Source organism: Sulfurospirillum arsenophilum NBRC 109478, assembly GCF_000813345.1.
Classification (GTDB): Bacteria; Campylobacterota; Campylobacteria; order Campylobacterales; family Sulfurospirillaceae; genus Sulfurospirillum; species Sulfurospirillum arsenophilum.
Map to the genome: position 1 here is coordinate 286,725 of NZ_BBQF01000002.1, position 57,671 is coordinate 344,395.

Sequence of the window (57,671 nt, forward strand, 5' to 3'; positions counted from 1 at the left end):
TAGACACCTACTTCCACGATAAAAAAGATGCTTCAAAACTTCGCATTGGTAACTTTAGTGCACGCATGCGTATGTCTGTTTTATATGACATTTCAGCACGTGAAAATGCGCTCGTACTAGGAACAGGCAATAAAAGCGAAATTCTTCTTGGCTACGGTACCATTTTTGGCGACCTCGCATGTGCCATCAACCCTATTGGTGAACTTTATAAAACAGAAATATTTGAATTTGCAGCACACCTTGGTGTGCCACACTCCATTCTCACGAAAGCGCCATCAGCTGATCTTTGGGAAGACCAAAGTGATGAGGGAGAGTTTGGATTTAGCTACGCAGACATTGACCAAGTTCTCTATGCCCATATGGAAGAAGGCAAGAATAAAGAAGCCCTTCTCTCTTCTGGCTACGACCTTGAGCTTGTTGAGATGGCACTAGAGCGTATTGCAAGTAATAGATTTAAAGGTAAACTCCCAACCATAGCTGATTTGACAGCGGTAAAATAAAGGATAAACATGAAAGAAATACCATTTTATAAACCATTTATCGACCAAAGAGAAAAGAGCCTTATCAATGAAGTTTTGGATTTGGAAAAAGCAAATAAAGTTGAAATACTTGAAAAAGAATTTGTAAAATACACGGGATGTGGCGATGCCATTTCAACGGTTAATGGAACAGCGGCTATGCATCTTGCGATGTGTGCGTTAGATCTTAAACGTGGCGATAAAATCATCTGCTCTGTTAACGCATTTCCTTCTGTTGCCGAAGTCGTTCGTCATTTTGATGCTGAGCCTATTTTTGTAGATATTGACAAAGATGATTTTAATATCGATATTGATCAATTAGAAAGTGTTTTGAAAAACAATAAAGCTAAAAAGCTCAAAGGTGCATTTATCAGTCACATAGCGGGACAACCTGCGGATATGGCTCGCATTTATGAACTTGCGAAACAGTATGACATCAAAATTGTAGAAGATGCAACAGCTGCCCTTGGTGCTACGTATAATGGTAAAAAAATTGGTTCACTTGAAGCAGACATTACCGTTTTTCGTTTTAATCCACAATCCAATAACTCCGTATCGAGTGCTGGTATGATGACCACCAAAGACCCTGAATTATCAGCCCGTGCACGCCTGCTTCGCAACCATGCACTTGTAGGTGAAGGTTGGGATAAATTCGGTAACCTCGGTTATGTTTACGATGTTGTTGATATAGGACTTAAATACGATCTTAATGAGCTAAATGCCGCTTTTGCCATCGGTCAACTCGAAAAAAATGAGAGCTTTATTGAGCGAAGACTTGAAATTGCAGACATCTATAACCGTGAGCTCGCTTCGTGTCCTCACGTTTCGACACCTATTAAAAAGCGCGACCATACGTATGCACAATACATTATCAAAATTGATAAAAACAGAGATAATTTTGCAAAAGAGCTGAAAGAGCGTGGTATCTATACAGGTCTTCACTATATTCCAATCCATCTTTTAAGCTACTACAAGCACAAGTACAATTTACGTGTTAATGACTTTCCAAAAGCGCTTAGTAATTACCAACAAATTTTATCCCTTCCAATCTATTCAAGCCTAAGTGACAAAGATGTTCTGCATATTTGTGAACAGATTAAAGAGATTGCTAAAAATCGTGTTTAATCGATCACGTTTTATATTGTGGGTAGAAGCCTATCTCTTCTACCCAACTTCTTTCTTTCAACGGTTTTTATCGTACCTTCTCCTCCCCTTGAGTGCTATTTATTGCACGATTGTTTTGTACAAACGATTCAGAGGCAGACAAAAAAAACTCTTTTTTACCATACCTATTGTGAGCATTGGAAACTTGACGGTTGGCGGTAATGGTAAAACACCTTTTTGCATTGCTTTAGCCAAAGAACACTCCAATATAGCCATTGTTCTTCGAGGCTATGGAAGAAAATCACATGGACTTATTTTAGTCTCTGATAATGGAAAAATTATGTGTGATGCAATGGCCAGTGGTGATGAGGCAATGCTCTATGCCAAATCATTACCTGATTCGACAGTTATTGTCAGTGAAGATCGTGTCGAAGCAATTCGCTTTGCTAAAAAACGAGGTGCTAAAATCATCTTTTTAGATGATGGTTTTTCTAAAAGCTATATTGAAAAAATCGATATTTTAGTCAAACCAAATCCTGAGCCACAAAACAGCTTTTGTCTTCCTAGTGGTCCTTATAGAGAACCTCGCTTTCTATACAAATATGCTGATCTAGTCATTTCAGAGGGACATGATTTTGTGCGCCATGTAGAAGTTTTCAATCCAACAGAAAAAATGCTTTTAGTGACAGCCATCTCAAAACCTAGTAGACTAGATGCCTATTTACCAGACAATGTTATCGCAAAAGTGACGTATGAAGATCATTACATGTACAATGAAAAAGAGCTAGAAGCATTACTTCGTGAACATAATGCAACAAGCATTTTAACAACTCAAAAAGATGCTGTGAAAATGTCTACGTTTGATATCCCCCTCTCCATTCTCAAGCTTGAAGTCGAAATCTTCTCCGAAACCAAAACAAAAATCAACGCACTTTTAGCTCCTAAACGCTAAAATAAGGCTTTAACCTTTACAGAAGGATTTGCTGTGCAACACAAAATACAACAAGCACAAATCTTGATGGACGCATTGCCGTACATTAAACAATTTAGCAAAAAAACCATTGTTATCAAATACGGCGGAGCTGCACAAATCAATCCCGCGCTTAAAGAACAATTTGCAAAAGATATTGTTCTGCTCTATCTTGTAGGAATTAAGCCTGTTATTGTCCATGGCGGCGGCAAAAAAATCAACTCTCTTCTTGATAAATTAGAAGTCAAAAGTACCTTCGTTGACGGACTTCGCGTTACAGATGAACAAGTCATGGAAGTCGTTGAGATGGTTCTAAGCGGAAGTATTAATAAAGAGATAACAACCCTTTTAAACCATCATGGAGCAAAAGCCATTGGAATTACAGGCAAAGATGCAAACTTTATGCATGCCAAACCCATGGACAATGGCAAATACGGTTTAGTAGGTGATATTACCAAAATTGATAAAAAAGTACTCAAACACCTTATCCGTGAGAAATTTATCCCTGTTATTGCCCCTATTGCAGCAGGTGATACAGTTGATCATCCAGGGTATAACATCAATGCGGATCTTGCCGCCAGTAAAATTGCCGTAGCGTTGAAAGCCAAAAAAATAATTTTTCTCACAGACACTCCTGGTGTTCTTGATAAAGAAGGCAATCTTATTTCAAGCCTTGATAAAACAAAAATCAAAGCCCTTAAAAAAGATGGCACCATCAGTGGTGGAATGATCCCAAAACTTGACGCTTGCTTAGAAACCATCAGAGGTGGTGTTGAATGCGCTCACATTATTGATGGCAGAGTTGAACACTCTATCCTCTTAGAGCTCTTTACCAAAAATGGTATTGGCACAATTATTAAAGAATAAGGACTATTATGTTTATCGAAACTCGTGGAAATGATGGTATTAAACCAAATAAAGTTCCCTTTTCATTTGCTATTTTAAATCCAAGTGCAAGTTTTGGCGGACTTTATGTGCCTGAGAACTTACCTAAAATTGATACAGCATTTTTGGAAAAGGCTTCAAAAAAGAGCTACAAAGAGATCACGCTTGATATTTTAAGACTCTTCAACATTGATATTGAAGAAGAAGTCATGCAAAAAGCGGTTGCATTGTATGATGCATTTGATGATGCGAATGAACCTACACCACTGACGCAAATCGAAGAAGATCTTTTTGTCAATGAACTTTATCATGGCCCGACGCGTGCCTTTAAAGATATGGCTTTGCAACCTTTTGGCTACATTCTTTCCCATCTTGCTCAAAAGCTCGATGAACAATACCTCATTTTGGCAGCAACCAGTGGCGACACAGGTCCAGCAACGCTTGATACCTTTGCCAACAAGCCAAACATCAACGTCGTGTGCCTTTATCCTGATGGTGGAACGAGTGATGTTCAACGCCTTCAAATGACAACGCAAAAAAGTCCAAATCTTAAAATTATTGGTATTCATGGCAACTTTGATGATGCTCAAAATGCTCTCAAAACCCTGCTTGCATCACCTAGTTTCAAAGAAGCACTTAGTGCAAAAGACATTAAACTCAGTGCAGCAAACTCGGTGAATTTTGGACGTATCATTTTCCAAATCATCTATCACATTTATGCCTATATTGCGCTGTTAAAACAAGGCAAAGTAGCACTTGGAAAGCCTTTTTACACAATCATTCCTAGCGGTAACTTTGGTAATGCTTTGGGTGCGTATTATGCAAAAAAGATGGGGCTTCCAATTGAGAAAATTCTCATAGCGTCTAACATCAATAACATTTTAACCGATCTGATTAGCACAGGTATTTACGACCTACGAAACAGAACGCTTTTACAAACAACTTCCCCGGCAATGGATATTTTGATCTCATCTAATGTCGAACGTGTCTTGTTCGATAAATTTGGTGCAGCGCGCACTAAAGAGCTTATGGAAGCACTCAAAGAGAATAAACTTTATACGTTAAATAAAGAAGAACTAGCAAGTTTACAAAATGATTTTGAAGCAGTTTACTGTGATGATACGTTTGGTAAAGAGCAAATTCGCCACTATGCTGCCAAAGGCTATGTGATGGATCCGCATACCGCAACGTGTCTTAAAGCGTATAAAGAGCTTAAAGCAAAACCACTTCCGTGTGTTCTTTGTTCTACTGCAGAATGGACGAAATTTGCCCCAACCATGCTCAATGCTATCAATCAAAACAGTGTCAAATACAGTGATAAAGAAGCACTTGAAGGTATTGTCAAATCTTTACATGTAAAGATTCCAAACTGCATCAGCACTCTCTTTAACGAGCCTGTTATTCACGATAAAGTTGTCGCAAAAGAAAACATTGAAGCAGAGATTTTTGACTTTTTAAATAAGGCACGTCAATGATTATTATCCCTGCCCGCCTTGCTTCTACACGCTTTCCCAATAAAATCTTGGCTAACATCAATGGGCTACCTATGGTCATTGCAACAGCCAAACGCGTGCAAAACCTTGATGACGTTGCTATTGCCGCTGATACTGAAGAAGTCGTGACTCTGGCAAAAGGTTATGGTTTTAAAGCGATTCTCACGTCTCAAGAGCATCAAAGCGGAACGGATCGCATTAATGAAGCAGCAGCAAAACTAGCTCTTCCTGAGAATGAGATCATTGTCAATGTGCAAGCTGATGAGCCGTTCATTGAAGAAGCTGTAGTGAAAAGTGTGATTGAGTGTGCCAAAAGTACCGATGCTATGATTACCAGTGCATGTAAAAAGATCGATCTTTTACATGTAAAAGATCCAAACCTTGTCAAAGTCATTTTAGACACACTTGGCAATGCTATCTATTTTTCCAGAAGTGCCATTCCGTATGATCGTGAAGGTGGATTTGAAGGCTATTTTGGACATTTAGGCATCTACGCATTCCGTAAAAAATCGCTTGAAACCTTTTGTGCCCTTTCTTACGCACCCATCGAGCATATTGAAAAATTAGAGCAACTGCGAGCCATTTACCATGGGTATAAAATTGCAATGGTGGAAGTGGAGAGTCAAAGTTTTGGAATCGATACCAAAGAAGATTTAGAGCGAGCACTCGCATTTTTTAAATAAACAAAACAAAGAGAGCCATGAAGCTCTCTTTACATTTTAGACCGCTACTGCCTCAAATGTATCATTTTCGTGATTGAAAAGATACGCTTCCATTGGATTTTCGCCCACTTGAAAGATAATTTTACACGACTCAAAACCTGATTTTTTAAGCCCTTTTGTGACCACTTCTAAGATAAACGTACGAGTGCTAAACATATGCGTTGTGGTGTCGCCCTCATATGCAAACGTTTCACCTTCTATCGGCGTTATGCCCTCTTTTTTGAGGTGTTTTTCAAATACCGTTTGGTCTTTTAACCCTTCAACTTCTACAATCAACACAACTTTCATTTACAGTCCTAATTTTTCTAAATGTATTAAAAACTCATCGGCATTTTTAAAGCCAACCAAACGTAACGCTGAAATCTCTTTTCCCTCTTTAAAAAACAAAATGGCAGGAGGTCCATAGATATTAAAGGCTTTTTGAAGCGCTTTATCTTCATCACTATTTTTCGTAACATCGGCTTTTAAAAGCGTGAATTTTTCAAGCTTTGCTTTCACTCTAGCATCGCTAAAAGTAAATTGTTCAAACTCCACACAATTCACACACCAGTCTGCATAAAAGTCCAACATAACAGGCTTTTGTGCATTTTTCAACGCAAGATTGAGCTCATCTATATTTTTGATCTTATTAAATGTTGTCGATGAAGCAAAAACTGCCACATTCTCTTTAAGCGTAAACTTCTCAAAAGGGGCTAGGGGATTGGTTGCGCCACTTAAAAAGCCTACTAAAAGTGCTACACCATACACAAGTGCCATAAATAAAAGGCTTTTAAGTACTTTTTGCCACCCTTTGGTATGCTCACGAAAAGACTCTAACGCCCCAAAATAGATGGAACTACTGATGATAAGCACTGCCCACAAAGCCATACTCACAAAACTTGGAATGATACGTGAAAGCATCCAAATGGCAACCCCTAAAAGCATCACGCCAAAAAAAGCTGTGATGTTTTGCATCCACATTCCAGGGCGAGGCATATAACGACCTGCTGTTGTACCAATGAGAAGAAGGGGTGCTCCCATACCAAGGCTCATGACAAACAGAGCACTCCCACCTAAGAGTGCATCTCCACTTTGAGAGATGTACATGAGCGCGCCCGCAAGTGGAGCCGCAACACATGGACCAACAATAAGCGCCGATAAAAAGCCCATAACCGCAATGCCAAATACACCTTGCGTTTGTGCTTCTCCTGTTTTTTTATTAACTCTATTTTGAATAAAAGAAGGCATCTTGATCTCGTAAAAACCAAACATTGAAAGCGCCAATAAAACAAAAATAGCACTAAAGACACCAATGACCCACGGATTTTGCATGGAAGCTTGCAAATTAGCACCAAAGAGTGCAGCAAGAACACCTGCTATGGTATAGGCTAGCGACATCGCAAGTACATAAACTAAAGAGAGCCAAAACCCTTTTTTCGCATTCATGGAAACAGTTGGTTGTGAGACAATGATAGAAGAGAGAATGGGAATCATCGGGAAAACGCAGGGCGTTAAAGAGAGTAAAAGACCAAAGCCAAAAAAGCTCAGAAGGACTAAAGCTACATTTTCACTCAGAAAACGCTCAGCAATGCTATCTTGCTCGGATAAAGAAGCACTACTCTGTGTACTGCCACCTTTGAGTTTAAAAGTAAACTCTTTGCTCATCGGCTGATAACAAATACCAAGTTCCGAACAGCCTTGATAAGAGAATTTAAGTGTAAAACTTCCCTTGTTAACCTCATTTTCCAGTAAACTTTGCGGTACAAAAAGTTCAAAAGGCTTGCGTTGTGTCATGGTGTCATGAAAATATTCAGGTTTAGGTTTTTCAACCATTGCTGAGATGTCAACTGCTTTAGGCTTTATAAGCTCTAATGCAATTTTATCATCATACAAGTAGATGCCCTCCCCCAAAACAACACTGATAATTACACCTTGAATGTTGTGTGTTGCTGTGATTTTAAAAGCCTCTTCGGGCGTTAAGAGCTTTGGCCTGTCAGCACCAAAAAGAGAGACCATTAGTAAAAAGAATACGGCAGAATATCGTAGAATATGTTGCACACAAACACCTTTTTTAAAATAATTTTCTATTGTAGCGAAGAAGTCTAAATGTTTTTTAAATTACAACGATTTTAAGAGTATTATTAGAGCATTACATGTAAAGACAGGAGTAAAGTATGGGCAAAAAGAAAAAAGAAAAAATAGTACTCCAAAATGAAGAGTTAGTAATCGCAAAAGAATCGACAAAAGAGAAAGATGATAAAGTCCAAATCTGGGTCAAAAAAAGCGAACTTAAATATGAAAAAGACCTCAAAAGACTCCAAATAGAACTGCTTAAATTTCAAAACCATGTTAAAGATAAAGGGCTTAAAGTGCTCATTATCATCGAAGGTCGTGATGCTGCGGGAAAAGGGGGAACCATCAAGCGCATTACCGAACACTTGAACCCTAGGGGTGCTAGAATTGTAGCTCTTTCGAAGCCTTCCGATACCGAACGCTCTCAGTGGTACTTTCAGCGTTATACAGAACACTTACCTTCTGCTGGGGAGATTGTTCTCTTTGATAGATCATGGTACAACCGTGCGGGTGTTGAGCCTGTTATGGGCTTTTGTACCCAAGAAGAACACAAGGAATTTTTGCGCGAAGTCTCCAAATTTGAAACGATGCTCGCCAATGCAGGCATTATCTTTTTCAAATTTTATTTTTCGGTGAGCAAAGAAGAGCAAGCAAAACGCTTTAAAGAGCGTAAAACAGACCCACTTAAACAGTTTAAACTCTCTCCTGTAGATGAAAAATCACAAGAATTGTGGGATCAATATACGGTTGCCAAGTATTCTATGCTTTTAGCCTCAAACAATCCTAAATGCCCGTGGACGATTATTCTCTCTGATGATAAGAAAAAAGCAAGAATTAACACAATTCGATACATTTTACAAAATGTCGAGTACCCTGAAAAAATCAAAAAAAGGCATCTTACAACAGATGATAACGTCGTACGCTCAGGGGAAGAAGAGATAGAAATTATGGAAAAAAGCTTGCCAAGTGAAAATCTTTCACATTTGAATGGATAACTGATGTTACACACTTTTTGTTTCTCATAAAACAAGTTTTATGAAGCTTTAGGAGGTGTCGGGGATCTATCCTTGAGCTTAAGCAATGGGGTTTTACTCATTGTTTAAGATACCGTTACGCAAACTGCGTAACATCAGTGGATAAGCTTTACATGTAAAGCGTTTACGTTACCTTAAATGCTGAATTAAAAGCTTAATATAATCAGCATCAAGTCTCGTTGTAGCTTCACCTCGAATCATGGATAAAGCGTTATAGGTGCTATAAGCACCTCTGTAAGGCTTTATCGTAATAAGAGCATCGAACATATCACAAATAGCAATAATTTTAGCAAATTTACTGATTCTTGAGTTTTGAAGCCCAATAGGATAACCACTGCCATCAAGTCTTTCATGATGCTCTTTAATCGCATTAATCACGACTCTCTCTTTTAAACCACTACGCTTGACTAAATTAACACTCGCTTCTGAATGTGTTTGAACAATTTTCATTTCTTCTTCATCCAAAAAATCAGGTTTATTCAGTAGCATTTCATCCCATTCGCACTTTCCAACATCATGTAACATGGCACCTAAAACCAATTTTTTCTGATCCGACATATCAATGCCTATTTGGCTTCCAATAATGGCCGAGAAAAAAGCAACCTTAACAAGATGTGCTGAGAGAGAATCTTTTTCATCTAAAAAATCATTGATCTTTGAAAGTGTGATACGCTCTTGATTGACAACGCAAACCAGTTCTTCTACAAGGATATCAATCGCTTCAATGGGGATATGTTTATCTTCTTTACGCCTAATCCACGCATCAAAAAGGTATTTTGCATTGATGTAAATAGCTTTTAACTTTCCAGTCATGTCATCCGTGCGCATTACAATTTGGTAAATATTGATACAATTTTTCACTGCCTCTTCAAAGCTCATAAAATCATCATCATCCGATAGATTATAGGTCTTAGCAAGACTTTCCTCTCGGTACTGTTTATACGCGCTATAGCTCTTATTTTCCACATAAATTTGTAAATCACGTTTGATGAGCTTAGTGAAGATTTCATCGTCTAAAATAGTGCCACTCTCAAGTAAAATGACAAACCCATTAAATCGTTGAATGTAACAGTCAAAATCCAAGCACGTCCCACGCCTAAAAAGACTCTTGTCAACGGGTGTAAAACCTTGATTTAAAAATATTTTTACAACTTTACCCATAATACAACACCTTCACTTTGTATGCTTAGCAAACGAATATTTTTTTGATTGTGTATATTGTACCACGTCAAAGTGAAATAAATAGGATTATTTGTTTTTAGGAGAAAAATGAAAGCAAAGAGCTTCTCCTAGCCGTATTCGCTTATGTGAAAATACGGCTAGGATAGTAAAAAAGAGGTTGTTATTCTACTTCAGCGTCGATGACATCGTCATCTTTTTTAGCTTTTGGTTTCTCACCGCCAGCTGCACCTGCTTCACCTTGATCTTTTTTATACATTGCTTCAGCAAGTTTGTGGCTCGCTTCGCTTAAAGATTTTACTTTTGCATCGATTTGCTCTTTTGTCGCACTCTCGTTTGCAAGAACTTCTTTAAGGGCTTTAAGCTCTGCTTCGATTTTTGCTTTCTCTTCAGCACTGATTGCATCGCCCATTTCACCTAAAGATTTCTCTGTTTGGTGAGCTAACGCATCGGCTTGATTTCTAGCATCAACCGCTTCTTTACGTTTTTTGTCTTCTTCTTTGTGAAGCTCAGCATCTTTAACCATTTTCTCGATCTCAGCATCGTCAAGTCCTGAGCTACCAGAGATTTTGATCTCTTGAACTTTACCAGTTGCTTTGTCTTTTGCAGATACAGTTAAAATACCATTTGCATCGATGTCAAATGCAACTTCGATTTGTGGAACACCACGAGGTGCTGGTGGAATGCTCTCAAGGTTAAATTGACCAAGTGATTTGTTATCTCTAGCAAACTCACGCTCCCCTTGAAGCGCATGAATGGTAACCGCTGGTTGGTTATCTTCCGCTGTTGAGAATACTTGAGATTTTTTAACAGGGATCGTTGTGCCTTTTTCAATGAGTTTAGTCATAACACCACCCAAAGTCTCGATACCAAGGCTTAGAGGAGTAACATCTAAAAGAAGAATATCTTTGACATCACCCTTGATAACCGCGCCTTGAATTGCTGCACCAATCGCTACAACTTCATCAGGGTTCACAGATTTGTTAAGCTCTTTCTCAAAAAATTCTTTTACTTTTTGTTGAACTAAAGGAACACGTGTTGATCCACCGACCATAACGATCTCTTTAATTTCACTTTTTTTAAGATCTGAATCGTTCACAACTTCCTTGATTTTTTTGATGGTAAGAGCCACTAAATCCTCAATCATAGACTCAAATTTTGCACGTGTGAGTTTTTTAACCAAGTGTTTAGGACCTGTTGCATCGGCTGTGATAAATGGCAAGTTAATCTCTGTCTCATTAGAAGAAGAGAGCTCTTTTTTTGCATTTTCAGCCGCTTCTTTAAGTCTTTGAAGTGCCATAACGTCTGATTTAAGATCGATGCCATTTTCATTTTTAAATTCTGCAACCAACCAGTCGATGAGTCTATTATCGAAGTCATCACCACCTAAGAATGCATCGCCACCGGTTGAGAGAACTTCAACAACATTATCACCCGTTTCTAGAACAGTAACGTCAAATGTTCCACCACCCAAGTCATAAACAACGATTTTTTCAGCCTCTTTTTTGTCTAAACCATAAGAGAGTGCCGCAGCCGTTGGCTCGTTGATAATACGAAGAACGTTTAAGCCAGCGATTGTACCCGCTTCTTTCGTCGCTTTTCTTTGGCTATCGTTAAAGTACGCAGGAACGGTAATAACCGCATCTGTTACTTCTTCACCAAGGTATGCTTCTGCATCTTCTTTAAGTTTCATCAAAACTTTTGCGCTGATCTCTTGTGGTGTATAGACTTTACCATCGATTTCAATCGCACATGCACCATTTCTATCAACAACCGCATATGGAAGACGTTTTTTAGCTTCATTTGCTTTATCTTCATTACTCATAAGACCCATAATTCTCTTAATAGAGTAAATCGTTCTTTTAGGATTTGTAACTGCTTGGCGTTTCGCAGTATCCCCTACAAGAACTTCTTCTTTATCTGTAAATGCAACAACGGATGGAGTCGTGTTTTTACCCTCTTTATTAGGGATAACTTTACTCTCTCCTCTTTCATACACAGAGACACATGAGTTTGTTGTTCCTAGATCAATTCCTATAACTTTTCCCATTTTTTATCCTTTTACTTTAATTTATTTTACGATGCTAACCATTGCTGGTCTTAAAATACGTTCTTTGATCTTGTAGCCTTTTTGGAAAACCTGCAAAATCTCACCACTACCTTTTTCTTCACTCTCTAATTGCATAACGGCTTCATGGAAATTCGGATCAAAAGTTCCTTCAATATCTACCAGTTCAACACCATGTTTTTCAAAAGCTTTTCTAAACTGCTCAATGGTTAACCCTAACCCCTCTTTGACTTTACTCAGAAGCTCTCCGCTTTCAATCTCAGCATTGCTTCCTGCAAGAATTGCCATTTCCAAAGAGTCAATCACAGGTAAAAGATCGCGTGCAAACACTTCGTGTGCATACGAAATGGCCTGCATTTTCTCTTTTTCCAAACGTCGTTTCATATTGTCAAAATCAGCATTGGCTCTTAAATACCTATCTTCAAGTTCAGCAACTTTGGATTGGAGTTCTTCAAGTTCGCTTTTTTGCTCACATTCACACGCTACGTCTTCATCATTTTCAGAACACTCAGGAACAATTTCAGCTGAAACATCAGCGATATTCTGTTCCTCTTTTATTTTTTCATCCACGTTTTACTCCTTAACTTGATTAAAGAAATCTTCAAAATCACTCTCGATACGTCCAAAACAGAAAAGATCGACTGTTGCATCTTCATCTTTGAGCTGTGCTTTTTGCTTGATCGCCATACATCCTCTTGGGACAAAACCATCAAAATAGAGTCCATTAGTAATAGATTCTACAAAATGAAGCGTTTGAAACCTTTGGATAAACGCATCATTTTGGAGATCTTGTGCAATGGAGTACATCTCACGCTCACCTTCTCTTAAAATAGGTGCTTGTGAAAAAATGGCTGAGAGTTTTTCATGCAACTCATAAAGTCCCACTTGCGCTGAAATATCTTTGAGTTCACGCATTTGACATCCTACAAGGCGCTCTAAGAACTGCTCAACTTTAGCATTAAACTTCAAAACGACTTCATGCCCATCAAATACTAAAATTAAAAAACGATTTTGGACCGTTACCAACTCTTTAAACGTTATATTAGCACTCTTTTCGACAATACAAAAGAGATTATGTTCATGTGTAGAGCGTTTGATTTTATCAATACTTTTGATCTCTAAAGGATGCGTTGGATCAAGCTTCTCTTGCCAATATTCTACTAAAGCACTGTGTGTTGGAACACGCCCACCGCTTACATGTAATTGAACTAAAGAGCCTTCGTCGGAGAGTTTTTTAAAGTAAATGCGTATGGTCGATGGAGAGATACCAAGTGTCATCTTCATCTGTAACTCTGATGAGCCAATAGGCATTTTTGATTTTAGATAGGTTTGAATAATCGCATCTAAAATCAACTCTTGCTTTGAAGGTTTTTTCATTTTTAGCACTCTTCGTGTTTAATTGCTGAAGAAATTATACAACATTGAGTGTAGTATTGTCAAGCAATAGAAAAAGAAAATAGGCATAGATTTACATGTAAAGTAAAAAGTGCTTTAAAAGGGCATAGAAATTTTATGATGAAGGAATTAGTAAGAAGAAGTGCTGATTAACGAATGGGGTGTTTTAGGCGTTTTCTATTGCGCATTAAAAGGAGTTTTAAAAAGTGTTTGATCTCACCTTTACTCTCTTTGAGCTTGGAGAAGAAGGTCTCTTTTTCAGTAATAGTACTGAAAATATCATTTAATGCTTGTCTTTCATTTTGGGATAACGTACTCATTTCTCATCCTTTAGTTCATGTGCTATGCGTTGAATTAAACGCAAGGCATCGCCCTCTTCCAGTTCACCCAGCATTTTAAAAATAGCGGATGCGGCTTGAGGTTGTGAATTACCAAGTTTCCAATCTTGATAGGTTCGCATCGATACGCCCAATTTATCTGCCATCTCACGCTGAGAAATCTTCTTGCCAAAAAACTTTGACTCAACAGCATTATGAAGGAGATTAAAAATATCGTTTGTTTTCATGTATAGGATTCTAGCTAAGGCTTAATTAATTATACATAAATACGATGTTTTTATAAGTTATTATATCTAAAAAATAACGTTTTAATACATTTTTAATACAATAATTTGGTATAAATAACGTATTTTAGATATTTATACTCATATAACTACTATATTTATACGGTTTTACGTATAAATATAAAATGACTTTGAAACGAAAAAAAATAATGGTGAAATTTATATGCTTAAGGTTAAGGTATTAAAATTGGGTTACATGTAAAAAAAGGGATGAAAAGGAAGAGGAAAAAGAGGTGTAGGATGGAAATTCCATCCTACATGTAAAGTACTGACTATTTTTTGTTATCTCTAATAGAAAGCTCTTTAATGATTTTGCTGTAAGTAACAAAATCTTGACGTTTAAGATATTTCATCAATCGTTTACGTTGACCAACGAGTTTAAGAAGTCCTAATCTTGAAGAGTGATCTTTTTTATTACTCTGAAGATGTTCTGTTAAATCAACAATTCTTTTTGAAAGAAGCGCGATTTGTACCTCTGGAGAACCTGTGTCTCCCTCTTTTCTGCCAAACTGACTAACAATTGCTTGTTTTTCCGCCGAACCTAAAGCCATAATGACCTCCTGATTGGTATTTAAATTTACTTTTAAAATAAAAGCTTGGAATTTTAGCTAAAAAAAACAAAATTGTATATTAAAAGAAAATCAAGTCCGCCCAGCCTTTGGGAATTATCTTCGTAATTAAAGCTAAATATAACGTTTATTTAGTACAATATTTATCTTATTTAACTTGAAATCTTGAGGAAAAGCGTATGTTATTAACCAAAGCCAGTGAGTATGCACTGCTATCATTGATTATTATTTCTCAAAAGAACACTCCACAAGATGTTGATACACTCTCAAATCAACTAGGCATCTCTAAAAGTTTTTTGGCCAAAATCCTTCAATCACTTGCTAAAGAAAATATTTTGAGTTCTTTCAAAGGGGCACATGGCGGTTTTATGCTTGCTAAAAAACCTGAAGAGTTAACCCTTAAAATGATTGTTGAGTGTGCTGAAAAAAAACAAACAATGGTTTTTGAATGCTCTCCTTCGACCCAAAAATGCCCTGGTGGCAAGGGTACGTATTGTCGTGTTTGGCCCATTTTAAATAAGCTTCAAACGAAAATTGATCTATTTTTGGATAATATGACACTTAAAGATATTATCGAAGTTTAAGGGTGTTTATTGGCTAAAAATCAAAATGCGCTTCTATCTAGGGTCATTCCCTACCTAGAACCAATTGTCAAAGCAAAAGATCTTACTGTTGTTGTTTTTATCGTCGCTATTCTGGCGATTATTATTGTCCCTCTACCTAGTGCTATACTCGATTTTTTCTTAGTTATATCATTATCCGTTTCAGTACTTATTATTCTCATTTCGCTTTACATCCCTAAACCGACGGATCTTTCGACCTTTCCAACGCTTATTCTTATCATTACTCTTTTTAGATTGTCGCTAAACATCGCAACAACAAGAATGATTCTTACCAACGGTCACCTAGGCCCCGATGCCGTCAGTGACATTGTCTCTAGTTTTGGACAGTTTGTGGTTGGAGGCAATTATGTTATCGGTGTTGTTGTCTTTACGATTCTTGTTTTGATTAACTTTATGGTTATTACCAAAGGTTCTACAAGGGTTGCAGAGGTTGCGGCACGTTTTACACTCGATGCGATGCCTGGTAAGCAAATGGCGATTGATGCGGATCTTAATGCTGGTTTGATTGATGAAAAAACAGCGCGAAAAAGACGTGAAGACATCATCCAAGAGGCGAACTTCTATGGAGCAATGGACGGTTCGAGTAAGTTTGTTAAAGGTGATGCGGTTGCGGGTATTATCATCACGATTATTAACATTATTGGTGGTTTTCTTATAGGTTCTTTTCAACATGGACTAGAACTTGGCGTGAGTGCGCAAACTTATACCATCCTTACCATTGGTGATGGTCTGGTTTCTCAGCTTCCAGCACTTATTACTTCAACTGCGACGGGTATTTTGATTACCCGTGCAAACAAAGCAGACGATGTCAGTTTCTCCGATGGCGCGATGGAACAACTCTTTGGTGAACATAAAACCCTCCTTATTGTAGGAAGCATCTTAGTCTTATTTGCGCTTGTTCCAGGGCTTCCAACACTCTCTTTAATGTTTGTAGGATTTATCTTTTTAGGTCTTGGATACCTTGTTAAACAGACCAATGAAGGTAGTTTTTCATTCCAAAAATTCTTTGCTTCCACTCCTGTAGCGGTTCAAAAAGCCAAACAAGAGGCAGAAACAAAAGCACAAGCAAGCACAGCACCTAAGAAAAGTCCTGAAGAGCTACGGAAAGAGGAAGAAACTACACTCAATGACATTCTCAAACTCGAAATCCTTGAACTTGATTTGGGCTACCAACTCATTAAATTGGCTGATCCTGCACAAGGTGGTGATCTGTTAGAGCGTGTCAAAAGTATGCGTCGTAAAATTGCATCTGATTTTGGTTATCTGATCCCACAAGTGCGTATTCGAGATAACTTGCACCTTAGTCCAAACCATTACCAACTCTTGCTTAAAGGTATTGAGATTGGCAGTGGTGAAATTTATCCTGATAAATTTATGGCGATGGACAGTGGCTTGACGATTGATAAAGTCCAAGGCATACCTACCAAAGAGCCAGCATTTGGTCTTGATGCCATTTGGATTGAAGCAGCGGCTAAAGAAGATGCTATTATCAAAGGGTACACGACGGTTGATCCAGCCACGGTTATTTCAACCCACTTAAGCGAACTGATTAAAAAATATGCCGAAGAGCTTCTCACACGCCAAGAAGTACAGAGTCTTATTGATAAACTCCAAAAAGATTACCCTGTTGTGGTTAACGACTGTCTCAAAGTCTCCAACGTGGGACTCATTCAAAAAGTGCTTAAAGCATTGCTGCATGAGAAGATACCTATCAAAGATCTTCTTACCATTGTTGAAACCATCAGTGATGTCGCAGAAGTCACTAAAAACGTCTCTATTATCGTCGAACAAGTACGTGCAAAACTCTCTCGTGTGATTACAAAACAGTACAAAGATGACAATGGTGTTTTAAAACTCCTTACGTTTAATGCAGGCACGGAGCAAAAGCTTTTAGATGCACTCAGAGAGCGTGATGGCGTACGTGATCTTGTTCTGAATATCGGACAGATTAACACCCTTGTTAAAGCGTGTAGCGACGAAGCAGCAACACTTCTGCACAAAGGTGTTGCACCTGTGGTTATCATCGTTGATCCCCTTCTTCGAAAATCTCTTTCTGACATTTTTGAAAAATTTGGACTCGACATCGTGGTACTCTCACATGCAGAGATTGATTCAAGCTCCAAATTTGAAGTTATGGGATCGATCGAAATCGAGAAACTCTAAAACAATACCCTATTTACCACATCACTAAGCATTAAGGATTTTTATGAACTACACGTTACACCACCTCTCACACACGGATTTAGATGGCTATAGCTGCCAGATGGTGAGTGCTCATTATTTTGATTCGATTAATTTTTACAACTCTAACTATGGCAAAGAGATCAACGAATGTTTTAATCAAATTTTAGCCACGATACAAACCTCAAGCTCCGAAAAACATGTTATCTTAATTACAGACCTTAATCTTACGATGGATCAAGCCAAAGAGTTTGAGTCCAAAGTGAGTATTTGTGACAAAGAGATCATGATGTTTGTACTGGATCATCACAAAACAGGGCAGGAGTGTGCAGACGCTTTTGAATGGTATTTTTTAGATTCAAGTCGCTGTGCTACCAAAATTACGTATGACTTTTTCAGCGCACTGTATGGCAAAGATGAGAAATTGAGCCAATACGTAGATGTCGTCAACTCTGTGGATATTTGGCTTGAAAATGAGCCCGAATTTGAACTGGGAAAAGTGTGTATGGGACTCGTGAGTGGCGCTAAAGAGGTCAATAAAATCATGTTCCCAGAAGAAAATAGCAAATACATTTTTTCCATCCTGACCAAAGCACAAGAGTACTTTACATGTAAAGATGCACATATTGCTTTGGATGATGCTATTCACGAGATCAAAAAAGCGTTTTTTAGGACCAACAACAATAACACGTTAAGCAATCTTGTCTCAGCCTACAATGTCATTTTACTCACTAAAAACAGAGAAAAAATGCAAATTAGCTACAAAGAGTACAAAGGTATTTTGACCTACAACATTGGTAATGTTTCGGTCATTGGCAATGACTTTTTAACCGCAAACCCAGACCTAGATTTCTTTATGGACATTACCTCTAAAAAGACCATTAGCCTACGATCTAATGGCAAAGTGGATGTCAGTAAGATCGCAGCGCAAATCGCGAATGGTGGTGGTCATCACAATGCCAGCGGTGGACTTCTCAGCAACTTCAAAGATGCTTTTATCTATGATAACATCAAATCACAAGTGATGAGCATCATCGCGAATAAAGGATAATCATGGAAGCAAAAGAACTCCAAAAAGAGTTAGAAAAAGCCGAAATTGAAATTGAAGAGATGGCAATGCAACTGGCGGATATGCTAGGGGCGGCACTCTACTTTGCCGGTGTTAAAAAAGAAGATTTACCAAAAGCTATCGATCTTTACCTTAATGGTCTTGATGAAGTCTTCGAAGATGAAGATGAAGACAGTGAAATGGGCTTTGAAGAAGTTGTTGAAGTGATTGAGTATATCAAAAACAAAAATCCTAAACTATTTCATGCTAAATAATTAGTGTAGAGAAATTTTCTCTACACCCTCTTCTTTGCGATAAAGGTCGCAAAGTTTCCCCACTTAAAAATAGTCTCTATACTTTCAAATCCAGCACCTTTTAGCATAGCTTTGTTCTCTTCTTCCGTATAAGGAATCAAAACATTCTCCAGCGCTTCTCTTTTCTGCGCAATCTCAAAGTCACTGTAACCTTGCTTACGCTTAAAGTCATAGTAAAGATCAATCATCTGTTTATTGAGTACTTTGTCTTCAAAAACAATCTTTTCACTAAAAATAAAAAGACCATTTGGGTTCAGTGCTTCATGGATTTTAGCGACAAACTCTGCACGTTGAAGGGGACGAATGAACTGAAGCATATAATTGGCAATGATGACATCTTTGAGACTTAGTGCAACTTGGGTAATGTCTGCGGAAACAAGCTCAATCTTAGCTCCATACGCATGCGTTTTTTGGCGTGCGAGATGTAACATCGCTTCAGCATTATCAATGCCTAAAAGATGATAGCTTTTGTTACTCATTTTATGCAGCGCTAAAAGAGTATTGGCGGTTGAACAACCAAGATCAACAATATGTGCACCCTCTTTTACATGGTGACAAATCGTTTTACATGTAAGATCAATTACCTCTTTATAAAAGGGAATAGAACGCTCCAGCATGTCGTCAAAAACAGCAGCGACATCCTCGTCAAACTCGAATTGTTTAGTGATAGGCTTGGTAAATACTTTATCCATTACAATATGCTTCCATTGTCGAAAATATTCGCGATTATAACAAAATATTAGTTACTATTAAGCATTCTATTTTTATACTGTTAGTATTTCCACACAGGTCACATCATGAACAAGCAATTGCAAGAACTTACAGATCTGACCATCAAAGAGATACGAAATCTTGAGATTGTTTTACCAGAGATCTATCGAGATATTTTTTACTCTAAAGCGAAAGAGTTAGGTATAAAACTCAGCGACATCGATAAAGAAGCAGCCATGCTCTATGCATTGCGTAAAATTCAACTCCTTAAAAATGAAACGGAACGCTCTGCTTCAGCACTCAAAGAAAATGTCGTCAATGCACGCATCGCCATTATCAATAAAGACAATATGGCATTGCAATTCATTGAAAACAATATGATCGAACTCGAATCCAAAATCGCTTCACTGCAAGAAGAGCTTTACATTGATGAGCTGACACGCTTGTATAATCGAAGATGGCTTTTTGAGAAATTTCTCAGAGATGATCACTTCAAAAATAATGGGTTTTTAGCTTTTATAGATATTAATGATTTTAAAGAGGTCAATGATAAATTTGGTCATATCATCGGCGATAAAGTTTTACATGTCATTGGAAGAGTGCTCAAAAAAATACAAAATGTCACGGCTCTTCGTTATGCAGGCGACGAGTTTTTAATCCTAAGCGACTATCATAATGATAAAGAAGAAATACATAAAATTTTACATACTGTTAACCAGAACCTCATAAAAACGCCTTTTAAACACAATAAAGAGCTCTTTTATATTGATTTTTCATTTGGTGTAGCAGCTTTTAAAACCAAAGATAGCTTTAAAAGCATACTGGAAGAGGCAGATATTAAAATGTACAACTACAAGAAATCATTTAAGTAAACTCTGCACGTACCTAAGTGTTTTTTGGCTTCTTTAATGTCTTTTTCGATTTGTTGTTTAAGATCTGTAAGGCTATTAAATTTTTGATTATCCCGTAAAAATTCCACAAAAAAGAGTTCAACAAAGCCTTGAATTTCAGCAATATGTTCGTCTATTATATGTGTTTCAACGGAGAACTCGCCATCGGTAGTATGGCGTGTCCCTACGAAAGAGACTGATTTATAGATGTTTTGTCCAATGCGTGTTCGTGTTGCATAAACGCCCTCATGCGGGATGAGATACTCTAAAACTTTGAGATTTAGTGTTGGAACGAGTTCTTTTTTACCAAGTCCCTGCCCAGAAATGACATCGCCTGTTATGGCATATTCACGCCCTAAAAAGCGGTTTGCTTCTTCCAAACGCCCCTCTTTTAAATATTCACGAATTAAGCTTGAATGAACAGAAATGCCTTGGTAACTAAACTCTTCAACGATGACCACTTCCCCATCAAAGAATTTTTGAAGATCATGTGCATTGCATGAACGATGCTGTCCAAAAAAGAAGTCATAGCCAACGACAATCTTTTTAAGATTGACAAACTCTTTTTTTAAAAGAGCGACAAATTCTTCGCCCGTAAGGTGTTTTATTTTTAAAAAATGAAAAAACATACACGGATAACCCGCATATTCACTACGCTTAATTCCCGGGGTCAGGTTGGCTTGGTCTTTGTCAACGACAAACAGTGCGCCATTGTCACCCAAATGATTAAGGAGCTGTCTGTGCCCTACATGAATGCCATCAAAACTACCGATGGCTAATGTATCAACACTCTCTTTTTTTAAAATAGTAGAACGTCTCAACATTCCCCTCTTTCCCTTTTACAAGTGATTCTCTTTTGTCTATCAAATGCCAACCAAGCGTAACAGCTTGTGACTCAAACAGATAATGTGCGCGCATAATAGCCGAGCCATCTTTAACGACACCTTTAGTGCTACGCTTCACATCTTTACCCACTTCAAATTGTGGTTTAAATAAGATGATAATCTCATTTTTTGCGAGCCTATCAATGTGCTCTAAAAGTGAAGCTATACCAATAAAGGACACATCACAACTAACCATATCATAGGTTTGTTCAGGCTTAAAAAGTCGTATATCACTATTTTCATGCAAAATAATGCGAGAATCGACTTTTAGTGTGGGGTGAAGCTGTTCACTACCCACATCCACAGCCGTCACACTCTTGACATCTTCTTCAAGCCATACCTGTACAAAACCACCCGTACTACTGCCAATGTCAAGAACGTCAAGACCCTTTACATGTAAGCCTAATTCATTAATAAATCCACGAAGCTTGAGTCCTGCTCGACTCACATATTGCATAATTTTTTCAACTTCAACCGTGTCACTCTCTCCAATCTCCACAGAGCTCTTACGCTCTACTTTACCGTTGAGCCAAACACTACCCTCTTTAATGAGTTCTGCTGCCTTATTGCGGCTTTGAGCGAACCCTTTTTCAAACACATAACTATCTAGTCTCATTCAATCATCCCGTTTAATTCACTTTCACTCAGTGTCTTTACACCCAGTTCTAAGGCTTTAGCTAACTTACTGCCTGCTTCTTCGCCATAAATGACAAAATCGGTCTTTTTAGAGACACTTCCACTTACTCTTGCACCCAATTTCTCTAATATCACTTTAATCTCATCGCGTGGTTGGCTCATAGAGCCTGTTAAAACCACCGTTTTCCCTGTAAATGCAGACTCTGTTATCTCTAATTTAGAGGCAATGGGATTGATAATATCCATCAACTCATGCGTTTCAGTACGATTTACATGGATAAACTCTACCAAACTCTTTGCCATCTCTTCGCCAAAACCTTCAAGAGCGATGATCTGCTCGTACGTTGCTTCCAACCACTCTAAACCAAACGCTCGTGCAATCTTTTTAGCCGCCACTTCACCAATATGTTCAATGCCAAGAGCGTTAATAAACTTCGCTAAAGCCACCCCTTTACTCTGCTCAATTGCCTCTAAAAGGTTTTGTGCTTTTTTCTCTTTAAAGCCTTCTAACGCGAGCAATGAATCCAAAGAAAGTGCATACAAATCTTTTACATGTAAAACTAATTTTTGCGCATAGAGTTGCTCAACGATTTTATCACCAAGACCATCAATATTGAGAGCTTTTTTAGAAGCAAAGTGGATAATTGCTCCAACAACTCTCGCATCACACGAGAGGTTTTGACATTTAATCAGTGCGCCCTCATCAAAAAGTTCCTCACCGCACACAGGGCAAAGAAGGGGGCGTACTACTTTTGTTTCGCTTCCATCGCGTCGATCTTCTAAAACTTTAATAATCTTTGGAATGACATCCCCACTGCGAATGATAATGACACTATCGCCTATGCGAACATCTTTACGCTCTATCTCATCAAAATTGTGCAGTGTGGCTCTCTCCACGATAACACCTTCGATGTTCACTGCTTCCACTTCAGCCACGGGGGTTACCACGCCTGTTCTGCCCACTTGCAGGGTAATATCACGAAGTCGTGTCACTTTTTCAATCGCAGGGAATTTAAACGCAACCATCCATTTTGGGTATTTGACGGTATAACCAAGCTCTTCTTGCAAGCTTACATCATCGATCTTCACGACCATACCATCCATCATCATCTCGATCTCGTCACGTTTCGCAATGAGTTCTGCATAAAGTGTATGCACATCATCCACGCTTTTGGTTACAACGATACGAGGTGGTTGTAAAAAGCCAAGGCTATAGACAAAACTCATTTTTTGACTCAAAAAACTCTGTGTTAAACTGTTCGTACCTATGCCCCACGGATAAAACATGAGCTTACGCTTTGCGGTAATGCTGGTATCAAGCTGTCTAAGGCTCCCTGCTGCTGCATTGCGCGGATTGGCAAATAGGGGCTCGTTATTGTGCATGCGTTCAACATTAAGCTTTTCAAAATCTGCTTTTTTAATAACCACTTCACCACGAATTTCAATAAGCTCGGTATAGTCAATGCGCAAAGGAATCGAACCAATGGTTTTGATGTTTTCAGTAACATCCTCACCAATGCTTCCATCGCCCCTCGTGATGGCTTGCACAAGAATCCCATTTTCATAGATGAGATTCATGCTTGCACCATCAAATTTTGGTTCACAGTAAAAGGTGAAGATCTCTTTTACTTTTTTAACACGCTCTATCCACGCATCCAGATCACTTTCATCAAACACATCTTCCATACTCCACATGCGCGCTTTGTGCTCTGCTTTATTAAAACCTTCAAGTACCAAACCACCCACGCGTCTGGTAGGACTATTTTCATCGATAAAAAGTGGATATGCCTTTTCATAGGCAACGATCTCATGATAAAGTGTATCATACTCTTCATCACTCGCTACAGGAGCATCATCGACGTAATAGGCTTTTGCCCATTCATTGGCAAGATCAATTTTGGCTAAATATTCTTCGTGTGTCATGCAATGTAACTGGTGTAAATAAGTTTTAAAAGTGTAAGTCCAACCATGATTAAGAAAAATGTACGGATAAACTTCACCTCTTTTTTGATAACCATGTTAGAGCCAATATATGCTCCTACAATCTGCCCAAAGCCCATTAGCAAACCTACCACAAAAAGCACATTGCCACTCCAAAGAAACACTGCCAAGGAGACGATGTTGCTTGTAAAATTCATAACTTTGGTTTGTGCCGTTGCTTTTTTAAGGTTCAATCCTAAAAGTGTCACAAGGGCAATGGTCCAAAACGTTCCCGTTCCTGGTCCGAAAAAGCCATCGTAAAAGCCAAGTCCTATACCAAATATCAAGAAAAAAAGGTGATTACCAAGGTAAGCATGACGATCATTTTCTCCCATTTTAGGCGATAAAAGCGTATAAATAAAAATACCAATAAGCATCGCGGGAATAATCTTCGCAAGGATACTCGCATCCATCAGTAAAATGGCATACGTTCCAAGCGCTGCACCAATGAAGGTGTAAATGACGCCGATAAAAACTTCAGACCACTTAATAAATCCTTTGCGAATAAAATTGATAGAAGCCATCCCACTTCCAAAAGTACCTTGGAGTTTGTTGGTTGCAAGAGCGATATGTGGAGGCATACCAGAGGCTAAAAGTACAGGAATCGTGATAATGCCACCGCCTCCTGCAATAGCGTCAATAAAGCCTGCAACAAGCCCTGTAAGTAAAAAGATCGCGTAATAGTAAACTTCAAACTCCATCTTTTTTGATCTCCTTCTCCTCTTCGTGCATAACCGCTTCTATTTCCTCGGCACTGCGCTCTTCTTGAGATAGTTTTGGCTCATCTTTGGTTGAGATAGGAACTGCAGGAGTGGGCTCTTCTTTAGCTTCATTTACATGTAAAGGTTCAGGTAAATGCTCTTCTGGTCCAATAGCAGATAATTCAGTGCTTTCTAGAGATTCTGTTTCACTCATTGTAGCATTGTTTTCTACTGGCTCAGAAGAGGCATCTTCACTATTTTCTGCCTTTGCTTCTTCAAGTTGCACATAAATTTCTAAGGCCTCTTTAGTGGCTGTTGCAACTTCATTGTACGTTCCTTCACGAATATAACGCCAAATCTCACGCCTAACCAAACTTAAAACATAGCGTCTATCGCCCCCTACTAAACGACCAAGTTCATGACCACCGCATGCAGGGCAAACAAAAAACGTAATTTTGTCTTGTAACGACTCTGATGATCTACAATTTTCATCATCCACCATAAGCATATTTTGGCACTTTGGACAATAGCACCAAAGACCTATAATGTCCCCTTTTTTATACTTCCATCGCCAGAGCACTTTAAATAAAATGAGTTCACGAAATTTGTAGTATTTAGGGCGCATAAGATAGCGAGCAACAAAAGGGAAGGCAACTAAAATGATACAAATAGCAATGGCGCCGCTGTTTACAATCCACTGGGGAATAGTGTAAAGCTCGCTGATACGCGTTAAAAGGCTTAATATTTTTTCCAAAAAAGAATCCTAAATAGTTTGATTGAGTGCGCGAAGCACGCTAAGAGCTTGTACATGTGCCTTGACATCATGAACACGCAAAATGGTTGCACCATGTTCATAGGCTTTGAGATGAAGGGCTAATGAGCCCGCTAGGCGCTCAGAAATAGGTGTAGGAATGATCTTGTCGATCATCGATTTTCGACTAGCACCTACAAGTAATGGACAGCCAAAATGTAAAAAATGTTCATGGTGTTTAAGAAGCTGTAGATTATGCTCTAAGCCCTTTCCAAACCCAATACCAACATCCAACACTATCTTGCTGATTCCAAACTCTTTTGCTTTTGCAATACGCTCTTCAAAAAATGCATCAACCTCTAAAATAACATTTTCATACACTGGCTCTTTTTGCATACTTTGGGGATCACCTTGCATATGCATCAAAACGACTGTGGCATCATACTTTGCTGCCACACGGGCAACTTCATTGTTCGCAAGCGCTGTTATATCATTAACAATACTGAAGCCATGCGTAAGCGCATACTCCAAACATAATGGAGAGTAACTATCCAGTGAAAATTGAGCCTTTTCAAAAAGCTTATGTTGGAAAATCAGATCAATAATAGGCTTTATGCGAGCCAGCTCTTCAGCCTCACTCACACCAAGGCTTCCAGGGCGACTTGAAACACCACCAAGATCGATGATATTAGCACCCTCTTCTATCATGGATTCAATATGTTTTAACGCATGTTCACCACTAAAACGACTGCCTTGAAAAAAGCTGTCTTCGTTGGTATTGATGATGCCCATCACCGTAAAATCATCGTTACATGTAAAGATAAATTCACTTAGTTTTTCTGCTATAGCTTTAAGTCCAAACGGTTGTGCTTTCTCTTTTCGAGCAAGCTCTTTAAGCTGTTTATCGTTCGCAATTAAAATCGCATCGACCAAAGGAATTTTACATGTAATCGTATCTTTTGGAACGGCCAGATCAGCTCCAATGGAAAGAGCATCTTGTTTGAGAATATTTGCAGCGGGCGTTTTAAGATCTTTGATATAAATAAAATTCAAATGTGCCTTTTGCTCTAAAATAGCACTACCTTCTTTGGTTACATGTAAAGCTTGGAAGAGTGCCTTTATATCACTTTTGGAAGAGAGTTTACAGAGTTTCATCGGTGTTTTCTTAGCATAATAGAAAGCAAAAGAGACGTTAAAATCGTTTGAGCTCTCGTATTTAACTCAACAAGATGAAGCAGTTTTTGAAAATGCTCCAGCTCTTTTTCACTAAAACGAAGATGATGTTCATTGATTGATTCGTACACAATGGCTTGAACCAACTCTTTTAGAAAGCTCTTTTCAGCACTCTGATGCTTTTGAATAAAAGGGTAAATATCGCCAAGGTCAAGTTTTTGAAGATCCAGTCCACTGCGAATGCTTTCATGTTCCACAATCAACTCTTTTTGAAGTAAGCGTGAACGAATGGTTGGTAAAAAAGCTGTTTTAGAAGGGGCAACGACAATAAAAACAATGTGACGCGGAGGCTCTTCAAAAATCTTCAGAAGTGCATTTTGTGCCTCAACGCGATAGCCTTTGGCAATTAAAATCAGATATTTATGTGTAGATTCTGCAATATACGCCTCTTTGATGACCTCTTTGGCATCATCGATCAAAAACTCATCTTTAACATAGAAAAGATGGCGCTCTTTGGCGTACTCTTCTTGCAGGCTCTCTTTTGCTTTTTCCACATTTTTACAAATCAAAATATGGCTAAAAACCTCTTCATCACTCGTTTTCAAAATTAACCTCGGCAAAAAGCACGGCATCGATACTTTTATCGAGAAGTCTAAAAAGTTGAATCAATTTAATATCTAAACTATCATCATCACTTAAAAGGTAAAAACTATTTTGGACATGTTCGTCCATAATCCATAAAAAACTATCGTCTTTACGTTTAGCGATTTGCATCTTTACATCGCTGTTTTTACCGACATAAAAAAACGTATAACCACTTGGGAATGCTTGTGAGAGCATGTTTTCCAAAAGCTCTATATCTTCTTTCGTTTTGACTTGGTACAAATTTGGATAAAGTGTTTGTAATGCAATAAAAGGTAAAAGAGGTCTATTTTTATGATGATTGTTGATAGCACGAAGCATATAGTGACAAAACCACGCTCTATCATCATCTGTAATCACAATAAACGTATGGCCATCAAGAAGATTTTTTAACATGGAAGCGGCAAGAGGAACCCACTCGAACCTCTTCTCTTCCATCCAACTCATCATAGAGCCGTCTTTGCGGATTTCTTCTAATGTCCACTTTAAGAATTGTTGCATCGATTATTTATCCAATTGGTATGCACTGTGAAGCGCTCGAACAGCGAGTTCGCCGTATTTTGCTTGGATAACCATCGAAATTTTAATTTCACTTGTGCTGATCATCTCGATGTTGATACCTTCTTTAGCCATGGTATCAAATGCTTTACACGCCACGCCACTGTGTGATTTCATACCCACACCGACCACAGAAACTTTAACGATGTCACTGTCATATTCCATAACATCACTCGCTCTTAGCTCACTCATGGCTGCTTTGGTCATATCAAGTTCATTTTGAGGAACGGTAAAACCAAGGTTTGTCGTACCATCATGTCCTACGTTTTGGATAATCATATCAACGTTAACGTTACAATCAGCAAGTTTTTTGAAAATCTCAGCCGCAATGCCAGGTTTATCTGTAACACCACGAAGAGTGACTCTCGCTTGGTTTTTATCGAGTGCAATACCGCTAACTAATGGTTGTTCCATAATCTTTTCTTCCTTTGTAATAAGTGTTCCTTCGTTCTTGTTAAAACTGCTACGTGTGACAAGGTTAACATTAAGCTTCTTAGCCATTTCAACGGAACGGCTTTGAAGTACTTTTGCACCAAGGCTTGCAAGTTCTAACATTTCATCATAACTGATTTTTTCAAGTTTTTTTGCTTTTGGCTCAATGCGAGGATCGGTGGTATAAACACCATCCACATCGGTATAGATTTCACAAAGATCAGCTTCAAGTGCACCTGCAATAGCAACAGCAGAAAGGTCACTACCACCACGTCCCAATGTTGAAACTTCACCGCTTTCAGTTACACCTTGAAAACCTGCAACAACGATAATTTTTCCCGCTTTGAGCTCTTCTTTCATTGCGGTGGTATCAATATGCTCGATTCTAGCTTTTGTGTGTATATCATCCGTTACAATGCCTGCACGCCTGCCACTCATGGAGACAGCTGTATAGCCCTGTGCTTCAAGAGCAATTGCAAGTAAAGCGCTGGTAACTCGCTCACCAGAACTTAACAACATATCCACTTCACGGTTATTTGGCGTTTTGCTAAAATGCGCTGCAAAATCTAAAAGCTTATTGGTCTCTCCACTCATCGCTGAAACAACCACAACAAGATCGTGTCCCTCTTGTTTGCTCTCAATGACTCTTTTGGCAACGGCTTCAATGCGCTCAACATTGCCAACACTCGTTCCTCCGTATTTTTGAACGATCAACATTTTAAAGATACCCTTCTTTTTTGAAATATTCTAACACCTGTTTATATACTGGGCGCTTAAAATAGGTAATAAAATCAAACACCTCTTCTAAACTGACAAATTTATGGTCGCAAAACTCTGGCTCTTTCGTCGCAAGATTAATCTTTGCATCTTTTTTGAGTCTTACTAAAAAATATTTTTGGCTCTGTCCATCAAAGGGGTACATCTTCTGAGCAATTTTTTGAGGGAAGTCGTATTGTAACCACTCAGGATACTCTGCTATAATCTCAACATCACCAGTGCCAATTTCTTCTTCAAGTTCTCGGTAAAGCGCATCGCGCGGCGTTTCGCCATCATCAATACCACCTTGAGGAAATTGCCATGCACCTTCTATATCGCTACGACTAGCAATAAAAAGTTGGCATTGAAAAGGGTATTTTGCAGAGACAATCACGGCAGCAACATTTGGTCTGTATCGTTTTGGTGATTCCATAATTGCGCATTACCTCTATATTTTTGTTAAAATAGTACCTAAAAAGTCATTAAACTTGCTTGATACAAGGAATTATGTGTTAGCCTACCTTCATATCCCATTTTGCGATAGCAAATGCCACTACTGCGCCTTTAACTCCTATGAGAACAAAGGAACACTGAAACAAAACTATATGCACCAGATTACGACGCAACTACGCTTTGAGCTTGAAAAATTTAATGCTCAAAGAGGAAGTATTACCTCACTTTTTATTGGAGGAGGCACTCCTTCAACCATTCCTGCTTCGTGGTATGAACCATTTTTTGAGATGATAATGCCCTATTTAAGCCACGATGCAGAAGTCACTTCAGAAGCCAATCCTCACTCGGCAACCAAGGAGTGGATACAAACGATGAAGGCACTAGGCGTCAATCGTCTAAGCTTTGGCGTACAAAGTTTTAATGCAGAAAAACTCGCTTTTTTGGGACGTAACCACACCCCTAAAATTGCTTTTGAGGCTATCGAAAATGCTTCAAAACTGGGTATTAAAAACATTTCACTTGATCTCATTTATGGCACCTCTATGGATACACCTTTTCTGCTTCATGAAGATCTCAAAATTGCCTCATCCCTTCCCATCAACCATCTGAGTGCCTATGCTCTCACACTGGAAGAAGAAACTCCTTTTTACAAGCGAACGGATGTCGTCAATGACTCTGAGAAGCTTGCCAAAGAGTTTGTAAAAGCAATTATAGAAGCAGGATTTCCGCAATATGAAATTTCCAATTTTGGAAGCTATCAAAGTGTTCATAATAAAGGGTATTGGGAGCATCAAGACTATCTTGGAATCGGTGCGGGCGCGGTTGGATTTTTAAAAGACAGACGTTTTTACCCGAGTAAAGACATTGAAACCTACATCCAAAATCCTCTTGCACAAGAGATTGAAGCATTAAGTCTGGAAGATTTACATGTAGAAAAACTTTTCTTAGGTCTTCGAAGTAATATTGGCATTGATCTAGTGCATTTTAGTCCTAAAGAGCAAGGAAGAGTGAAAATTTTAGTGGAAGAAAAAAAGCTTACATGTAAAGATAATCGCGTCTTTAATAACGACTACTTTTTAAGCGATGAAATAGCACTTTTCATCACTCAATAGGATTCTCTTCTAATGCCACCTGCAGAAGCGCTTTTGCCGCTTCTCGTCCTTCATTGACAATGTGCTTGACTTGTAACGCTTTAAGCAGTTTTTTCTCATCATAATCACTGGCTTTTGCTACAATTTTAATGGGTGCATCAAATGATTTTAACACTTCGCACAGAAGAATTAATTTTTTCTCATTATTGATCGCGATAATAACCGCTTTTGCATCTTCCACAAAAGCATTTTTAAGGATGCTCTTCTCAGCAGCATTTCCAAAATAAACAGGCTCGCCCCTACTTTGTCCCAATTTTACCAGTGTAATGTCATGCTCTAATACCAAATAGTTAACATTCATCTTTTTAAGGCGATAAACAATCTCTTGCCCAAGCTTTCCGTAACCACACACAACAATATGATCTTTAATTCCCGATGAATGGATCATAAAGTCACCGTTATTTGGCTCTTTAGTAATAGAATCAACAATTTTTTTCATATTTTTTAAAATAAAAGGTGTCAAGATCATGGATAAAACAACCGTAACAATCAGAATTTGTGACGTTTTAGTACTTATCAGATGCGATGAACTTGTTAACGCTAAAATAGCCAGTGAAAATTCACCGCCTTGGCAGAGCGCCAACCCCGTCTTAAGCGCCACTCTACCGCCCACGGAGAAAAATAAAATTGCAAATACAACCAGTGTTTTAAATGCCATCATCAATGCTAAAAAGAGTAAAATGGTGCCATAATTTTGCGCGATTAAATTAAGATCGATCTGCATACCAACGGTGATAAAAAAGAGTCCCAATAAAAGGTCACGAAAGGGCACAAGATCGGCTTCAATCTGATGCTTATACTGCGTTTCAGACATCATCATACCCGCTAAAAAAGCACCCAAAGAGTAAGAAAAGCCTAAAGTATGCGCTAAGAATGAAGCTCCAACCACGAGTAATAACACCGAAGCAATGAAAATTTCTTGCGTATCAGCCCAAACCACTAATGATAAGAAGCGATTCAGAAGGTATTTGCCTATCAAAAACATCAATCCTAAAATGATAATAGCACTGTACAGCGTTTGCAATAACAACGATGAAAGTGAACTGGTTTGATTTGAAAAGATGTTAATCATCAATAAAATTGGAATGACTGCAATATCTTGAAAAAGAAGAATTCCAAGTGCTTTACGCCCGTAAATGGTATGAATGGTTCCACTGTCATTGAGAATTTTTAAAACAATGGCTGTTGAAGAAAGTGCTAATGCGTAACCAATGATGATGGCACTTTTTTGTTCAATCCCAAAAAAATACTCAGCGCCTAAAGCAATGACACCTCCCACTAAAGAGACTTGCAATAAGCCGTAAAAGAAAACATCTTTTTTCATCCTCAAAAGATGCTTGATCGAAAACTCAAGCCCAATCGTGAACATTAAAAAAACAACACCAAACTCTGCTATGTGAGTAAGAGAGAGATTGTTGCGACCCAAATTGTACATATAAGCAATGGCAAATCCTGTGATGATATACCCAATGATAGTCGGTATATTAAAACGCTTTAACAAGATGTTAAAGAGCGTTGCTATAGCCGTTGCACTTAAAATGATCGCTAATACACTATCCACAACTATTCCCCAAATAAAATGATTTCGTAACTATTTTTATGTTTAACCAATGGGTTTTTAGTTTGAGCACTTTTTTTCGTAAGCCCACTCAGCTCTAATCGCAAACTCTCAACCAATGTTTCAAAATCATCGATTTTTTCTTTGAGTTGCATGATAATGTCAACCCCCGCAAGATTGACACCAAGATCGCGGGTAAGGCGTTGAATCATCTTGATTTTATCAATATCACGTTGTGAGTAAAGACGCATCTTGCCATCTGTTCGAGAAGGTAGCACTAGCCCTTCTCTTTCATACTGACGAAGTGTTTGAGGATGAATAGTAAGTACTTTAGCAACTACACTAATCAAATAGACTGGTTCTTCATACCCATGATGCATGGCATACTCCTCTTGAGTTTAGTTTGGTAAGTTAGCTTCCATGGTTGCTTTCAAAGCACTATCCAATGAAGCAACGGGAGGAAGAACGATGTTGGCTACTAAGTACAAGTCACCCTTGTTTTGTGTTTTACGGTTCAGTGCGCCATACTCTTTGACTCTAAATTTTTGTCCATTTTTTGTATCTTCTTTGACTTTAAGCGTGATCTCTTTATACAGCGTATCGACAGCGATTTTACCGCCAAAGAGAGCCGTTTTTAAAGGAACGTCTATTGTTTTAATAAGATCATCGCCTTCTCTGGTGTATTCAGGACTTGATGCAACTTCTACACTGAGAAGAAGATCGCCTTTTTGACCTTGATACGACTTGCCTTTGTCTTTAACACGCATCTTTTCGCCATTTTTAATGCCTGCGGGAATCTTCACATCAAAGCTCTCGTTATTGTACGAAAGGGAGTGTTTTCCACCCAATATAGCAACATTAAAAGGAATAATAATTTTAGCGCTTACATCCAAATCAGGCTCACTGTAACCGCCGAAGCCGCCTCCGCCAAAACCTCCGCCACTGAAGCCGCCAAATCCACCTCGAGCACCCCCGAAACCGCCTCCGCCACCAAAGATACTGCGTAAGATATCATCTAAATTAGCGCCACCTTGAGAATGGGCAAAATCGTGGAAATTTTGACCACCAAACATATTGTCGCCGTATTGGTCGTACTGCTGACGTTTTTGCTCATCGCTGAGGATTTCATAGGCCGCATTGATCTCTTTAAATTTTTCTTCTGCTCCTGCATCTTTGTTGATGTCAGGATGGTATTTACGTGCCAGTCTTCGGTACGCTTTTTTGATCTCTTCCGCACTCGCATCTGCCGAGACGTCTAATGTCTCGTATAAACTCTTACTCATGAGTGTTAACCTTGTTTTTGGACTCTTTTTAATCCATTAATATTTATAGTGATTATAACATAAAAGTTTAGTCTAGGTCAATCAACTTATAACGTTGTTTTCTTAATATTTACTTTATGTTTACCACTCTCCTCTATAATTACATGTAAGAAACTATCAAGGAGCTTGAACATGAACAAGATTATTTTTATATCCATTATGGCATCTATTTCGCTTAGTGCAGCGACGATAGAGATCGCCCAAATGCCTAAAGATTCCCAGCGCATCGAAGCTACAGCCCCAAATGTTATTCTCTCCTATAATAATGCTATTAAAGATGCCAAAAAAAGTGTTGTCAACATTGCAACAACGAAAAAAAGTAAGCAAAATGACCAACTTAATGAACTTATGCAAAATCCGTTCTTTAAAGAATTTTTTGGCAATAAAATGCCTGAACTTAAACAACAAGAACGTAAATCTCACTCTCTAGGATCAGGAGTTATTATCTCTTCCAACGGATACATCGTCACTAACAATCACGTTGTTGAAGGTGCTGATGAGATCGTGGTTACCCTTCCAGATGATGAAAAAGAGTATAAAGCAAAGATTATCGGACAAGATTCTAAGACCGACCTAGCCGTCGTCAAAATCGAAGCAAAAGATTTACATGTAACCAAATTCGGCGATTCTTCAAACCTGCAAGAAGGCGATGTTGTCTTTGCCATCGGTAACCCCTTTGGTGTTGGGGAGACCATCACACACGGTATTATTTCCGCACTCAATAAAAACAATGTGGGGCTCAATCAGTATGAAAATTTCATCCAAACCGATGCTTCTATTAATCCAGGAAACTCTGGTGGTGCACTCGTTGATAGCCGTGGAGCACTGATTGGTATCAACAGTGCCATTCTCTCGAAAAGTGGAGGTAATAATGGCATAGGCTTTGCCATTCCCTCTAATATGGTGCAAAAAATCGCAACCTCACTTGTTGAGGCAGGTAAAATTGACCGAGGATTCATGGGTGTTTCTATCGCCGATCTTACGAATGATCTCAAAGAGCTTTATGAAAATAAACAAGGTGCGCTTATCTTAATGATTGAAAAGAATTCTCCAGCAGAAAAAGGGGGACTTCAAGTCTCAGATTTAATTCTTGAAATAGATGGCGTTAAAATCAAAAACGCAAACGAACTTAAAAATACCGTAGCAGCCATTGCACCAGATAAAACTATTGCCATTACGTATGAACGTGATAAAAAAGTAAAAACAACCAAAGTCAAACTGGCCAAAATGGCGGGGGATGAGGTGGTTGTAAGCGATGAAAAATCAACGGTAACACCTATTGAAGGACTTTCGCTTTTAGAAATTAACGATAAAACCAGAGCGCAATATCAAATTCCAAAAGAGATTGAAGGTGTGCTTATTTTAGACGTTACCGACAATTCTAAGGCAGAGAAAATGGGCTTTAAAGAAGGCGATGTTATCATTCAAGTGGAGCAAATACGCATTTCTTCCCTTAAAGATTTAAATAACGCACTTAAAGAGTACAAAAACAGTAAAAAACGCGTCATCATCAACCGTCAAAACTACCGCGCTATCCTTGTTATGCCCTAATCTTTAGGAGGCAAACGCCTCCTAAATAAGCTATAATATCCTTTACATGTAAGGAGTAGGATGTATGACAAATGTTTTGATGATCGAAGATGATTTAGAACTTGCCGAGATTTTGATGGAATATTTAGAACAATTTGATATTGCAATTACCATCGCCGATGATCCTTATCTGGGACTTTCAACGCTCGATACTCAAAAATTTGATCTTGTTATTTTAGACCTTACACTCCCAGGTCTTGATGGCCTTGAAGTCTGTAAAGAGATACGAAAACGCCATACTGTGCCTATTATCATCTCTTCTGCGCGTACCGACATTACAGACAAAGTGACTGCTTTGGAAAATGGCGCAGATGACTACCTTCCAAAGCCTTATAATCCAAGAGAACTCCAAGCGCGTATTATGAGCTTGCTTCGACGTCAAAAAGGCGTTGTTGCTACGGAGCAAAGCGTTCAAAAACCTAAAGACTTGATCTTAAATGAAGAACAAATGATCATTTTGCTCCACGGCAAAGAACTTCACTTAACTGCAGCAGAGTACGGCATACTTGGTTATTTGATGAAAAAAGAAGGTGGCGTGGTTTCCAGAGAAGAGCTTATTTATAACATCGAAGCCATCAGTGAAGAAACAACCAATAAAAGCATCGATGTTATCATCGGGCGGATTCGACAAAAATTGGGTGAAAATCCCAAAGAGCCTACCTATATTCACGCAGTCCGTGGAGTAGGATATAAGTTTTTACAATGACAAAATCCTCTATTTTTTACAGTATTACCTTTATTTTTTCCATCAGTATCGTCAGTATCTTTTTGGCACTCCTCTTTTTGTTGGAGTATGACAAACAAACCTACACCGATAAACTCAATACAAAATACTCTATCATCGCGCGTGCAACTCTTTTTCATCTCAACAATTTTATTACCAACGAGGAGCTCAAAAAGCAAGTCCAAGGGTATAAAATGCGTGAAATAAGCGACCCTGAAGCGAAAGAGAAGATTATTCAAAGCGCTCAAATTATCCAAAAAATTGCTGATCGTATCGGTACAAGTGCTATTTTACGTTATGACAATGACCACTACCTCCACATTGAGACCAAATACTCTTCCCTGTTGCTTAAAGATGAAGATTTTCAGCCCTATCGTTATGATCTTATCAAGGTCATTTTTGGTGTTGTTTTTGCCATTATTATTATTGCCTACATCCTTACCATTCGGAGGCTCAAACCTTTACGCAAACTCAAGCGCCAAATGGATCGTTTTGCGAAAGGTGATCTTGATATTAACTGTAAAACAGATGGTGAAGATGAAATATCCCAAGTGGCAAACTCTTTTCACAATGCCGTTGAGCAGATCAATAAGCTTAACCATTCCAGACAGCTTTTCTTACGCAATATTATGCACGAACTCAAAACACCTATCACAAAGGGACGCATTAGTGCTGAGATGCTTGAAAATGGCAAACAACGTGATCGGTTGATTGGTACATTTGAAAAGCTTGAACTTTTGATTAATGAGTTTGCTTCGATTGAGCAGATAACCTCAGGTGAAGGACTTAAAAATGTTAAGCCTTATCGCTTGGTGGATATGCTTGATGAGGCAATTGATCTTGCGATGATCTCAGCATCACAAATAGAGATTGATCTGGATGATGAAATTATTTTACATGTAGACTTTAGACTCTTTACGACCGCTATGAAAAATGTGATTGATAATGGCATCAAATACTCCATCGATCAAACGATTAAGATTGTGGCAACCAAAGAAAAAATTGCATTCATTAGCCAAGGAAAACCCCTCAAATACGATCTTGAACACTACTTAGAGCCTTTTGTTCAGGAAAAAAACTCTCACCAAAGTTTTGGCTTGGGACTTTACATCGTTTATCACATCGTTAAGGCACACCACATTAGCTTTACCTATGAACACAAAGAGGGATACAATTATTTTAATTTTGAGAAAATTGAAACGTTAGCATAGTTTTTAGAGTACAATTAAACTAAATATGTAAAGGAGTCACCATGTCGGGTATCGCTTTTTCAAAACTCAATCTCGCTCATCTCATCGATCATCATATTGCAATTTTAGAACGTTTTGGGATTAAAGATGAAGTTCCTTTTTCACTCATTTTCTTTTCATTGGATGATCGCACAGAGATGGATAACTTAGAGATGTTCCAACGTATTTTGAGGACAACTGATGCAATTTTTAGCTACAGTAACCACTATGTTGTGATGTTAACCGGTACAGATTGGAATGGTGCGACAGAGGTACTTTCAGGTATTCAAAGCTTTTTAGACCAAGAACCTTGTGACAATATTGTAACCTACCCAGAAGATGGAACTGATTCTACTCAGCTTATAAAAAGATTACATGATTTGGTTGAGAAGAACTGTGATATCGAAACAGATTTGTTAAAGTAGGCTTTTAAAAGCCTACTTTTTAACTCGCTTTTATTCGTTTCTTAGCGTATCTAAAACGTTGATTTGCGTTGCTTTGTATGCAGGATAGTACGAAGAGAGCGCCACGATAACACTCGTTCCTACCACAATTAAAACAAAATCAAGCATAGAAAGGTCAAGCGGCAAACGTGCTGTTCCATAAACATCAGCAGGAAGTGAGATAATGTCAAAAGAACCCAACACAAAAAGAGTTAAACCGCCTAAAAGAATACCAAAGAGCATTCCCCCTCCACCAATCACAAGACCAAGATAAAAGAATGTATTTTTAATCTCTTTCTTATAAGCTCCAAGCGAGAGTAACAAAGCAATCTCTTTGCGTCTGTTCATCACCGTCATTAAAAGTGAACTGATGATGTTTAAGGACGCTATCAAAATAATCAGCATTAAAACAATAAAAAGTGCACGTTTTTCAAGTGCAAGTGCTGCAAAAAAATTACCGTTCATCTGCCACCAACCAACGATACCTAAATCATCAGGAAGCACTTTACGGATCTTTTCGATATCACCAAAGGGGTCATCCGAATAAATATGAATTCCATCAAAATGCCCCTCCTCATACTGCATTACTTGTGCGAGAGAATCAAGTGTGGTATACATATAAGCTTTATCATACGCCATCAATCCTGAACGAAATGAGCCTTGATAGTTAAAACGTTTCATCTTGGGAATCAGACTCATACCACCAGGGTCATTTTTAGTAAAAATAAGTGTTGCTTTCTCATCGGGTGCAAAAAGATGCGTTTTTGCGATCTCACTACCCGTAATCAGATCGTACTTATCAAGCGTTTTACCTTTAATAGCTTCTGCAACAATAGCATTTATCTTCGCTTCTTGCTCAAAATTGACACCAAAAAGCATACCGCCTTCTAAACGGTTTCCTTTTTTAATAATGACTTGTGTTGAGATATAAGGGCTGAATTGAAGCTTGGGAAACTGCTCTTTGAGCGTATTGAGTTGCTCTTGATTCACAGGAGAAAAACTACGTGAATAAATAGAAAGTGGGTAATTCATCGTAAAGAGTTTTTTTTCAAACTCTTTATCAAACCCATTCATAATCGCCATAGCAACCATTAAGACTGTCAAACCAATGGCAACACCAAAAAATGCTAGAAGTGAAATAACCGTAATAAAGGGCTGAGACTTGTCAAAACGTAAATACTTTTTGACAAGATAGAGACTAAGATTGTTCTGCACCCTACACCCTTACGCTAAAAGCCCTTTTTTAGGACCACTCTTGCCACAACACTGTTTGTACTTTTTACCACTTCCACATGGGCATAACTCATTACGTGCTGTTTTTTTATTTTTTTCATCATCTTCTTCATCACCATAAGGATTTTCATGTTGAAGCGTCGCATTGGCATTCGCTTCTTCCATTCTGCGAATCATCGCTTCCATGGCACGTTTTTCGTCTTCTTCTTTATTATCACGAAGTTGAACAACATGAAGCGTTTTAAAACTCTCAAATTTAATCTGTTCTACGAGTTCAATAAAGAGATTGTAACTCTCTTTTTTATACTCAGTTAGTGGGTCTTTTTGGTTGTAGCCACGAAGTCCAATACCTGTTTTTAAAATATCCATTTGATACAAATGCGCTCTCCAAGCATTATCAAGGACTTGAAGATATAAAATTCGCTCAATCTCTTTACGCTGTGTTTCATCAACCACAGACATCTTTGCATCAAAATTTTTAGTAAGTTCTTCAAGAATCAAAGCATGTAGTTCCGAAAATGACAAGCCTTGTAACGACTCAGCTTCAAAGGTTTCATTAAGATCATCTTGAAGGACAGAAATAAGGCGTTCTACATTATATTCTGTTTGTGAAATACCTTCATAAATTTCCGCTTTGTAAAGCATATTGGTAACAAAATCAGCACGAATCTCTTTAATTCTTGTCTCAATATCAAATGATGGATTGAGAAGATCATTTCTAAAATTATAGATAGCTTTACGTTGTTTATTGGCAACATCATCATACTCTAAAAGGTGTTTACGAGATTCGAAGTGAAGTGCTTCGACTTTTTTCTGTGCATTTTCAACGGCACGCGTCACCATTTTAGACTCGATGTGCTCGCCTTCTTCAATTCCTAAACGCTCCATAATCGCTTTAATACGATCACTTCCAAAAATTCTTAAAAGGTTATCTTCTAAACTTAAGTAAAAACGGCTTTTACCATTATCCCCTTGTCTACCTGAACGTCCGCGTAGCTGATTGTCAATACGTCTGCTTTCATGACGCTCTGTTCCAATGATATAAAGACCTCCAAGGGCTTTAATTTCATCGTCAAGCTTAATGTCAACACCACGACCTGCCATATTAGTAGCAATCGTTACAGCGCCTTTAACACCCGCATCTTTAATAATCTGCGCCTCTTTTTCATGGTTCTTAGCATTCAAAACAGAGTGTGGCACTTTCTCTTTTTTCAAAAGTGCATGCAGTAACTCACTTTTTTCAATCGAAGCAGTACCTACAAGAACAGGTTGCCCTTTTTCATGACATACTTTAATATCTTTGATAACGGCTTCAAATTTTTCACGCTCTGTTTTATAGATAAGATCGTTCTTATCTTCTCTACGCATTGGAACATTGGTTGGGATAGAGATAACTTCAAGATTATAAATCTGCGCAAACTCTGTTGCTTCCGTTTGTGCCGTACCCGTCATACCCGCTAATTTTTTGTAAAGTCTAAAATAGTTTTGGAAGGTAATGTCAGCCAATGTTTGTGACTCTTCTTTAATCATCACATTCTCTTTAGCTTCTAGGGCTTGATGTAACCCTTCGCTAAAGCGTCTTCCTTCACTCAAACGGCCTGTAAATTCATCAACAATAATAATTTCGCCCTCACGTACAACATAATCAACATCTGCAACAAAGAGATAACGTGCTTTGAGCGCTTGATCTAAATGATGCGATAAAACAGCATTTTCAAGGCTGTAAAGGTTATCCACATTAAAAAGTTTTTCAGCATTGCTGATACCATCTTCCGTCATTAAAACGGTTCTATTCTTCTCATCGACGGTAAAATCAGCCTCTTTGGTAAGTTGTTTTGCAACACCATCGGCAATTTTATAGCCATCCAGTGTGCGATTTGAAGGACCAGAGATAATAAGAGGTGTTCTAGCTTCATCAATTAAAATAGAATCCACTTCATCTACAATAACAAAGTTGTGGGAACGTTGGACTTTTTCATCCAAAGAGTAGCGCATATTATCGCGTAAATAGTCAAAACCAAACTCATTGTTGGTTCCATAGGTTATATCACTGTCATACTGCGCTTTACGTTTGGCATCATTTTCCAAATCATTGGTCACAACACCTACACTAAGGCCTAAGAAGTTATAGATACGAGACATATCAGCAGCATCTCTTTTAGCAAGGTAATCGTTCACCGTTACAACATGAACACCTTCGCCGCTCATCGCATTTAAAACAACAGGAAGTGTTGCTACAAGCGTTTTACCCTCGCCCGTTTTCATCTCCGCAATATCTCCGCCATGTAAAACCAAACCACCAACCATCTGCACGTCAAAATGGCGCATCCCCGTGGTTCGTTTACTTGCTTCTCTCGTAATAGCGAAAACATCATTTAAAATATCATCTGGTTTTACATTACCTGCTTGGATAGCTGCTTTAAAGGCATTAAAGGCATCTTTTAAGGCTTCATCACTCATCATTTCATATGTTGGCTCTAAGGCATTGATCTTTTTTACGCGTACTTGATGTTCTTTAACAACGCGATCATTTTTAGTGCCGAAAATTTTACGAACAATATTACTCAACATCATGTGATTTCACCTCTATTTTTCTTTTACTTCATGCATTAGTTTTACTTAAAACTTGGGATTTTAGCATACTTTTACTATCTATTTGATAAAACTCCATATCTTATTGTCTTTTCAAGGAGTATTTTATGCGACTTTTATGGATCTTTTTTTGTTTTACAACACTCCTTTTCGCCAAAATCGAGCATTTTAAAACCATTCAAAGTGATTTCACACAAAAAGTGACTAACGATCAAAATAAAACCATTGTTTATCAAGGTTCTTTTTACGCTACTAACGATAAAAAAGCACTTTGGATCTACGAAAAACCAGTGTCGAAGAAAATCTATTTTAATAACACTCGTGTTTTGATTATTGAACCAGAGTTAGAGCAAGTGATTATCACAACGCTCGAAAATACGCCCAATATTGCGCAACTTTTGCAAGAGGCTAAAGAGGTTTCTCCTAACAAATACATCACAAAATATCAAGAGACAACCTATACAATTTTGACCCAAAAAGAAAGTATTGAAAAAGTTGTTTACCGTGATAAACTCGATAATGCTGTGGAAATTCTCTTTTTTAATCAATCTACGAATCTTTTCTTGGACGATGAGCTTTTTCGCGCCGAGATCCCAAAAGGGTATGATATCGTTCGAGAATAATCTTTACATGTAAAGCATTAAAAGATGTCTGTAGAGGTTATTTTCACAAAAAAATAACCTCGTTTTAAGTCACAAAGCGCTTTTAGATATTTTTCGTAAAAAGAAATACCCGACAATTCCTGATAAAAAAGAACCTAGCAAAATAGCCACTTTATCAGCATAATGAAAAAGATCAGTCTCATTATAGGCTAAAGAGTTAATAAACAAACTCATAGTAAAACCAATACCTGTAAGAATTGAAATGCCGTAAAGCTGTTTCAAGCTACTGCCTTTTGGCAAAGATGCAATGCCTAGTTTAATGGCTACAAAACTAAATCCAAAAACACCCAACTGTTTTCCTAAAAAAAGACCTAGCATAATGCCTACCGAGACATCTGAGAAAAGCGCTGTTGCAGATAAACCTTTAAGGTCAACACCTGCATTTACAAAAGCGAAAAGTGGCAAAATCATAAATGCAACCCAATAGTGAAGATCATGCTCCATCTCTTTAAGCATTGAAAAGCGTTCACCTTTGGAGGTAGTTGAATACAGAGGGATGCAAAACGCAAGCACCACACCTGCAATCGTAGCATGCACACCTGACTTTAAAACACTGATCCACAAGACCAAGCCTACTAACATATAGGCAGCTTTTTTGATGACATTCATCTGATTCATAATGCCCAAACAGACAATAGAACCCAAAGCAATGAGAATAGAGACAAACGATAAGTCACTGGTATAAAAGAGCGCAATAATCACAATAGCACCTAAATCATCCATAATCGCCAATGCCATTAAAAAGATTTTGAGTGAAACAGGCACACGAGAGCCTAAAAGTGAGAGTATGCCTAAGGCAAAAGCAATATCTGTAGCAGTTGGAATTGCCCAACCTTTCATAACAAAAGTATCTGTATGGTTAAAAAATGTAAAAATAAGTGCAGGTGTTATCATACCCCCAAGTGCAGCAATAGCAGGCAATGCAATTTGACTTTTTGAGGAGAGTTCACCCTCCAATACTTCACGCTTAATCTCAAGTCCTATGAGAAAAAAGAAAATTGCCATCAATCCATCATTAACCCATAGGAGTAATGGTTTTGCAATACCAAAAGCACCAATGCTGATTTGAACTGGAGTATCTAATAAATTAGAATAAAAATCTGTGAGAAAACTGTTTTGCAGGATAAGTGCTAAAAGGGTTACGAGAATGAGAATAATGCCTGAAGAGGACTCTTTTTTAATAAATTCTTCTATCATTGAAAACATATAAACCCCTTTGTGTTACTCTTTTTATCGTAGCATAGCGAGGTAAATAATTTATAAATAACGCTTATTTTCCTAAACAGAAATTGCTAAACATCTTCTCTAAAATCTCATCTCGCTCAAAGGCAGTGGTAATGGAAGAGATACTTCCAATAGCTTCATTGATATGAAAAGCAAAAAGTTCAAGTTCACCCTCGCCTAAAAGTTGGTAAGAACTTTGAACGTTTTCATACGCTTTTTTAACCGCATCGATCTGACGCGTAGAGGTAAGCATAATACTATCATCTAACGTTGTTTGATCCAGAATAGTTTCGAGCTTTTGTGTCAACTCGTAACTATCGCTCTGACACGAAAGTGGAATAAAATCGGACACTAACCGTTGCGTATCAAAATGATTAGGAAGGTCTATTTTATTGAGAACCGTCAAAATTTGTTTGGAAGAGGCATACTGTTGCAGTAACGTTAGCATCTCTTCATCTTCCTGGTCACACGGCTTGCTATTATCAAACATTGCAATCACGATCTCAGACTCTTCAATGGCTGAAATAGAACGCTCAATGCCGATCTTTTCAATGGCATCGTGAGCTTGTCTAATGCCAGCAGTATCAACGATTCGCACCAAATGCGACCCAATACGAAGCTCTTCCTCAATGGTATCTCGCGTAGTCCCCGCAATATCACTGATAATCGCTCGATCATAACTGAGCAGTGTGTTTAAAAGAGAACTCTTCCCAACATTTGGCTTGCCCACAATCGCAATTTTAAAACCTTGCATCAGTCCTTGACGACGTTTACTGCTCTCATAGGTTCTAAACAGTTCTTTGGCTAACGTATCTAATTTTGCTTTGATCTTATCAATCATGTCAAGCGGTAAATCTTCTTCAGCATAGTCAATATTCACTTCAACAAATGCGAGGATTTCGATGAGTAATTCTCTTACATGTAAAACAAAATCTCGAAGCTCACCTTTGAGTTGACGGGTCAGCATTTTTGCCGCATCTACACTTTTCGTCTCTATCAATGCAGCAATGGCTTCGGCCTCACTTAGATCAATTCTTCCATTTAAAAAAGCACGCTTGGAAAATTCTCCAGGATTAGCAAGTCTTGCCCCATGTGCAATGAGCGTTTCCAACACCAACTGAGCGACAATGCTACCACCATGACATTGAAATTCAACGACATCTTCAGCGGTAAAACTGTGCGGTGCTTTGAAGTAAATAACAATAGCTTGATCAATAGCATCATTAAGAGAATCATGCAAAAAACTAAGTGTAGCAACACGTGGAGTTAAGCTATTTTTGTGAGAAAGTTTTTGAGCCAATACAAGGGCATCTGGACCACTCACGCGAACAATCGCGATGGATCCAACCCCTGCACTGGTGGCAATAGCAGCAATAGTATCTATGCGTTTTTCCTATTAAAATCATTGACAACGATAAATTTACCGCCATCTTTTCCTGATTTAATACCAACATATTTTTCAGGAAATTCAGAACGAAGTGCTTCGAGAGCAATTTTAATAAGAACACCATCTAAAATTTTGGTTTGTCCTTTACCGCTGTTACGAATACGCTCAATCACAGGAATAAGATATTTTTCAATCATCTCTTCTTGATTTTTCAAAAATTCGGCGATTTCAAGGCGAATATTCAGACCATATTTGAGGTTAATCCAATTATAAAGCAAATAAGAGAGCGCTTTATAACGATAGCCCTCTTTTCCAATCAATAACGCTGCATCTTCGCCGCTAAATTCGATTAAAATCGTATCATCATTGTATTTAGAAACAATCGGACTTTCAAGTGTAAAACAGCTGTATTTAAAGAGATTTTTAATCTGTACACGCACTTCATCAATCACGTCATTGATTTCACGTTTTTCATGGTGAAAATTTTGATCAATAGCCGTTGAGGCAATGGTATGTCTAGGCTCTTTCACAGGAGCTACTTTAGGTATTTCAACCTTTGGCTCATATTTTGGCGCTACTGGAACTTCTTTAGGAGCAAGTGGCTCAGAGCGTTTATTCTCAAAACCCTCATTTTTAGGAAATTCTCTGGTTTTGTTTTTATTGCGTCTGTTTTTATTGCGTCTATTGCGATCTTTGCGCTCATCATTAAGAGGTGTCTCAGCGTCGCTGTTCTCTTCTTTACGTGGTGGAGCCGTAAACTCTTTACGTTCACGCTCCTGAGGTTTAGAACCTTTGCGATTGACTTCAATGATGGCACTTTTTTTAAAGAGCCCAAGAAATCCACTTGAGCCATTTTGAATAATATTAATATCTAAATCTACGACCGAACAAGACAACTCACTCGCGGCTTTGGAGTAAGCTTCTTGGAGTGTTGCTGCTTCTACTTTGATCATTTCTCGACCTTTTGCTCTTCATGTTTTTTTGCGAAAAGTTTATTGACGTAAAACTGTTGTACGATAGATGCTAAATTGTTTGTAAACCAGTAAAGGGTTAAACCTGCTGGGAATGTGACAAAGAAGAACGTAAAGATCAGTGGTAAAAACTTCATAATCTTCTCTTGCATTGGATCGGTGAAGGTTGTTGGTGTAATGCGTTGGTGTAAGAACATCGTAATACCCATCAAAATTGGAAGAATAAAATAAGGATCTTTAATCGCTAGATCGTGAACCCAGAAAATCCATGTTGCACCTTTAAGCTCAATCGCATTTTGAAGAACACGGTAAACAGCAAAGAATACTGGGATTTGCAATACAATTGGTAAACAACCACCCATTGGGTTAGCACCATTTTTTTTGTAAAGTTCCATCATGTGAGTATTAAGCTTTTGCTTATCATCAGCATATTTTTTCTGTAACTCTTTCACTTTTGGAGCAAGCTCTTTAAGCTTGTTCATTGAGACCATACCTTTGTATGTCAAAGGATAGAGTACTAAACGAACAATAACTGTCATTGCAACAATTGCCCAACCCCAGTTACCAAAGATACCATGAAGAAATGAAAGAAGTGTAAAGAGCGGTTTAGCAATAAACGTAAAGAAACCATACTCAACAACATCAGTAAGTTCAGGGTTGATCGCTTTAAGTTTTACATACTCTTTTGGTCCAATGTAACCATTCAGTTTAAAATCTTCTTCACCTTTAACAAATAAAAGCGGGTCTTTCTCTTTGCCAATAGAAATAACGCTCTCTAGCCCTTTATCAAGCTCATAAAAAAATGTGGTGTAGTATTTATCAGCACCAGCAACAATTTTTGCATTTGAGAAACGCTCATCACCTTTAGCATCACCATCTGCAACTGTTTTGACAGTACCATCTGTTTTTTTAATCAAAGCACCGTGAAATGTATAACTATCAAGTGCTACGCTTGGGCGAAAACCTGGAGAAATAAAATATTCTTTAGGTGCTGTTAGGTTTACATGTAAATCGTATTTTCCTGATGGAAAGAAGGTGATTGTTTTCGTAACATTCACGCTACCAAGCGTTTGGGTTAAAACAACGCTACTACCGTTTTCACTGACATCTACGTTAGCTTTATCCGCACTGTAAGACATAACGAAAGCATCTGCGTTAACGTTTTTATCGCTAAATCGAATTTCAAGGGGTAAAAGTGCTTGTGAGGCGTCGATAAGCTGTAGACGCTCACCTTTGTCATCTTTGTATTTTCCCTCTTCAAGATAAAACTTTGCAATTCTGCCGAGTCTGTCGATCTGAACTTCATATCCTGCCGCTTTAATCGTAGTGATAATTTCACTCTCTTTACCTGAGCTCATAGGAGCACCTGCGACATCCGCACTACTTGCAGATTTTACTTCAGGAGCACTTGTTGTAGCAGTTGGTGTTGCATTTTGTTCAAGTGAAGTTGATGTGGTTTCAGTAAGCGGAGTATTTTTCGGGATAAAAAAATGATCATACAGAGCAAAAAATAAAAATGATAGTACAGTGGCAAGAATAATGCGCACCTGAGGAGTAAGTTTATCTGACACGAGATTCCCTTTATTTCGATGTTTTAAAAGATTTTACCACGTAAAAACTTTGCTTATCTTTTGGTACAAACCAAAAAGTTATAGGATGAGTGTGTGGATGTTTGAGAGACAAAGAAAGAGAAGATGCAAAAGTTCTTTGAATTACAGGGTAATCAATTCCCCCAACAAAAAGCTGATTGCATTTCAAAATGCGTATAAAACTATAAAAGATAGCTTTTAAAAAACTATTGTGTAGAAGTTGTTCTTTTGCATATTGCGAACACGTCGGATAGTACCGACAACTTCCATAGCCAATCAGTGTAAAAAACTTCTGATAAAGCTTTATCAACAACAGCGCTAAAGATTTCATTCTTTAACACAGTTTAATTTTTTCATAGACCATATAATGCCTTTTTTCAAAGCATCATATGATATGTGATTTATCTTCTCTTTTGCTACAAAAACATACACGCCATCATTTAAAGTGTGTTGAATTTCTAAAAAAATAGCCCGAAGTCGTCTTTTGGCTAGATTTCGCTTGATAGCATTACCGACTTTCTTACTTGCCGTAAAGCCAACTCTTTTTGCTGTATCGTTATTGTAAAAGACCAAAGCACCTTCATAGTGCCATTTTTTAGCATGGTTATAAACGTACGAATACTCTCTCGTTGCCTTGAGAGTATCATAATCTTTTAAACGGCCAATCTTCTTCTACCTTTAGCACGACGTGCTGCAATGACTTTACGTCCACCTTTAGTTTTCATTCTAAGTCTGAAGCCATGAGTGCGTTTTTTAGGTGTACTATGTGGCTGATACGTTCTTTTCATCAAAAGTTCCTTTAACCAAAAATAATTTTAAGGTATGGATTTTACCTTAGCTTTACTTAAAATTGCATAAGCTTCGATTAAGCCCTGCTTTACATGTAAGCCCTTAACGAAGCTCCATTACCATTTTTTTCAAAACTTCTTTATCAATTTTCGCTTCACTTGGACTGGTTTGTGGTAGCTTCTCTTTATAGACAATAATAGAAGGAATCATATGATTTGGTAGATGTTCTTTCAATTCAAACAAAATTTCATTTTTAGAAATTTCTCTCACAGAGCTATAAACCATGACAATTTCTTCTTCTGTCTTCTCGTTTTCAATCGAAAAAACAGCGCATTGGCTGATCTGTGGTAATTTGTCGTGAACAACGCTTTCAATTTCATAAGGACTGATTCTAAAACCACTCACCTTGATCATATCATCCTTCCTTGAAACAAAGTAGAGATAGCCCTCCTCGTCCCTGTAAACAAAATCACCACTGGCGACGACGATTTCATCGGTTAGATCGCCCTCTAAATTGACTACTTTATCCAAGATAGCAATACTTTTATAGCGTTTTTGCGTATCTTCTTTCGATTTCCAATACCCTTTGTAAATGTAGCCACCACGATGAATCAACTCTCCGATTTCACGAGGCTGACACTCAAGCCCTTGTTCATTAATAACATGAATTTCAACACCAGGGATTGGCTTGCCAATCGAATTGGGACGAATTTTAAGTTGTGCAGGATCAAGATACGTTGAGCGAAATGCTTCTGTAAGCCCGTGCATGGAGTAAAATTTCGCACTTGGGTAACGTTCTTCAATGTCCGCAATCATTTTAGAGGTAATTTTTCCACCTGAAGAGGTCACAATGCGCACATTGGCTAAAAGCTTGGCATTTGGGATGCGTTTAGGATCGCTCTCAAACATCTGCGTAATGTGAGGAGGCATGAGTGGAAGAACCGTTACACCATCGTTGATGAGATGGTTGAAAAAATCTGCTGGAAGCACTAAAGAGTGAAGCGCTAAAGTCGCATGATTGTAAATGGAACAGAAAAGTTGGTTAAGACCGTAATCTAAAATAAAAGGCAAAGTCCCCGAAATAACATCACTCTCTTTAAGCTCCAAGTAATTGGAAGCCACTCTGGCACTATCGATGAGATTGCGGTGCGTGATGACGATACCACGAGGAAAACCCGTCAGTCCAAAACTATAGGTAATCGCCGCATTTTTGTAGTCGCCAATGTTACATGTAAACGCATCACTGCAACATTTATAGATCTCTTCAAACGAGACGATGTCGCGCTCGCTGGCCTCATACGTAATAATTTTGCCTTGAAAGTTGATCTCATCGATACTTTTGATCTTCGATTTATCGGTCATAATACACGCCATCCCACAATCGTTAATGATGTGTTCGACCTGCTCAGGCTTTAAAAGTCTTGAAATTGGTACAAAAATATGCTCGGTTGAAAGAAGTGCCAAAATAGCAATAATCTGCTCACTGCTTTTATGCGAATAAATACCAATACGTGATCCACTTGGCAGAGCAAGTTCACTGAGATATCGTGCTATTTGGTTGACTTTACGAAACACTTCGCCATAGGTTATTTTTTTAGCACCATCAATGATCGCAACTTTATCAGGACATGTCACAGCCGCTTTTTCAATAAGCGCACGAATACAGTTTATAGACATTTTGGCTCCTTTGATTCATTATTTTCCATTCCTAACGTCCAGATTGCATAGTCGTAATCCATAACAATATTAGGAGTTGCATGTAAATTCATAACTTTTTTATAGAAAAATTGCATAATCATCTCAACCTCTTCGTAAGAAAGCACTTTGGTAATACCGCCTGTTAATACGATGGTATTGAGCAGTTCAAGATGCAGTGTCACATACAAAGGGTTGAGTCTTGAAACTTTGTAAAGCACTAAAAAGATGGAGAGTTGCATCAAAATACGCAAAGATTTCTCGCTCTCTTCTTCTAAAATATTCTCCGTCACATTAAGATAGGACAACAATTCATAGACAAACTCATTGTTTTTGGCTGCAAAGATGAGTGTTTCACGAGACTTAAAGACACCCAGCTTTTTAAAGACCAAGCGATCATATCCGCTTTCACTCACAATATTATCGCGCACCAAATCGCGACTGTAGTGAATGTCCGTCGTTGCCCCACCGATGTCAACGACAATGAACGGATTGACCACTTCAAAGTTTGCATCAATGAGCGGTAAGGAACGATTGACGATGTATGGTGTTGAGTAGATTTGATTGGCTGTAATCTCGTAGAGATGTTTGATATCTTCTTTGCCCACGATATCCGCTTGATAGAGGTTTGTAAGGTACTCTTTGAGCTCTCCACCGTTTACATGTAACTTTTCAGTGATGATGTTTCCAAGCACTTTAAGCTCTGGAATTTGCGCACTTATAAATGACACATCTTGTTTAGTTCCCACATAAACAATATTGCTGTACTGAACATTTTTGAGGTAGTCAAACAATTTTTCATCAAACACCTTGCCAATGCCATCAATCCCACCCACGATAATAACAACATCAACCAGTTCGCTAGGCGCTCTACTCTCCTCGATCTTACTGTACAAAATCGTATCGATAATGTTAATACCTGAATTAAACGCAATGTTTTTGGCAAATTTTAGACTAAAAGAATTGGTAAGCCCAATGATAAGTGTACTTAATCCGCCATTGGCAGAAGAGCAAATAAAAATATCCTCTTTTTTATAGTTTGCAAAAATGTTACCACATTTGGTCACCAAATCATCGTAAATATCTTTCTTAAAATCCCTAAAATACTGACTGATGCCGCTTGTTTGGCATACTTTAAAGTAGGTACTTCCTACATCGATGAGAAGTTTACTCATAGCATCGCCCCTATGTCATGGATAATTTTATTGATCACCTCTGTTTTGCTCTCCGGTAAATTGACCTTTGATTTTTCATAGGCAAAACAGCGATCTGGTAGTGGGAGTTTTCCTTTTTCAATAATGCGGATATTGCCAGAATCATCGCGAATCGTGATGACTTCATTGTTGTTGATGATATGCGGTGAAAAAGGAACGTCTATAAGACCACTTTTGATGGTGTTAAACACCTTGCGCCACAAGGTATCGGCAGGGTCATTAAAGACAGCGTCCATAATGGCACGAACTTCCAGTTCCAAGTTCTCCTCTTCCTCAGCATCATGCACTTGTGGCAGACCCTTGAGGGTGCGAAGCGTGTATTTGGTATTGGCAACCGATTGGGCATTGCACTGCATGGTAGGTATACCAAAAGCTTCATCACGGGTTTTGATGATAATTTTATCGGCTCGTACCATCGCAGCGATGACGGTATTGGTGTTGATAAGCGAATCGGAGAGGTTTTTATCCCTTGGAAATGCGCCCATCCATTGGTGATACACAAGGTTGATGATGGCGTCGCTTCCACCAAACATATCGGCATATTCACGGGCTAGTTTTTTAAGAACATTCGATGTTACAATGTCTTGCATCATGGAGCCATTTTGTGAAAAACTCACGGAAAAGGACTTTACACCTTCTTCAATGGAAAGGAGCATCTCGATGAGCTGAATGACGATGACGATACACGGAGGAACGAGTGTCGCTGTCAGTGGTCCAAAAGACTCACGGTTGATCGGCTCGTTAAGCGTTGAGTATTTAGCACAGACTTTATCGACGTATTTCCAATACAAAAAGGCTTTATCAAGTGGAAAGTTTTTTGAGTACGGAAGCATATAGGTAATCGGTCCACCTTCGATCTCGAAGATGCCTGAAGCTAGGGCTGTTTCAACCAAAAGCCTCGCATCGGGTGTGCCGTGACGAAGACTCACAGGTTTATTAAAATGTGTCATCATTTTACGCGTAGTGCGATAGCCGTGATTAACCAGAGGATAACCGTTGAGCATATCCATCTCATTCTCTTCGGAGAGCGTAAGCATCTTTTTTGCCATCGCGTAATCATTGAGTCTGGTGTTACTATCAATGGTGAGAGGTAGAACATCGATGTCCGCTTTCATAAACTCTTCATAAAGTTCAAACATCTTTTTATAGGTCGGAAACCCACCACGAGGTTGAACTAAAAGACGATCGCGCTTTTTGAAATGATGCGAGATAAACATCTCTTTATTGGCATTGCGTATAAAATCTTCAATCTCATCAAAATCAAAACTATCGGCATATTCATTTCGGGTGATGACATCACGCTCTTTTTGGAGTAAACTCATGCTCGCTCCTTTACAAAACGCTCTATCTCATCAAGTCCCGTATTCAGATCAATTTGATGAAAAACAAGATCAAACCCATACGATTTATACTTGGGAACAATATCGCTTTGCGCCGCTTCGCCTACTGCAAGATTGCCACCGATCACAAAAATAACATCTTTGAGATCATATTCGGAGCGTAAAAATTGTAAGTCTCGGCACCAGCCCTCCGCTTCACCGTTGAGTGAAGAGATAAGCAGTATGTCTGCATCTGTTTCGACGACAGCGTCAATAAACTCTTCTAATGAAGTATTGACACCAAGGTTAAACACCTCAAAACCTCTCGCTTGCAATGATATATCAATGAGTCTGTTTGCGACAACATGAATATCATTACCCACCACACCTGTGACTACTTTCATGGACTGACCTAAAATTTGAATGATTTTGCATTCTATCTTAACGTGATTAAAGATATAATTAACACAAATCTTCTAAAGTGAGTCTATGTCAAAAAAAGCCTTTTTGTTTCTTATTTTTCTCATTCTAACACTCAATAGTGTTGTGTTTGCATGCGGTGGAAGCTGTTTGGAGTGTCATTCTAAACTTCAGCCCTACATCAATGACCAAAATCATATTGTTTTAAATGAATGTATCACGTGTCATAATAAACCCTCTGAGCAAGGGCAATGTGGTAAAGACTGTTTTGATTGCCATTCACAAGAAAAACTCTATGCAAACAAAGACATTATTGCACATCAAGAACTCAAACTCTGTGCATCATGTCACAAAGAAAAAGTCGATTTTATGCTTCCAAAACGCTCAACTATTTCCAATCAACAAAATCTAATACAACTCTTCAAATAAACTAGGAGCAATTATGAAATTTTACACGGCAGACCTATGTGATAAATACCCTGAAAATATTCAGGTACTTGACCCCATCCTAAAATCATATGGCGGTTCCAAACGTGTTATGGGACAAATCGTCACCGTTAAACTCTCGGGAAGTAACAAAACACTCGTCGAGCTTCTTAAAAGTGAAGGAAAAGGTCAAATAGCGGTCGTGGATGTCGATGCCAAATACACCGCTGTGGTGGGTGATAACCTCATGAAATTTGCTCACGAGAACAACTGGGCAGGCATTATCATCAACGGCTATGTGCGAGATACTAAAAATACGAAAGAGATTGATGTCGCTCTTTTTGCCCTTGGAACCTGTCCTAAAAAGACGATGGAAGCCTGCGAAGGATCTTTACATGTAAAGGTAATTTTTGGAGGTGTTAGCTTTAACGAAGGCGATTATCTTTATGCTGATCGCGATGGTATTATTGTGAGCGAGACTCCATTGGAGATGTAACCGAGCATTTTTGCATTATCTTTTTCCAGTCCACATCAAAGTGCTTACGTATAAAAGCTTTGGTGTGGGGAACAATGCACGCTGAACAATCTAAGTGTGCCACATTTTCATACACAAACATCCCACTCTTTTTAGAACCAATCGAACACTCACTTTTACATGTAACGCCCTCTTCTACCCTCAGCCCTTCATCATTAAAGCGAAAATGAGGACACGCACATAAATAACAGTTAAGCGCTTTAATGTCATGGCACTTTTGTTTGTTAGCATACAAAGGGCAAAAATTAGGTTCTTTTTCAACCATATTTTCAAAGAAAAAATAATCAATTATCATCTCTTTTGTATACTTTTGAGCACTCAATTTTTCAACAATGACACGATGTTTGTTAGCATGTGTTTCAAACCACTCCAAATAGCTCATAAAATTTGCATTTCCTTTCAAAAATTGACATCGAACGTGAAGATTTTATTGTAAAATTCCGGCAAAGGAATGATATGAAAAGATTATTGATTATTTTAGCACTAATTTCGAGACTCGTTGCTGAGGATGCAAATGATTTAGACGAAATCAAAGAAGAAGACATCCCTAAAATTCTCTCCATTATTAAAGATGGTACCAAAGAGCATTTACCGATGATGTTGGATGATTACACAACACTAGTTGATATCGTCAGTGTTAACAATGCTATCGAATATAGAAACCGTATCAATTCCGCGAATGAACATGTTAAAACGATTCTTAAAGCCGATAAAGGCACGCTTATTAAAACAACGTTTGAGAACAATAAAAGCTATCTTTGCAATGATTATGAAACACGTTCACTTTTGAAAAAAGGGGCTGTTTTTATCTATGTCTTTTTCGATATGAATAATACAGAACTTTTTAAATTCTCTATTCAAAATAAAGACTGTCAGTAACTTCTTACATGTAAAATGTTTACATGTAAGAAGTATTTACTTTTTTAGCGTTTGTTGATCACAATCTCGCCATCTTTGGCATCGATGATGATGCTCTCACCTTCATGCAATTTCTCTTCCAAAATGAGCTCAGCCAATTTATCTTCAACAAGTTCATACAAAGCGCGTTTAAGTGGACGGGCACCATACACTGGGTCAAATCCAGCTTCGGCTATCAAAGACTTAGCCGATTTTGAAAGCTCCGCTTTGATCTCTTTTGCAGCCAACTTCGTCTCAATATCTTTAAACATAATGCTCACAATCTCACGTAAGCCATCTTCATTGAGTGGATTAAAGATAATGATGTCATCTAGGCGATTCAGAAATTCTGGTTTAAAGTGACCGCGAAGTTCTTTCATAACCTCTTCGGTACGTTTTTCACCCTCAAATTCCATAATCTTCGCACTTGCAATGTTGGACGTTAAAATAATAATGGTGTTTTTAAAATCAACCGTAACACCTTTATTGTCCGTCAAACGCCCTTCATCAAGCACTTGTAATAAGATGTTAAAGACATCAGGATGCGCTTTTTCAATCTCATCAAAAAGTACAACACTGTACGGTTTTCTTCTAACCGCTTCGGTCAGTTGCCCACCTTCATCGTAACCGACATAACCTGGAGGTGCACCAACTAAACGACTGACGGAGTGTTTTTCCATGTATTCACTCATATCAAAACGAATCAGCGCTTTGGTTGTGTCAAACAAGAAGTTCGCCAGTGCTTTGGCACTTTGGGTTTTACCCACACCTGTTGGTCCTAAAAAGAGGAAACTACCAATAGGTTTATTTTGCTCACTAAGTCCTGCTTTATTGCGCTTAATCGCTCGACCTATCGCTTTAATGGCAGCATCTTGTCCCACAACCTCTTTTTTAAGATGTTCCTCAACCGCTAACACTTTCGCTTTCTCGCCTTGCAGCATTTTATTAACAGGAATGCCTGTCCATTTGCTCACAATAGTCGCGATCATCTCTTCATCAACACTATTTTTAAGCAGTGTTCCGCTCTCAACCATTTTCTCCCACTTGGCTTTAAGGTCTTCCTCTTGCTTTACAAGCTCAGGTAACTTACCATACTCTATCTCAGCGGCTTTGTTAAACTCACTGTTTTTCTTAGCTGTCTCTGCTTCACGTCGCAAAGCTTCTGACTCTGTTTTAATTGCAGCAATATCATTAAAGACACTCTTTTCTGTTTCAAACTGAACTTCTAAAGAGCGCATCTTCTCTTTGGCATCACCTAACTCTTTTTCAATGACATGTAACCGTTCATCGTTCTTTTTGTTTTTTTCCATCAAAAGCGCTTCTTTTTCAACCATCAAAGTACCAATAGATCTTTTGATGCGGCTAAGCTCTGTGGGTTCGCTCTCGATTTGCATCTTAAGTTCTGCAGCAGCCTCATCGATAAGGTCAATCGCTTTATCTGGTAAAAAACGATCACTGATGTAACGTGAACTTAGTTTTGCTGCTGCAATGAGTGCTGAGTCCATGATCGTAACATGATGATGCGCTTCAAGGCTTTCTTTAATACCCCGTAAAATTTGTAATGCTTCGTTGATGCTAGGCTCATTCACCGTTACAGGCTGAAAACGTCGTTGTAACGCTGCATCTTTTTCGAAGTATTTTCGGTACTCTTTCAGCGTTGTGGCACCTATGGTATGAAGCTCTCCACGTGCAAGCGCAGGTTTGAGAATATTTGCAGCGTCCATACTGCCCTCACTTGCCCCCGCACCAATAATGGTGTGAATTTCATCGATAAAAAGAATAATATTGCCACTTTTTTTCACTTCATCAATCACCGCCTTAAGTCTGTCCTCAAACTCACCACGGTACTTCGCACCCGCGATCAATGAGCTCATATCCAACGCGACGACACTTTTGTTTTGAAGGCTTAGAGGCACATCATTGTGTGCAATTCTAAGTGCTAAGCCTTCTGCAATCGCTGTTTTACCAGTTCCTGGTTCACCGATCAGAATAGGATTGTTTTTGCTCTTTCGAATCAAAATTTGCATCATACGTTGAATCTCTTCATCACGTCCGATGACAGGATCAAGTTTGCCTTCGCTTGCTAATTTAGTTAAATTAATACCGTATTTTTCAAGTGATTCAAGGTTTTCATCGGCACTTTGTTTGTCAATTTTTTTACCACCTCGAAGCGCTTCAAGGTTTTTCTTAAACTGTAAAAGATCAAGGTATTTACCCAGAATCTTTTTCAATGGATCACTATCGATATTGGCAAGCAACCATGTATCAACAGAAAGGTAACTATCGCCTTTTTGTTTCATCAGCCCTTCTGCTTTTTGCAAGGACTCTACAAGAGCACGCGAAATAGAGATATTCTCCTTAGTGACATGCGAAGCTGTTGGTAATTTTTGGACTTCACTTTTAATTTCAAGTTCTATCGCGCTCTTATCAATGTTCATTTTATTAAAGACTTGATTGAGAATAGAAGCTGAATTGGTAAGAAGTCCCCACGTTACATGTAAAGGCGTTGCTTCAGAATTTTTAGAATGCAGTGCAAGGCTAATAGCGCTCTCTATCGCTTCTCGCATTTGGTTGGTCAACTGTTCAAAAAGTGAGTTCATTGCATCTCCTCTATATTTTTCTATAATTTTACAACTTTAGTCTATTGATGTCAAGTTTATTTAGTAGCAAGGCATTACTTTTGTTCAATAAGCACTATCACTTTAAACCTAAAATAAATTCAAATTCTCGCAATACGTTTGGTGCTTTCATAGAAATTTTAGGGAAACTGCACTATAATCGTTCTCCAAAGAATACGCATATCTTGCGAGGAGCATACACACGCTATGAAACATTTACCATTTGCTACGGCTGGCTTTATTGCCACGTTTTTAGGTATTACTACCTTTTTCTCTTCGACCCTCTTTGCGGCAGATAATGCTGAAGGAGAAAAGAGTCGTCTTGCTTCTTTGGCAAAATTTACACGAGTTTTGGCAACCATTGAAAAATATTATGTTGATGACATTAAAATTGATGACATCGTCAAAAAGTCTATTGAAGGACTTTTAACCAACCTCGATGCACACTCTTCGTACCTCGATGAAAAACACTTCAAAGATCTCAAAATTCAAACCGATGGTGAATTTGGTGGTCTTGGAATTACGGTTGGTCAAAAAGATGGTGCGCTCACCGTCATCGCTCCTATGGAAGGAACACCTGCGGATAAAGCTGGTGTCAAAGCAGGCGATATTATCCTCAAAATCAACAAACAATCAACCCTCAACATGACGATCGATGAAGCCGTTAACATCATGCGTGGCAAACCAGGTACGGGCATTGAGCTTACACTGGTTCGAGAAGGTGAAACAAAACCTCTTA

The 57,671-nt window shown here is 38.4% G+C and carries 60 protein-coding genes (2 of these 60 cut by a window edge); 22 read left to right on the top strand and 38 right to left on the bottom strand.

Translation table 11 applies throughout. The features are described from left to right. The 6 genes in view from SAR02S_RS05805 to kdsB are tightly spaced (at most 33 nt apart) and all read left to right on the top strand, a layout consistent with a single transcriptional unit that may run on beyond the window. Positions 1–500 carry the 3' portion of an NAD+ synthase gene (locus tag SAR02S_RS05805; protein ID WP_041957790.1) on the top strand. The gene continues 268 nt to the left of window position 1, outside the view, so only the last 500 of its 768 coding nucleotides appear in the window; its start codon lies beyond the left edge, outside the window; it ends in the stop codon at positions 498–500. A 9-nt stretch (positions 501–509) separates the two neighbouring features. Further along, positions 510–1,643 carry a DegT/DnrJ/EryC1/StrS family aminotransferase gene (locus SAR02S_RS05810; RefSeq protein WP_041957792.1) on the top strand — a complete coding sequence of 378 codons (1,134 nt, stop codon included), beginning with the start codon at positions 510–512 and terminating at the stop codon, positions 1,641–1,643. Continuing rightward, positions 1,636–2,574 carry a tetraacyldisaccharide 4'-kinase gene (locus SAR02S_RS05815; RefSeq protein ID WP_232293997.1) on the top strand — a complete coding sequence of 313 codons (939 nt, stop codon included), beginning with the start codon at positions 1,636–1,638 and terminating at the stop codon, positions 2,572–2,574. The genes SAR02S_RS05810 and SAR02S_RS05815 overlap by 8 nt, the downstream gene beginning before the upstream one ends. 33 nt (positions 2,575–2,607) lie before the next feature. Then, a complete protein-coding gene (gene argB, locus SAR02S_RS05820; RefSeq protein WP_041957796.1) occupies positions 2,608–3,459 on the top strand; it encodes an acetylglutamate kinase in 852 nt (283 codons plus the stop codon). A gap of 5 nt (positions 3,460–3,464) precedes the next feature. After that, entirely contained in the window at positions 3,465–4,952 is a 1,488-nt protein-coding gene (gene thrC / locus SAR02S_RS05825) for a threonine synthase (RefSeq protein WP_041957798.1), read from the top strand. After that, positions 4,949–5,653 carry a 3-deoxy-manno-octulosonate cytidylyltransferase gene (gene kdsB / locus SAR02S_RS05830; protein ID WP_041957799.1) on the top strand — a complete coding sequence of 235 codons (705 nt, stop codon included), beginning with the start codon at positions 4,949–4,951 and terminating at the stop codon, positions 5,651–5,653. Before thrC ends, kdsB begins: the two co-directional genes overlap by 4 nt. A gap of 36 nt (positions 5,654–5,689) precedes the next feature. Here kdsB and SAR02S_RS05835 read toward each other — a convergent pair whose 3' ends face one another. Then, on the bottom strand, positions 5,690–5,980 hold the full coding sequence (locus SAR02S_RS05835; RefSeq protein ID WP_041957800.1) for a hypothetical protein: 291 nt from the start codon (positions 5,978–5,980) through the stop codon (positions 5,690–5,692). Next, on the bottom strand, positions 5,981–7,729 hold the full coding sequence (dsbD, locus tag SAR02S_RS05840; RefSeq protein ID WP_052433546.1) for a protein-disulfide reductase DsbD: 1,749 nt from the start codon (positions 7,727–7,729) through the stop codon (positions 5,981–5,983). A gap of 116 nt (positions 7,730–7,845) precedes the next feature. On the opposite strand from dsbD, the gene ppk2 reads away from it, so the two are divergent. Then, positions 7,846–8,739: a polyphosphate kinase 2 gene (gene ppk2, locus SAR02S_RS05845; RefSeq protein WP_084218457.1), complete on the top strand. Its 894-nt coding sequence runs from the start codon at positions 7,846–7,848 to the stop codon at positions 8,737–8,739. A 168-nt stretch (positions 8,740–8,907) separates the two neighbouring features. Here the strand turns inward: ppk2 and SAR02S_RS13195 are convergent, their stop codons facing one another. The 7 genes from SAR02S_RS13195 to rpsO all read right to left on the bottom strand — a co-directional run bounded on the left by SAR02S_RS13195 (position 8,908) and on the right by rpsO (position 14,593). After that, the gene (locus SAR02S_RS13195; protein ID WP_052433547.1) at positions 8,908–9,939 is read right to left on the bottom strand and encodes an HD-GYP domain-containing protein; all 1,032 of its coding nucleotides are present in this window, start codon (positions 9,937–9,939) and stop codon (positions 8,908–8,910) included. A gap of 181 nt (positions 9,940–10,120) precedes the next feature. Continuing rightward, positions 10,121–12,007: a molecular chaperone DnaK gene (gene dnaK, locus SAR02S_RS05855; protein WP_041957802.1), complete on the bottom strand. Its 1,887-nt coding sequence runs from the start codon at positions 12,005–12,007 to the stop codon at positions 10,121–10,123. A gap of 21 nt (positions 12,008–12,028) precedes the next feature. Next, a complete protein-coding gene (grpE, locus tag SAR02S_RS05860) occupies positions 12,029–12,595 on the bottom strand; it encodes a nucleotide exchange factor GrpE (RefSeq protein ID WP_084218458.1) in 567 nt (188 codons plus the stop codon). A gap of 3 nt (positions 12,596–12,598) precedes the next feature. Continuing rightward, positions 12,599–13,402: an HrcA family transcriptional regulator gene (locus SAR02S_RS05865; protein WP_041957803.1), complete on the bottom strand. Its 804-nt coding sequence runs from the start codon at positions 13,400–13,402 to the stop codon at positions 12,599–12,601. Positions 13,403–13,569: 167 nt separating this feature from the next. Next, positions 13,570–13,740 carry a hypothetical protein gene (locus tag SAR02S_RS13495; RefSeq protein WP_198133087.1) on the bottom strand — a complete coding sequence of 57 codons (171 nt, stop codon included), beginning with the start codon at positions 13,738–13,740 and terminating at the stop codon, positions 13,570–13,572. Then, positions 13,737–13,985: a helix-turn-helix domain-containing protein gene (locus SAR02S_RS05870; protein WP_041957805.1), complete on the bottom strand. Its 249-nt coding sequence runs from the start codon at positions 13,983–13,985 to the stop codon at positions 13,737–13,739. The genes SAR02S_RS13495 and SAR02S_RS05870 overlap by 4 nt, the downstream gene beginning before the upstream one ends. A gap of 329 nt (positions 13,986–14,314) precedes the next feature. Next, a complete protein-coding gene (gene rpsO, locus SAR02S_RS05875) occupies positions 14,315–14,593 on the bottom strand; it encodes a 30S ribosomal protein S15 (protein ID WP_041957806.1) in 279 nt (92 codons plus the stop codon). A gap of 197 nt (positions 14,594–14,790) precedes the next feature. Between rpsO and SAR02S_RS05880 the strand changes: the two genes are divergently transcribed. The 4 genes from SAR02S_RS05880 to SAR02S_RS05895 are packed head-to-tail and all read left to right on the top strand — an operon-like array spanning position 14,791 to position 18,738. Then, positions 14,791–15,195: an RrF2 family transcriptional regulator gene (locus tag SAR02S_RS05880; protein ID WP_041957807.1), complete on the top strand. Its 405-nt coding sequence runs from the start codon at positions 14,791–14,793 to the stop codon at positions 15,193–15,195. Positions 15,196–15,204: 9 nt separating this feature from the next. Next, the gene (gene flhA / locus SAR02S_RS05885; protein WP_041957809.1) at positions 15,205–17,397 is read left to right on the top strand and encodes a flagellar biosynthesis protein FlhA; all 2,193 of its coding nucleotides are present in this window, start codon (positions 15,205–15,207) and stop codon (positions 17,395–17,397) included. A gap of 43 nt (positions 17,398–17,440) precedes the next feature. After that, positions 17,441–18,466, top strand: coding sequence for a DHH family phosphoesterase (locus tag SAR02S_RS05890; RefSeq protein WP_041957811.1), 1,026 nt, complete (start codon positions 17,441–17,443; stop codon positions 18,464–18,466). A 2-nt stretch (positions 18,467–18,468) separates the two neighbouring features. Next, complete coding sequence (locus tag SAR02S_RS05895; RefSeq protein ID WP_041957813.1) at positions 18,469–18,738, top strand: hypothetical protein; 270 nt, start codon at positions 18,469–18,471, stop codon at positions 18,736–18,738. A gap of 20 nt (positions 18,739–18,758) precedes the next feature. Here the strand turns inward: SAR02S_RS05895 and cmoA are convergent, their stop codons facing one another. Next, positions 18,759–19,469 (bottom strand): carboxy-S-adenosyl-L-methionine synthase CmoA, encoded by a 711-nt coding sequence (cmoA, locus tag SAR02S_RS05900; protein WP_041957814.1) that lies wholly within the window; start codon positions 19,467–19,469, stop codon positions 18,759–18,761. Between the two features lie 105 nt (positions 19,470–19,574). Here cmoA and SAR02S_RS05905 point away from each other — a divergent pair, with 105 nt between their 5' ends. Then, positions 19,575–20,360: a GGDEF domain-containing protein gene (locus tag SAR02S_RS05905; RefSeq protein ID WP_041957816.1), complete on the top strand. Its 786-nt coding sequence runs from the start codon at positions 19,575–19,577 to the stop codon at positions 20,358–20,360. Here the strand turns inward: SAR02S_RS05905 and SAR02S_RS05910 are convergent. The 10 genes from SAR02S_RS05910 to SAR02S_RS05955 are packed head-to-tail and all read right to left on the bottom strand — an operon-like array spanning position 20,339 to position 29,324. Further along, entirely contained in the window at positions 20,339–21,202 is an 864-nt protein-coding gene (locus SAR02S_RS05910; RefSeq protein WP_041957818.1) for a bifunctional riboflavin kinase/FAD synthetase, read from the bottom strand. The two genes, SAR02S_RS05905 and SAR02S_RS05910, sit on opposite strands and share 22 nt — an antisense overlap. Then, positions 21,162–21,878, bottom strand: a complete 717-nt coding sequence (tlyA, locus tag SAR02S_RS05915; protein ID WP_041957819.1) for a 23S rRNA (cytidine-2'-O)-methyltransferase TlyA — start codon at positions 21,876–21,878, stop codon at positions 21,162–21,164. Before tlyA ends, SAR02S_RS05910 begins: the two co-directional genes overlap by 41 nt. After that, positions 21,875–23,821 carry an NAD-dependent DNA ligase LigA gene (gene ligA / locus SAR02S_RS05920; protein ID WP_041957821.1) on the bottom strand — a complete coding sequence of 649 codons (1,947 nt, stop codon included), beginning with the start codon at positions 23,819–23,821 and terminating at the stop codon, positions 21,875–21,877. The genes tlyA and ligA overlap by 4 nt, the downstream gene beginning before the upstream one ends. Further along, positions 23,818–24,579, bottom strand: coding sequence for a TSUP family transporter (locus SAR02S_RS05925; RefSeq protein ID WP_041957823.1), 762 nt, complete (start codon positions 24,577–24,579; stop codon positions 23,818–23,820). The genes ligA and SAR02S_RS05925 overlap by 4 nt, the downstream gene beginning before the upstream one ends. Beyond that, positions 24,569–25,333 (bottom strand): hypothetical protein, encoded by a 765-nt coding sequence (locus tag SAR02S_RS13570; protein WP_232293998.1) that lies wholly within the window; start codon positions 25,331–25,333, stop codon positions 24,569–24,571. Before SAR02S_RS13570 ends, SAR02S_RS05925 begins: the two co-directional genes overlap by 11 nt. 9 nt (positions 25,334–25,342) lie before the next feature. Continuing rightward, positions 25,343–26,485: a dihydropteroate synthase gene (gene folP / locus SAR02S_RS05935; protein WP_041957826.1), complete on the bottom strand. Its 1,143-nt coding sequence runs from the start codon at positions 26,483–26,485 to the stop codon at positions 25,343–25,345. Next, on the bottom strand, positions 26,482–27,108 hold the full coding sequence (locus SAR02S_RS05940) for a DNA polymerase III subunit delta' (protein WP_052433548.1): 627 nt from the start codon (positions 27,106–27,108) through the stop codon (positions 26,482–26,484). The genes folP and SAR02S_RS05940 overlap by 4 nt, the downstream gene beginning before the upstream one ends. Next, positions 27,095–27,646: a HobA family DNA replication regulator gene (locus SAR02S_RS05945; protein ID WP_041957827.1), complete on the bottom strand. Its 552-nt coding sequence runs from the start codon at positions 27,644–27,646 to the stop codon at positions 27,095–27,097. The genes SAR02S_RS05940 and SAR02S_RS05945 overlap by 14 nt, the downstream gene beginning before the upstream one ends. A 3-nt stretch (positions 27,647–27,649) precedes the next feature. Next, the gene (locus SAR02S_RS05950) at positions 27,650–28,852 is read right to left on the bottom strand and encodes an aspartate kinase (RefSeq protein WP_041957830.1); all 1,203 of its coding nucleotides are present in this window, start codon (positions 28,850–28,852) and stop codon (positions 27,650–27,652) included. A 1-nt stretch (position 28,853) separates the two neighbouring features. Next, positions 28,854–29,324 (bottom strand): RNA pyrophosphohydrolase, encoded by a 471-nt coding sequence (locus SAR02S_RS05955; RefSeq protein WP_041957832.1) that lies wholly within the window; start codon positions 29,322–29,324, stop codon positions 28,854–28,856. Between the two features lie 76 nt (positions 29,325–29,400). On the opposite strand from SAR02S_RS05955, the gene hemW reads away from it, so the two are divergent. Continuing rightward, positions 29,401–30,456: a radical SAM family heme chaperone HemW gene (hemW, locus tag SAR02S_RS05960; protein WP_041957834.1), complete on the top strand. Its 1,056-nt coding sequence runs from the start codon at positions 29,401–29,403 to the stop codon at positions 30,454–30,456. On the opposite strand, the gene SAR02S_RS05965 is transcribed toward hemW, so the two are convergent. From SAR02S_RS05965 to SAR02S_RS05975, 3 genes are read right to left on the bottom strand one after another with little or no spacing between them, the layout of a single operon-like run. Further along, positions 30,446–32,056: a cation:proton antiporter gene (locus SAR02S_RS05965; protein WP_041957835.1), complete on the bottom strand. Its 1,611-nt coding sequence runs from the start codon at positions 32,054–32,056 to the stop codon at positions 30,446–30,448. The genes hemW and SAR02S_RS05965 overlap by 11 nt on opposite strands. A 2-nt stretch (positions 32,057–32,058) precedes the next feature. Further along, positions 32,059–32,433 (bottom strand): heat shock protein transcriptional repressor HspR, encoded by a 375-nt coding sequence (locus SAR02S_RS05970; RefSeq protein ID WP_041957836.1) that lies wholly within the window; start codon positions 32,431–32,433, stop codon positions 32,059–32,061. A gap of 18 nt (positions 32,434–32,451) precedes the next feature. Then, positions 32,452–33,336 carry a DnaJ family protein gene (locus SAR02S_RS05975; RefSeq protein WP_041957838.1) on the bottom strand — a complete coding sequence of 295 codons (885 nt, stop codon included), beginning with the start codon at positions 33,334–33,336 and terminating at the stop codon, positions 32,452–32,454. Positions 33,337–33,507: 171 nt separating this feature from the next. Between SAR02S_RS05975 and SAR02S_RS05980 the strand changes: the two genes are divergently transcribed. The 4 genes from SAR02S_RS05980 (at position 33,508) to SAR02S_RS05995 (ending at position 37,343) form a co-directional block, all read left to right on the top strand. After that, positions 33,508–34,926, top strand: a complete 1,419-nt coding sequence (locus SAR02S_RS05980) for a Do family serine endopeptidase (protein ID WP_041957840.1) — start codon at positions 33,508–33,510, stop codon at positions 34,924–34,926. Positions 34,927–34,990: 64 nt separating this feature from the next. After that, positions 34,991–35,671, top strand: coding sequence for a response regulator transcription factor (locus SAR02S_RS05985; protein WP_041957842.1), 681 nt, complete (start codon positions 34,991–34,993; stop codon positions 35,669–35,671). Further along, entirely contained in the window at positions 35,668–36,900 is a 1,233-nt protein-coding gene (locus SAR02S_RS05990; RefSeq protein ID WP_041957844.1) for an ArsS family sensor histidine kinase, read from the top strand. The genes SAR02S_RS05985 and SAR02S_RS05990 overlap by 4 nt, the downstream gene beginning before the upstream one ends. A 41-nt stretch (positions 36,901–36,941) precedes the next feature. Continuing rightward, positions 36,942–37,343 carry a hypothetical protein gene (locus SAR02S_RS05995; protein ID WP_041957846.1) on the top strand — a complete coding sequence of 134 codons (402 nt, stop codon included), beginning with the start codon at positions 36,942–36,944 and terminating at the stop codon, positions 37,341–37,343. Positions 37,344–37,373: 30 nt separating this feature from the next. On the opposite strand, the gene SAR02S_RS06000 is transcribed toward SAR02S_RS05995, so the two are convergent. Further along, positions 37,374–38,576 carry an ABC transporter permease gene (locus SAR02S_RS06000; protein WP_041957849.1) on the bottom strand — a complete coding sequence of 401 codons (1,203 nt, stop codon included), beginning with the start codon at positions 38,574–38,576 and terminating at the stop codon, positions 37,374–37,376. Between the two features lie 9 nt (positions 38,577–38,585). Then, complete coding sequence (secA, locus tag SAR02S_RS06005) at positions 38,586–41,165, bottom strand: preprotein translocase subunit SecA (RefSeq protein WP_041958380.1); 2,580 nt, start codon at positions 41,163–41,165, stop codon at positions 38,586–38,588. Positions 41,166–41,293: 128 nt separating this feature from the next. Between secA and lolA the strand changes: the two genes are divergently transcribed. Next, the gene (gene lolA, locus SAR02S_RS06010; RefSeq protein ID WP_041957851.1) at positions 41,294–41,809 is read left to right on the top strand and encodes a LolA-like outer membrane lipoprotein chaperone; all 516 of its coding nucleotides are present in this window, start codon (positions 41,294–41,296) and stop codon (positions 41,807–41,809) included. A 69-nt stretch (positions 41,810–41,878) separates the two neighbouring features. On the opposite strand, the gene nhaA is transcribed toward lolA, so the two are convergent. The 11 genes from nhaA to glmS form a co-directional block, all read right to left on the bottom strand. Next, positions 41,879–43,054, bottom strand: a complete 1,176-nt coding sequence (gene nhaA / locus SAR02S_RS06015; protein WP_041957854.1) for a Na+/H+ antiporter NhaA — start codon at positions 43,052–43,054, stop codon at positions 41,879–41,881. 64 nt (positions 43,055–43,118) lie between these two features. Next, complete coding sequence (gene mnmE / locus SAR02S_RS06020) at positions 43,119–44,456, bottom strand: tRNA uridine-5-carboxymethylaminomethyl(34) synthesis GTPase MnmE (protein WP_041957856.1); 1,338 nt, start codon at positions 44,454–44,456, stop codon at positions 43,119–43,121. Beyond that, positions 44,453–45,412, bottom strand: coding sequence for a Jag N-terminal domain-containing protein (locus SAR02S_RS06025; RefSeq protein ID WP_052433549.1), 960 nt, complete (start codon positions 45,410–45,412; stop codon positions 44,453–44,455). The genes mnmE and SAR02S_RS06025 overlap by 4 nt, the downstream gene beginning before the upstream one ends. Beyond that, positions 45,409–47,001: a membrane protein insertase YidC gene (yidC, locus tag SAR02S_RS06030; protein ID WP_041957857.1), complete on the bottom strand. Its 1,593-nt coding sequence runs from the start codon at positions 46,999–47,001 to the stop codon at positions 45,409–45,411. Before yidC ends, SAR02S_RS06025 begins: the two co-directional genes overlap by 4 nt. A gap of 10 nt (positions 47,002–47,011) precedes the next feature. Beyond that, positions 47,012–47,350, bottom strand: coding sequence for a membrane protein insertion efficiency factor YidD (gene yidD, locus SAR02S_RS13360; protein ID WP_084218460.1), 339 nt, complete (start codon positions 47,348–47,350; stop codon positions 47,012–47,014). Next, positions 47,347–47,685 (bottom strand): ribonuclease P protein component, encoded by a 339-nt coding sequence (gene rnpA, locus SAR02S_RS06035; protein WP_084218461.1) that lies wholly within the window; start codon positions 47,683–47,685, stop codon positions 47,347–47,349. The genes yidD and rnpA overlap by 4 nt, the downstream gene beginning before the upstream one ends. After that, positions 47,673–47,807 carry a 50S ribosomal protein L34 gene (gene rpmH / locus SAR02S_RS06040; RefSeq protein ID WP_041957861.1) on the bottom strand — a complete coding sequence of 45 codons (135 nt, stop codon included), beginning with the start codon at positions 47,805–47,807 and terminating at the stop codon, positions 47,673–47,675. Before rpmH ends, rnpA begins: the two co-directional genes overlap by 13 nt. Before the next feature lie 103 nt (positions 47,808–47,910). Continuing rightward, the gene (locus SAR02S_RS06045) at positions 47,911–49,485 is read right to left on the bottom strand and encodes an AMP-binding protein (protein WP_041957863.1); all 1,575 of its coding nucleotides are present in this window, start codon (positions 49,483–49,485) and stop codon (positions 47,911–47,913) included. Then, positions 49,476–50,678 (bottom strand): glutamate mutase L, encoded by a 1,203-nt coding sequence (locus SAR02S_RS06050; protein ID WP_041957865.1) that lies wholly within the window; start codon positions 50,676–50,678, stop codon positions 49,476–49,478. Before SAR02S_RS06050 ends, SAR02S_RS06045 begins: the two co-directional genes overlap by 10 nt. Next, entirely contained in the window at positions 50,675–52,039 is a 1,365-nt protein-coding gene (locus SAR02S_RS06055) for a methylaspartate mutase (protein ID WP_041957867.1), read from the bottom strand. The genes SAR02S_RS06050 and SAR02S_RS06055 overlap by 4 nt, the downstream gene beginning before the upstream one ends. After that, entirely contained in the window at positions 52,036–52,440 is a 405-nt protein-coding gene (glmS, locus tag SAR02S_RS06060) for a methylaspartate mutase subunit S (protein ID WP_041957868.1), read from the bottom strand. The genes SAR02S_RS06055 and glmS overlap by 4 nt, the downstream gene beginning before the upstream one ends. Positions 52,441–52,525: 85 nt before the next feature. Between glmS and SAR02S_RS06065 the strand changes: the two genes are divergently transcribed. Further along, entirely contained in the window at positions 52,526–52,885 is a 360-nt protein-coding gene (locus tag SAR02S_RS06065) for a hypothetical protein (RefSeq protein WP_041957870.1), read from the top strand. A 13-nt stretch (positions 52,886–52,898) separates the two neighbouring features. Beyond that, complete coding sequence (gene rraA, locus SAR02S_RS06070; RefSeq protein WP_041957872.1) at positions 52,899–53,378, top strand: ribonuclease E activity regulator RraA; 480 nt, start codon at positions 52,899–52,901, stop codon at positions 53,376–53,378. Here rraA and SAR02S_RS06075 read toward each other — a convergent pair. Continuing rightward, entirely contained in the window at positions 53,347–53,799 is a 453-nt protein-coding gene (locus SAR02S_RS06075) for a hypothetical protein (RefSeq protein ID WP_041957875.1), read from the bottom strand. The genes rraA and SAR02S_RS06075 overlap by 32 nt on opposite strands. Positions 53,800–53,873: 74 nt before the next feature. Between SAR02S_RS06075 and SAR02S_RS06080 the strand changes: the two genes are divergently transcribed. Further along, positions 53,874–54,296, top strand: coding sequence for a hypothetical protein (locus tag SAR02S_RS06080; protein WP_041957876.1), 423 nt, complete (start codon positions 53,874–53,876; stop codon positions 54,294–54,296). A 44-nt stretch (positions 54,297–54,340) separates the two neighbouring features. Here the strand turns inward: SAR02S_RS06080 and SAR02S_RS06085 are convergent, their stop codons facing one another. Next, on the bottom strand, positions 54,341–56,914 hold the full coding sequence (locus SAR02S_RS06085) for an ATP-dependent Clp protease ATP-binding subunit (protein WP_041957878.1): 2,574 nt from the start codon (positions 56,912–56,914) through the stop codon (positions 54,341–54,343). Between the two features lie 225 nt (positions 56,915–57,139). Between SAR02S_RS06085 and SAR02S_RS06090 the strand changes: the two genes are divergently transcribed. Further along, positions 57,140–57,671, top strand: partial view of a S41 family peptidase gene (locus SAR02S_RS06090; protein WP_041957880.1) — the start only. The gene runs 800 nt beyond the window's last position; the window shows 532 of its 1,332 coding nt (coding positions 1–532); the start codon lies at positions 57,140–57,142; the stop codon falls past the right edge of the window.

Bases quoted from the DNA above. Each gene is read 5' to 3' on its own strand.
- SAR02S_RS05835 (WP_041957800.1), bottom strand. From the start codon at position 5,980: ATGAAAGTTGTGTTGATTGTAGAAGTTGAAGGGTTAAAAGACCAAACG.
- secA (WP_041958380.1), bottom strand. From the start codon at position 41,165: ATGTTGAGTAATATTGTTCGTAAAATTTTCGGCACTAAAAATGATCGC.
- SAR02S_RS05950 (WP_041957830.1), bottom strand. From the start codon at position 28,852: ATGTTGATCGTTCAAAAATACGGAGGAACGAGTGTTGGCAATGTTGAG.
- SAR02S_RS05880 (WP_041957807.1), top strand. From the start codon at position 14,791: ATGTTATTAACCAAAGCCAGTGAGTATGCACTGCTATCATTGATTATT.
- SAR02S_RS05955 (WP_041957832.1), bottom strand. From the start codon at position 29,324: ATGGAATCACCAAAACGATACAGACCAAATGTTGCTGCCGTGATTGTC.
- SAR02S_RS06055 (WP_041957867.1), bottom strand. From the start codon at position 52,039: ATGAGTTTACTCCAAAAAGAGCGTGATGTCATCACCCGAAATGAATAT.
- tlyA (WP_041957819.1), bottom strand. From the start codon at position 21,878: ATGAGACTAGATAGTTATGTGTTTGAAAAAGGGTTCGCTCAAAGCCGC.
- rpsO (WP_041957806.1), bottom strand. From the start codon at position 14,593: ATGGCTTTAGGTTCGGCGGAAAAACAAGCAATTGTTAGTCAGTTTGGC.
- dnaK (WP_041957802.1), bottom strand. From the start codon at position 12,007: ATGGGAAAAGTTATAGGAATTGATCTAGGAACAACAAACTCATGTGTC.
- SAR02S_RS05995 (WP_041957846.1), top strand. From the start codon at position 36,942: ATGTCGGGTATCGCTTTTTCAAAACTCAATCTCGCTCATCTCATCGAT.
- SAR02S_RS05990 (WP_041957844.1), top strand. From the start codon at position 35,668: ATGACAAAATCCTCTATTTTTTACAGTATTACCTTTATTTTTTCCATC.
- SAR02S_RS05910 (WP_041957818.1), bottom strand. From the start codon at position 21,202: ATGTTGAGACGTTCTACTATTTTAAAAAAAGAGAGTGTTGATACATTA.
- ligA (WP_041957821.1), bottom strand. From the start codon at position 23,821: ATGACACACGAAGAATATTTAGCCAAAATTGATCTTGCCAATGAATGG.
- kdsB (WP_041957799.1), top strand. From the start codon at position 4,949: ATGATTATTATCCCTGCCCGCCTTGCTTCTACACGCTTTCCCAATAAA.
- rraA (WP_041957872.1), top strand. From the start codon at position 52,899: ATGAAATTTTACACGGCAGACCTATGTGATAAATACCCTGAAAATATT.
- SAR02S_RS05980 (WP_041957840.1), top strand. From the start codon at position 33,508: ATGAACAAGATTATTTTTATATCCATTATGGCATCTATTTCGCTTAGT.
- SAR02S_RS05945 (WP_041957827.1), bottom strand. From the start codon at position 27,646: ATGCAACAATTCTTAAAGTGGACATTAGAAGAAATCCGCAAAGACGGC.
- nhaA (WP_041957854.1), bottom strand. From the start codon at position 43,054: ATGTTTTCAATGATAGAAGAATTTATTAAAAAAGAGTCCTCTTCAGGC.
- ppk2 (WP_084218457.1), top strand. From the start codon at position 7,846: ATGGGCAAAAAGAAAAAAGAAAAAATAGTACTCCAAAATGAAGAGTTA.
- SAR02S_RS05865 (WP_041957803.1), bottom strand. From the start codon at position 13,402: ATGAAAAAACCTTCAAAGCAAGAGTTGATTTTAGATGCGATTATTCAA.
- SAR02S_RS06085 (WP_041957878.1), bottom strand. From the start codon at position 56,914: ATGAACTCACTTTTTGAACAGTTGACCAACCAAATGCGAGAAGCGATA.
- SAR02S_RS05895 (WP_041957813.1), top strand. From the start codon at position 18,469: ATGGAAGCAAAAGAACTCCAAAAAGAGTTAGAAAAAGCCGAAATTGAA.
- SAR02S_RS05810 (WP_041957792.1), top strand. From the start codon at position 510: ATGAAAGAAATACCATTTTATAAACCATTTATCGACCAAAGAGAAAAG.
- SAR02S_RS05985 (WP_041957842.1), top strand. From the start codon at position 34,991: ATGACAAATGTTTTGATGATCGAAGATGATTTAGAACTTGCCGAGATT.
- glmS (WP_041957868.1), bottom strand. From the start codon at position 52,440: ATGAAAGTAGTCACAGGTGTGGTGGGTAATGATATTCATGTTGTCGCA.
- SAR02S_RS05905 (WP_041957816.1), top strand. From the start codon at position 19,575: ATGAACAAGCAATTGCAAGAACTTACAGATCTGACCATCAAAGAGATA.
- SAR02S_RS06080 (WP_041957876.1), top strand. From the start codon at position 53,874: ATGAAAAGATTATTGATTATTTTAGCACTAATTTCGAGACTCGTTGCT.
- SAR02S_RS06050 (WP_041957865.1), bottom strand. From the start codon at position 50,678: ATGAGTAAACTTCTCATCGATGTAGGAAGTACCTACTTTAAAGTATGC.
- SAR02S_RS05890 (WP_041957811.1), top strand. From the start codon at position 17,441: ATGAACTACACGTTACACCACCTCTCACACACGGATTTAGATGGCTAT.
- SAR02S_RS06065 (WP_041957870.1), top strand. From the start codon at position 52,526: ATGTCAAAAAAAGCCTTTTTGTTTCTTATTTTTCTCATTCTAACACTC.
- SAR02S_RS05925 (WP_041957823.1), bottom strand. From the start codon at position 24,579: ATGGAGTTTGAAGTTTACTATTACGCGATCTTTTTACTTACAGGGCTT.
- rpmH (WP_041957861.1), bottom strand. From the start codon at position 47,807: ATGAAAAGAACGTATCAGCCACATAGTACACCTAAAAAACGCACTCAT.
- SAR02S_RS05975 (WP_041957838.1), bottom strand. From the start codon at position 33,336: ATGAGTAAGAGTTTATACGAGACATTAGACGTCTCGGCAGATGCGAGT.
- SAR02S_RS05970 (WP_041957836.1), bottom strand. From the start codon at position 32,433: ATGCATCATGGGTATGAAGAACCAGTCTATTTGATTAGTGTAGTTGCT.
- lolA (WP_041957851.1), top strand. From the start codon at position 41,294: ATGCGACTTTTATGGATCTTTTTTTGTTTTACAACACTCCTTTTCGCC.
- yidD (WP_084218460.1), bottom strand. From the start codon at position 47,350: ATGAAATCTTTAGCGCTGTTGTTGATAAAGCTTTATCAGAAGTTTTTT.
- cmoA (WP_041957814.1), bottom strand. From the start codon at position 19,469: ATGGATAAAGTATTTACCAAGCCTATCACTAAACAATTCGAGTTTGAC.
- SAR02S_RS06075 (WP_041957875.1), bottom strand. From the start codon at position 53,799: ATGAGCTATTTGGAGTGGTTTGAAACACATGCTAACAAACATCGTGTC.
- SAR02S_RS13495 (WP_198133087.1), bottom strand. From the start codon at position 13,740: ATGAGTACGTTATCCCAAAATGAAAGACAAGCATTAAATGATATTTTC.
- SAR02S_RS06045 (WP_041957863.1), bottom strand. From the start codon at position 49,485: ATGTCTATAAACTGTATTCGTGCGCTTATTGAAAAAGCGGCTGTGACA.
- SAR02S_RS13195 (WP_052433547.1), bottom strand. From the start codon at position 9,939: ATGGGTAAAGTTGTAAAAATATTTTTAAATCAAGGTTTTACACCCGTT.
- folP (WP_041957826.1), bottom strand. From the start codon at position 26,485: ATGAAACTCTGTAAACTCTCTTCCAAAAGTGATATAAAGGCACTCTTC.
- SAR02S_RS06025 (WP_052433549.1), bottom strand. From the start codon at position 45,412: ATGATCAAAGTAGAAGCAGCAACACTCCAAGAAGCTTACTCCAAAGCC.
- SAR02S_RS05870 (WP_041957805.1), bottom strand. From the start codon at position 13,985: ATGAAAACAAACGATATTTTTAATCTCCTTCATAATGCTGTTGAGTCA.